Origin of the sequence: Streptomyces sp. NPDC021356 (assembly GCF_040641015.1) — a bacterium.
In the GTDB taxonomy this organism is placed as follows: Bacteria; Actinomycetota; Actinomycetes; order Streptomycetales; family Streptomycetaceae; genus Streptomyces.
The window spans coordinates 115,344-172,263 of sequence record NZ_JBFACU010000018.1; the positions used below are offsets into that span (position 1 = coordinate 115,344).

The 56,920-nt window shown below is 73.7% G+C and carries 50 protein-coding genes (2 of these 50 only partly in view); 18 read left to right on the plus strand and 32 right to left on the minus strand.

Annotated features, from left to right (window positions below; all coding sequences use genetic code 11):
• On the minus strand, nucleotides 1–554 hold the 5' portion of the coding sequence (gene rfbC / locus AB0G56_RS24525; protein WP_360972850.1) for a dTDP-4-dehydrorhamnose 3,5-epimerase. The gene continues 55 nt to the left of window position 1, outside the view; only the first 554 of its 609 coding nucleotides appear in the window; its start codon is at nucleotides 552–554; the stop codon falls past the left edge of the window.
• Between the two features lie 174 nt (nucleotides 555–728).
• Between rfbC and rfbD the strand changes: the two genes are divergently transcribed.
• A complete protein-coding gene (rfbD, locus tag AB0G56_RS24530) occupies nucleotides 729–1,700 on the plus strand; it encodes a dTDP-4-dehydrorhamnose reductase (protein WP_360972852.1) in 972 nt (323 codons plus the stop codon).
• Between the two features lie 5 nt (nucleotides 1,701–1,705).
• On the opposite strand, the gene AB0G56_RS24535 is transcribed toward rfbD, so the two are convergent.
• Nucleotides 1,706–3,226: an IucA/IucC family protein gene (locus AB0G56_RS24535; RefSeq protein ID WP_360972854.1), complete on the minus strand. Its 1,521-nt coding sequence runs from the start codon at nucleotides 3,224–3,226 to the stop codon at nucleotides 1,706–1,708.
• A gap of 99 nt (nucleotides 3,227–3,325) precedes the next feature.
• Here AB0G56_RS24535 and AB0G56_RS24540 point away from each other — a divergent pair, with 99 nt between their 5' ends.
• From AB0G56_RS24540 to AB0G56_RS24550, 3 genes are read left to right on the plus strand one after another with little or no spacing between them, the layout of a single operon-like run.
• Complete coding sequence (locus AB0G56_RS24540; protein ID WP_360972727.1) at nucleotides 3,326–4,870, plus strand: IucA/IucC family siderophore biosynthesis protein; 1,545 nt, start codon at nucleotides 3,326–3,328, stop codon at nucleotides 4,868–4,870.
• Between the two features lie 9 nt (nucleotides 4,871–4,879).
• Nucleotides 4,880–6,145, plus strand: a complete 1,266-nt coding sequence (locus AB0G56_RS24545) for a VWA domain-containing protein (protein ID WP_360972729.1) — start codon at nucleotides 4,880–4,882, stop codon at nucleotides 6,143–6,145.
• Nucleotides 6,145–6,975 (plus strand): hypothetical protein, encoded by an 831-nt coding sequence (locus tag AB0G56_RS24550; protein WP_360972731.1) that lies wholly within the window; start codon nucleotides 6,145–6,147, stop codon nucleotides 6,973–6,975. Before AB0G56_RS24545 ends, AB0G56_RS24550 begins: the two co-directional genes overlap by 1 nt.
• Before the next feature lie 84 nt (nucleotides 6,976–7,059).
• Here AB0G56_RS24550 and AB0G56_RS24555 read toward each other — a convergent pair whose 3' ends face one another.
• Nucleotides 7,060–7,731, minus strand: coding sequence for a winged helix-turn-helix transcriptional regulator (locus AB0G56_RS24555; RefSeq protein ID WP_360972733.1), 672 nt, complete (start codon nucleotides 7,729–7,731; stop codon nucleotides 7,060–7,062).
• An 81-nt stretch (nucleotides 7,732–7,812) separates the two neighbouring features.
• On the opposite strand from AB0G56_RS24555, the gene AB0G56_RS24560 reads away from it, so the two are divergent.
• The 4 genes from AB0G56_RS24560 (at nucleotide 7,813) to AB0G56_RS24575 (ending at nucleotide 11,209) form a co-directional block, all read left to right on the plus strand.
• A complete protein-coding gene (locus AB0G56_RS24560; protein ID WP_360972735.1) occupies nucleotides 7,813–9,021 on the plus strand; it encodes a pyridoxal phosphate-dependent aminotransferase in 1,209 nt (402 codons plus the stop codon).
• Between the two features lie 297 nt (nucleotides 9,022–9,318).
• Nucleotides 9,319–9,924, plus strand: coding sequence for a histidine phosphatase family protein (locus AB0G56_RS24565; protein WP_360972737.1), 606 nt, complete (start codon nucleotides 9,319–9,321; stop codon nucleotides 9,922–9,924).
• A gap of 136 nt (nucleotides 9,925–10,060) precedes the next feature.
• Nucleotides 10,061–10,699: a hypothetical protein gene (locus AB0G56_RS24570; RefSeq protein WP_360972739.1), complete on the plus strand. Its 639-nt coding sequence runs from the start codon at nucleotides 10,061–10,063 to the stop codon at nucleotides 10,697–10,699.
• An 87-nt stretch (nucleotides 10,700–10,786) separates the two neighbouring features.
• Complete coding sequence (locus AB0G56_RS24575; RefSeq protein ID WP_360972741.1) at nucleotides 10,787–11,209, plus strand: acyl-CoA thioesterase; 423 nt, start codon at nucleotides 10,787–10,789, stop codon at nucleotides 11,207–11,209.
• A gap of 70 nt (nucleotides 11,210–11,279) precedes the next feature.
• On the opposite strand, the gene AB0G56_RS24580 is transcribed toward AB0G56_RS24575, so the two are convergent.
• From AB0G56_RS24580 to AB0G56_RS24615, 8 genes are all read right to left on the minus strand, one after another.
• Complete coding sequence (locus AB0G56_RS24580; RefSeq protein ID WP_360972743.1) at nucleotides 11,280–12,692, minus strand: nucleobase:cation symporter-2 family protein; 1,413 nt, start codon at nucleotides 12,690–12,692, stop codon at nucleotides 11,280–11,282.
• A gap of 332 nt (nucleotides 12,693–13,024) precedes the next feature.
• A complete protein-coding gene (locus AB0G56_RS24585; RefSeq protein ID WP_360972745.1) occupies nucleotides 13,025–14,410 on the minus strand; it encodes an 8-oxoguanine deaminase in 1,386 nt (461 codons plus the stop codon).
• Between the two features lie 66 nt (nucleotides 14,411–14,476).
• Nucleotides 14,477–15,886 carry a nucleobase:cation symporter-2 family protein gene (locus AB0G56_RS24590; RefSeq protein WP_360972747.1) on the minus strand — a complete coding sequence of 470 codons (1,410 nt, stop codon included), beginning with the start codon at nucleotides 15,884–15,886 and terminating at the stop codon, nucleotides 14,477–14,479.
• 65 nt (nucleotides 15,887–15,951) lie between these two features.
• Nucleotides 15,952–16,887, minus strand: coding sequence for a factor-independent urate hydroxylase (gene pucL, locus AB0G56_RS24595; protein WP_360972749.1), 936 nt, complete (start codon nucleotides 16,885–16,887; stop codon nucleotides 15,952–15,954).
• Between the two features lie 8 nt (nucleotides 16,888–16,895).
• Nucleotides 16,896–17,297, minus strand: coding sequence for a hydroxyisourate hydrolase (gene uraH, locus AB0G56_RS24600; RefSeq protein WP_360972751.1), 402 nt, complete (start codon nucleotides 17,295–17,297; stop codon nucleotides 16,896–16,898).
• Nucleotides 17,298–17,329: 32 nt separating this feature from the next.
• Complete coding sequence (gene uraD / locus AB0G56_RS24605) at nucleotides 17,330–17,839, minus strand: 2-oxo-4-hydroxy-4-carboxy-5-ureidoimidazoline decarboxylase (protein WP_360972753.1); 510 nt, start codon at nucleotides 17,837–17,839, stop codon at nucleotides 17,330–17,332.
• A gap of 143 nt (nucleotides 17,840–17,982) precedes the next feature.
• Nucleotides 17,983–18,345: a helix-turn-helix domain-containing protein gene (locus AB0G56_RS24610; protein WP_360972755.1), complete on the minus strand. Its 363-nt coding sequence runs from the start codon at nucleotides 18,343–18,345 to the stop codon at nucleotides 17,983–17,985.
• Complete coding sequence (locus tag AB0G56_RS24615; protein WP_360972757.1) at nucleotides 18,342–18,593, minus strand: hypothetical protein; 252 nt, start codon at nucleotides 18,591–18,593, stop codon at nucleotides 18,342–18,344. The genes AB0G56_RS24610 and AB0G56_RS24615 overlap by 4 nt, the downstream gene beginning before the upstream one ends.
• Nucleotides 18,594–18,763: 170 nt before the next feature.
• Between AB0G56_RS24615 and AB0G56_RS24620 the strand changes: the two genes are divergently transcribed.
• The 4 genes from AB0G56_RS24620 to AB0G56_RS24635 all read left to right on the plus strand — a co-directional run bounded on the left by AB0G56_RS24620 (nucleotide 18,764) and on the right by AB0G56_RS24635 (nucleotide 22,931).
• The gene (locus AB0G56_RS24620) at nucleotides 18,764–19,603 is read left to right on the plus strand and encodes a TIM barrel protein (protein WP_360972759.1); all 840 of its coding nucleotides are present in this window, start codon (nucleotides 18,764–18,766) and stop codon (nucleotides 19,601–19,603) included.
• Nucleotides 19,604–19,644: 41 nt separating this feature from the next.
• Nucleotides 19,645–20,535, plus strand: coding sequence for a 2-hydroxy-3-oxopropionate reductase (locus AB0G56_RS24625; RefSeq protein WP_360972761.1), 891 nt, complete (start codon nucleotides 19,645–19,647; stop codon nucleotides 20,533–20,535).
• A 239-nt stretch (nucleotides 20,536–20,774) separates the two neighbouring features.
• A complete protein-coding gene (locus AB0G56_RS24630) occupies nucleotides 20,775–22,238 on the plus strand; it encodes a catalase (RefSeq protein ID WP_360972763.1) in 1,464 nt (487 codons plus the stop codon).
• 456 nt (nucleotides 22,239–22,694) lie between these two features.
• Complete coding sequence (locus AB0G56_RS24635; RefSeq protein WP_360972765.1) at nucleotides 22,695–22,931, plus strand: hypothetical protein; 237 nt, start codon at nucleotides 22,695–22,697, stop codon at nucleotides 22,929–22,931.
• 545 nt (nucleotides 22,932–23,476) lie between these two features.
• Here the strand turns inward: AB0G56_RS24635 and gcl are convergent.
• From gcl to AB0G56_RS24650, 3 genes are all read right to left on the minus strand, one after another.
• Nucleotides 23,477–25,261, minus strand: coding sequence for a glyoxylate carboligase (gcl, locus tag AB0G56_RS24640; RefSeq protein WP_360972767.1), 1,785 nt, complete (start codon nucleotides 25,259–25,261; stop codon nucleotides 23,477–23,479).
• A 464-nt stretch (nucleotides 25,262–25,725) separates the two neighbouring features.
• On the minus strand, nucleotides 25,726–27,396 hold the full coding sequence (locus AB0G56_RS24645) for an AMP-binding protein (protein WP_360972769.1): 1,671 nt from the start codon (nucleotides 27,394–27,396) through the stop codon (nucleotides 25,726–25,728).
• Entirely contained in the window at nucleotides 27,393–29,066 is a 1,674-nt protein-coding gene (locus AB0G56_RS24650) for an AMP-binding protein (RefSeq protein WP_360972771.1), read from the minus strand. The genes AB0G56_RS24645 and AB0G56_RS24650 overlap by 4 nt, the downstream gene beginning before the upstream one ends.
• Nucleotides 29,067–29,201: 135 nt before the next feature.
• Here AB0G56_RS24650 and AB0G56_RS24655 point away from each other — a divergent pair, with 135 nt between their 5' ends.
• The 3 genes from AB0G56_RS24655 to AB0G56_RS24665 all read left to right on the plus strand — a co-directional run bounded on the left by AB0G56_RS24655 (nucleotide 29,202) and on the right by AB0G56_RS24665 (nucleotide 34,308).
• Nucleotides 29,202–30,038, plus strand: a complete 837-nt coding sequence (locus AB0G56_RS24655; RefSeq protein ID WP_360972773.1) for a LuxR C-terminal-related transcriptional regulator — start codon at nucleotides 29,202–29,204, stop codon at nucleotides 30,036–30,038.
• Nucleotides 30,039–30,320: 282 nt separating this feature from the next.
• On the plus strand, nucleotides 30,321–33,161 hold the full coding sequence (locus AB0G56_RS24660; RefSeq protein ID WP_360972775.1) for an AAA family ATPase: 2,841 nt from the start codon (nucleotides 30,321–30,323) through the stop codon (nucleotides 33,159–33,161).
• A 328-nt stretch (nucleotides 33,162–33,489) separates the two neighbouring features.
• Nucleotides 33,490–34,308, plus strand: coding sequence for a serine protease (locus AB0G56_RS24665; RefSeq protein WP_360972777.1), 819 nt, complete (start codon nucleotides 33,490–33,492; stop codon nucleotides 34,306–34,308).
• Nucleotides 34,309–34,403: 95 nt separating this feature from the next.
• Here the strand turns inward: AB0G56_RS24665 and dmpI are convergent, their stop codons facing one another.
• The 5 genes from dmpI to AB0G56_RS24690 all read right to left on the minus strand — a co-directional run bounded on the left by dmpI (nucleotide 34,404) and on the right by AB0G56_RS24690 (nucleotide 41,521).
• Nucleotides 34,404–34,586: a 4-oxalocrotonate tautomerase DmpI gene (dmpI, locus tag AB0G56_RS24670; protein ID WP_360972779.1), complete on the minus strand. Its 183-nt coding sequence runs from the start codon at nucleotides 34,584–34,586 to the stop codon at nucleotides 34,404–34,406.
• A gap of 115 nt (nucleotides 34,587–34,701) precedes the next feature.
• Nucleotides 34,702–35,568, minus strand: coding sequence for a LysR substrate-binding domain-containing protein (locus AB0G56_RS24675; RefSeq protein ID WP_360972781.1), 867 nt, complete (start codon nucleotides 35,566–35,568; stop codon nucleotides 34,702–34,704).
• 209 nt (nucleotides 35,569–35,777) lie between these two features.
• Nucleotides 35,778–36,533 (minus strand): barstar family protein, encoded by a 756-nt coding sequence (locus tag AB0G56_RS24680; RefSeq protein ID WP_360972783.1) that lies wholly within the window; start codon nucleotides 36,531–36,533, stop codon nucleotides 35,778–35,780.
• Between the two features lie 145 nt (nucleotides 36,534–36,678).
• Nucleotides 36,679–40,578, minus strand: coding sequence for a polymorphic toxin-type HINT domain-containing protein (locus AB0G56_RS24685; RefSeq protein WP_360972785.1), 3,900 nt, complete (start codon nucleotides 40,576–40,578; stop codon nucleotides 36,679–36,681).
• A gap of 454 nt (nucleotides 40,579–41,032) precedes the next feature.
• On the minus strand, nucleotides 41,033–41,521 hold the full coding sequence (locus AB0G56_RS24690) for a TIGR03668 family PPOX class F420-dependent oxidoreductase (RefSeq protein WP_360972787.1): 489 nt from the start codon (nucleotides 41,519–41,521) through the stop codon (nucleotides 41,033–41,035).
• Between the two features lie 126 nt (nucleotides 41,522–41,647).
• Between AB0G56_RS24690 and AB0G56_RS24695 the strand changes: the two genes are divergently transcribed.
• From AB0G56_RS24695 to AB0G56_RS24705, 3 genes are all read left to right on the plus strand, one after another.
• Complete coding sequence (locus AB0G56_RS24695; RefSeq protein WP_360972789.1) at nucleotides 41,648–42,391, plus strand: MgtC/SapB family protein; 744 nt, start codon at nucleotides 41,648–41,650, stop codon at nucleotides 42,389–42,391.
• Nucleotides 42,392–42,513: 122 nt separating this feature from the next.
• Entirely contained in the window at nucleotides 42,514–43,437 is a 924-nt protein-coding gene (locus tag AB0G56_RS24700; RefSeq protein ID WP_360972791.1) for a polysaccharide pyruvyl transferase family protein, read from the plus strand.
• Between the two features lie 65 nt (nucleotides 43,438–43,502).
• A complete protein-coding gene (locus AB0G56_RS24705) occupies nucleotides 43,503–43,814 on the plus strand; it encodes a DUF3040 domain-containing protein (RefSeq protein WP_360972793.1) in 312 nt (103 codons plus the stop codon).
• 159 nt (nucleotides 43,815–43,973) lie between these two features.
• On the opposite strand, the gene AB0G56_RS24710 is transcribed toward AB0G56_RS24705, so the two are convergent.
• The 13 genes from AB0G56_RS24710 to AB0G56_RS24770 all read right to left on the minus strand — a co-directional run.
• Nucleotides 43,974–44,825 (minus strand): helix-turn-helix domain-containing protein, encoded by an 852-nt coding sequence (locus AB0G56_RS24710; protein ID WP_360972795.1) that lies wholly within the window; start codon nucleotides 44,823–44,825, stop codon nucleotides 43,974–43,976.
• Nucleotides 44,826–44,905: 80 nt separating this feature from the next.
• Complete coding sequence (locus tag AB0G56_RS24715) at nucleotides 44,906–45,802, minus strand: glycosyltransferase (protein ID WP_360972797.1); 897 nt, start codon at nucleotides 45,800–45,802, stop codon at nucleotides 44,906–44,908.
• Nucleotides 45,799–46,725, minus strand: coding sequence for a glycosyltransferase (locus AB0G56_RS24720; protein WP_360972799.1), 927 nt, complete (start codon nucleotides 46,723–46,725; stop codon nucleotides 45,799–45,801). Before AB0G56_RS24720 ends, AB0G56_RS24715 begins: the two co-directional genes overlap by 4 nt.
• An 18-nt stretch (nucleotides 46,726–46,743) precedes the next feature.
• Complete coding sequence (locus AB0G56_RS24725) at nucleotides 46,744–47,724, minus strand: glycosyltransferase family 9 protein (protein WP_360972801.1); 981 nt, start codon at nucleotides 47,722–47,724, stop codon at nucleotides 46,744–46,746.
• Nucleotides 47,721–49,124, minus strand: coding sequence for a D-glycero-beta-D-manno-heptose 1-phosphate adenylyltransferase (gene rfaE2, locus AB0G56_RS24730; protein ID WP_360972803.1), 1,404 nt, complete (start codon nucleotides 49,122–49,124; stop codon nucleotides 47,721–47,723). The genes AB0G56_RS24725 and rfaE2 overlap by 4 nt, the downstream gene beginning before the upstream one ends.
• 1 nt (nucleotide 49,125) lies before the next feature.
• Nucleotides 49,126–49,740: an SIS domain-containing protein gene (locus AB0G56_RS24735; protein ID WP_360972805.1), complete on the minus strand. Its 615-nt coding sequence runs from the start codon at nucleotides 49,738–49,740 to the stop codon at nucleotides 49,126–49,128.
• 48 nt (nucleotides 49,741–49,788) lie between these two features.
• A complete protein-coding gene (locus AB0G56_RS24740) occupies nucleotides 49,789–51,012 on the minus strand; it encodes a glycosyltransferase (RefSeq protein WP_360972807.1) in 1,224 nt (407 codons plus the stop codon).
• Complete coding sequence (locus AB0G56_RS24745; protein WP_360972809.1) at nucleotides 51,009–51,962, minus strand: glycosyltransferase; 954 nt, start codon at nucleotides 51,960–51,962, stop codon at nucleotides 51,009–51,011. The genes AB0G56_RS24740 and AB0G56_RS24745 overlap by 4 nt, the downstream gene beginning before the upstream one ends.
• Entirely contained in the window at nucleotides 51,959–52,945 is a 987-nt protein-coding gene (locus AB0G56_RS24750; protein WP_360972856.1) for a glycosyltransferase family 9 protein, read from the minus strand. Before AB0G56_RS24750 ends, AB0G56_RS24745 begins: the two co-directional genes overlap by 4 nt.
• Nucleotides 52,942–53,553 (minus strand): HAD family hydrolase, encoded by a 612-nt coding sequence (locus AB0G56_RS24755; RefSeq protein WP_360972811.1) that lies wholly within the window; start codon nucleotides 53,551–53,553, stop codon nucleotides 52,942–52,944. Before AB0G56_RS24755 ends, AB0G56_RS24750 begins: the two co-directional genes overlap by 4 nt.
• Nucleotides 53,550–54,563, minus strand: coding sequence for a glycosyltransferase (locus AB0G56_RS24760; protein WP_360972813.1), 1,014 nt, complete (start codon nucleotides 54,561–54,563; stop codon nucleotides 53,550–53,552). The genes AB0G56_RS24755 and AB0G56_RS24760 overlap by 4 nt, the downstream gene beginning before the upstream one ends.
• Complete coding sequence (locus AB0G56_RS24765; protein WP_360972815.1) at nucleotides 54,560–56,197, minus strand: carbamoyltransferase C-terminal domain-containing protein; 1,638 nt, start codon at nucleotides 56,195–56,197, stop codon at nucleotides 54,560–54,562. The genes AB0G56_RS24760 and AB0G56_RS24765 overlap by 4 nt, the downstream gene beginning before the upstream one ends.
• A 260-nt stretch (nucleotides 56,198–56,457) precedes the next feature.
• On the minus strand, nucleotides 56,458–56,920 hold the 3' end of the coding sequence (locus AB0G56_RS24770; protein ID WP_360972817.1) for an NAD-dependent epimerase/dehydratase family protein. It continues 500 nt past the right edge of the window; only the last 463 of its 963 coding nucleotides appear in the window; its start codon lies beyond the right edge, outside the window — the gene reads right to left on this strand; it ends in the stop codon at nucleotides 56,458–56,460.

Here is a 56,920-nt window from a genome sequence, read left to right on the forward strand (position 1 = left end):
GCGTAGTCGGACAGCAATCCTGACTCACGTGCCTCGGCGAGCGAGGGTGCGGCCTCGTCCCGGGGGGAGAGCGTGGGCGCGTCCACCGGCCAGTCGACGGCCAGTTCGGAATCGAGCGCATGGACGCACTGTTCAACCGCAGGGTCGTAGGTCTCCGAGGTCAGGTAGCACACCGTCGCGTTGTCTGTGAGGGCACAGAAGCCGTGTCCCAGTCCTTCGGAGAGGTAGACGGCCTTGCGTCCGACGTCGTCCAATCGAACCCCGTCCCAACGACCGTACGTAGGGGACCCCACGCGCAGGTCGACTGTCACGTCGAACACTGCCCCACGGACACAGGTCACGTATTTCGCCTGGCCTGGGGGAACGTGGGCGACGTGGATGCCCCGCACCACGCCCTGACCCGACACCGACATGTTCGCCTGTGCCAGACGCAGGGGGCGGCCGACCTCTTCGGCGAGTCGATCGGATCGGTACCACTCCAGGAAAAGACCGCGCGCATCGGTGTGCTGTCGAGGGGCTATCTCCCAGGCACCCATGATCTTCAGCGGACGCAACTGCACAGCCTTGTTCCGTCCTTCTCGTCAACCGGTTCGGGAAGGCACCGCCCATGGCCACGGTCGAGTACGGTCACCTTCGCTCCACCCTTCGCGAACATGTTCCATCGATCGTACTGTCGCGCGATTCCGGCGCCTGCCCATAGCCGGCTGGTATAGAAGAGCCAGGTGGACATCAAGCACGCACCGGTGGCCCTCGTGTACGGACAGGACGTGCCGGACGGAGCGCTCCGATGGCTGGTCACGGGCGCGACGGGGAAGCTGGGGCGGGATGTGGTCTCGGTGCTCGGGCAGGACCCGACCGCGGAGGTGACCGCCTTGTCCAAGAGCGACCTTGACATCACCGACTCCACCGCCGTGACAGATGCCGTCACCGGGCACCACGTCGTGGTCAACGCCGCGGCATGGACCGACGTCGACGGCGCGGAGACCGCCGAGGCGATCGCCACCACAGTGAACGGCGCCGGCGTGCGTCATCTGGCCGAGGCCTGCGCATGGACGGGCGCACGTCTGTTACATATATCGACCGATTACGTCTTCTCCGGTGCATCGGCCGTCCCCTACGGCGAAGACTCTCCCACCTCGCCCGTGAACGCCTACGGTCGCAGCAAACTGGCCGGCGAGCGAGCTGTCGCCCGACTCCTGCCGGTGACCGGCTACACAGTCCGTACGGCATGGCTCTACGGGAGACACGGCCGTGACTTCGTCACCAACGTTCTGGAACTGGCCGGTCGGCGGGAGACGCTGGACGTCGTGGACGACCAGTACGGCCAGCCGACCTGGTCCCACGCGTTGGCGGCGCACCTCGTCCAGTTGGGACGCACGGCGCTCGCCGGACAAGCTCCCGCCGGGATCTATCACGGCACCGCCTCGGGCCGGACCACCTGGTTCGGCCTGGCTCGTGCCGCCTTCGAACTCGCCGGGCTCGACCCGGAACGGATCCGCCCGACCGCCTCCGCCGCCTTCGTCCGCGCCGCCGAGCGCCCCGCCTTCGGTGTGCTCAGCCATGACCGATGGCAAGCCGCAGGCCTCGCACCGCTACCGCATTGGCGGATCTCGCTCGCGGAGGCCTTCCGACTGCGTACCTTCACCGCGGCCTCCGTCGGCACCCCCGGCCTGCTGCCTGATCCACCGGACCGCCCCTGAGGCCTTCACACCAGAGGGTTGGGCAGCGGCCGGTAGCGGGCATCCGCTCCGTCCACCCCCGTCCAGCGCAGCAGCAGGTTGGTCTTGCCCGGGAGAATGGGTGCAGTGAGGAGCTGCTCGATCTCGGGAAGGGCATGGCGGGCGAATGCCCGTCGAGCCACGGGCCAGGGGTCGAACCCTGGATGGCGCTCGACGAGGGCCGCGGCGATCTCGGTCAGGTGGTTGACGACCAGGCAGTACACCAGCCGCTCCCAGCCGGCCGCCCGGTCCACGTCCCCCAGCAGCTTCACGCCTTCCGCGTCCCTGAAGAGCGCCTGCACGGGCAGGCCGGTGGCGTCCACGGCGATCAGGGAGTTCTGCAGGTGCGCCTCCAGGACCACGCCGTGCCCGGCGAAGGCGGTGAGGGCGGGGGGCACGACCTGCTCCAGGTACGCCGCCCACCACACCGCCGGATCCAGCGGGCCGTCCAGCGGGTTGCCGGCGAACCCCTCGGCCAGGGCGGCGGCGAGCAGTGGCGTCGCGCCGGGCAGCAGGTGCCGTTCCAGCCCGTCCCGGACGACCACCGCCAGTTCCTCGAAGGCGAAGGCGGCCGTGCGGTAGCCGCGGTCGCTCAGCCAGGCCGCCGGCCCGCCGGCCACCGCGAAGGCGGTCATGACCGCGGCGTCGGTGCGGCGCAGCCTCAGCAGGTCGTGCCGCCACAGCCGCCGTACGTCGTTGGTGATGCGCACGTCGAGACTGAATTTGAGGAAGAGGTCGGCGTCCGGGGCGTGGACGGTGCGGATCGCGGCGGTGGGCCGGACCTCGAAGGCCGTCGTGCCCAGCCGGAGCAGCCGGCCGTCGGCGAACGCCCCGGCGAGGGCGCCGCCCGCCAGGTCCAGTTGCCAGGGGTGGGCGGGCAGCAGCCGGTAGCCGGGCGGGGCCTGGCCGAGGGTGTCCAGCGCCGAGGTGTCGCCCTCCTCCACGACCTGGTCCGCGCGCACCGCGAGCAGCACCAGGGGGAAACGGGCGTGCGCCTCGGGCGCGTAGGGCAGCCAGGAGGCGACCGGGCCGCCCCCGCGCGCCTTGGGCGCCGGGTGGTGGGGGTGACCGGTGACGAGGGACTGCTCGGAGCGCGTGTACGGGTCCTCGGGCGGCGCGGCACGGTCCCGGGCTGCGAGCAGCGCCGCCACCGCCTCCCTGCTGTCGATCATCTCGGCGGGCAGTTCGTCGTTGGTCAGGCCGGTGTGGCGGCGCAGCTCCTCGGCGACGAGTTTGACCAGTTCGGTGTGGCCGACGCGCTGCCAGCGGTCCGCGGCGAACACCTCGGGATCGGCGGGCCGCCGCCCGCCGCGCACGCGCAGCAACCGCCCGCATCCCGGCAGCCGGTACACCCGCCGCCCCTCGAGGTCGGGACAGGGCTGGGCCACCTCGCGCAGGAGGCAGTTCAGCAGGGGCGCGGCGGCGTAGGCGTCGGCGCGCGCGGCGACGTCATCGGTGAGGGGCGCCGCGACGTCGTCCGTGGGGGGCGTCAGCTCCATGCGTTCCATTCGTTCCATACGTCCACACGGTGCGAAGGTGATCAGTATGTCTGCCCGGCGCGCTACCGTGACGCCCGCGCGCCTGATCCGTACCCGAGGAGCCCGACCGTGCACCGTTTCCCGCCCGCCGAGGCCGAGATCGGCGAGGAACTGGCCGCGGTGCGGCCCGGCCTGGTCCCACGGTACGCGCGCGAACTGAGCGGCGCGCGGGCGTCCGTGCTGACCCGGCTGTGGCGCGCGCTGGCCCACGAGCCGCTGCCGTGGATCACCGGGCGGGAACGGGTGCGGGACGGGCTGGTGCTCCGGCTGTCCGACGGCCGCGTGCTGCACGGGCCGGCGGCGGACCCGTACGTGACGTCCGCGTACGTCACCGCCGTGCGCCTCGGTTCCACGGCCTACGACGATCCGGCGCGGCTGACGACCGCGCTCGCGGTGCCGCACGGTGACGCGTTCGCCGCGGAACTGGCGCACAGCGTCGCCTCGCTGGCCCTGTCACGGGCAGGTCAGCCGCCCTGTACCGTCCCTGTCCCCGCCGACCGCCCCGAGCAGTGGCCGGTCGCGGACTGGGAGTGGGAGCAGCGGGTGGTCGACGGTCATCCCTTCCACCCCAACTGCCGTGCCCGGCCCGGCTTCTCGGTGGCCGAACAGCTCGCGTACGGGCCCGAGCACCGGCCCGTGGTGGAGCTGGGGCTGGTACCCGTCCCGGAGCGGGAGTGCCTGGTGAGCGGTGCGTGGCCCGAGGAGTTGCGGGACGGCGGGCGGCTGCTGATCCCCATGCACCCGTGGCAGGCGGAGCACGTCCTCGGACGGCCCGGCGGGGGCGCCGGGCTCACCGCGCACCCGCTGATGTCGCTGCGCACCCTGGCCCTGCCGGACGGGCGGCACGTCAAGACGGCTCTCTCGGCGCGTCTGACGTCCTCGGTGCGGGACATCTCGGTCGCCTCGGTCGCGGCCTCGGCGGCCTTGTCGGCCTTCGCCGAAGAGCTGGCGGGGCGTACCGGCGGTCTGCTGCACCTCACCCGCACCCTGGGGGCGGCCACCGCGCACTCCCCCGATCTGGCGGCCCTGTGGCGCGAGTCGCCGAAGACGTGCACGGGCCCCGGCGAGCACGTGCTCCCGGTGGCGGCACTGCCCGTGACCGGTCTGCCCGCATCGCCGTCCTGGCTGGCCGGATTCACGCGGCTCGCGCTCAGTGCGGGCCTGCGTCTGCTGGAGCTGGGCGTGGCCCTGGAGGCGCACGGCCAGAACCTGCTGGTCGTCCTGTCCGACGCCGGCGCCCCGCTGCGTCTGGTCTACCGCGACGTCGCCGACATCAGGGTGAGCCCGGCGCGGCTGGCCCGGCACGGCATCACCGTCCCCGGCCTCCCGGCCCGCAACCTCACCGACGACCCGACGGCGCTGCGCCGCAAGTTGTTCGGTTCGCTGGTCGCGGGTGCCCTGGCCGGGACGGCGGGCTCGGGGCCCGCGCTGAGCGCAGCGGTGGACACGGCCGTGCGGGACCTGCCGCGCACCCCCGACGTGCGGGCCCTGACCGAGGAGCCGCTGCCCGCCAAGGCGCTGACGCTGATGCGGCTGTCGCCCGGCACGCCCGGCGACCAGTGGACGGAGCTGCCCAACCCGCTCGTTTTGGTCCCACCCCCTTCCGATCAATAAGATCCGCCGATGATCACAAGACAACGGCTGGCGGCAGGAGTCTGTGCTCTGCTCGCCGCCCTGACGGCCGGGATCGCCTTTCCCGCCGGCGCGGTCGCCGATGAGCCGGACGGGCAGGCCGCGCCGAAGGTCGAACTCGTCCTGGACGTCAGCGGTTCCATGCGCACACGGGACATAGACGGCGGGTCGCGGATGGCCGCGGCCAAGCAGGCGTTCAACGAGGTGCTCGACGCCACCCCCGAAGAGGTCCAGCTCGGCATCCGCACCCTCGGTGCCGACTACCGTGGCAACGACCGCAAGACGGGCTGCAAGGACACCGCGCAGCTCTACCCGGTCGGCCCGCTGAACCGCACCGAGGCCAAGACGGCGGTGGCCACGCTCGCGCCGACCGGCTGGACCCCGATCGGTCCCGCGCTGCAGAAGGCGGCGAGCGACCTCAAGGGCGGTGACGGCACCCGCCGCATCGTCCTGATCAGTGACGGCGAGGACACCTGCCAGCCGCTGGACCCCTGCGAGGTGGCGCGCGAGATCGCGGCCCAGGGCATCGGCCTGACCATCGACACGCTGGGCCTGGTGCCGGACGCCAAGACCCGGGACCAGCTCAGCTGCATCGCGGACGCGACCGGCGGCACCTACACCTCCGTCCGGCACAAGGAGGAACTCTCCGACCGCGTAGGCCAGTTGGTCGACCGGGCCGCCGATCCGGTGGTGACGCCGGTCGCCGCCGAGGGTGCGGCCGACTGCGCCAAGGCGCCGGTGCTGAAGTCCGGCCTGTACACGGACCGCGAGGAGTTCGGGCAGCAGCGCTGGTACCGGGTGGACGTGAACCCGGGGCAGGAGCTGCGCGCGGCGGTCAGCGTCGCCGACGACCGCGCCGTGCACCCGGACTACGGGGTGCTGCTGCGGGCGGTGACCGTGCACGGCCGGGAGATCGTGCGCGGCGAGGCGGCCGGCACCGGCCGCACGGACGTCGCCTCGACCGGCCTTCGCTACCCGAAGGCGAAGAGCGACGACGACAACGCCCCGGCGGAGACGGTGTGCCTTCAGGTCACCAACTCCTTCGCGGCGGCGGACGGGGTCAAGACCACACCGGGTCTGCCGCTGGAGCTGACCGTCGACGTCGTGGACGCCCCGAGCAAGGCGAGTGACGTGGCGGCGTTCGGGCTGGGCCGCGGCTGGTGGCTGCTCGGCGTCCTGGTGCTGGTCGGCTTCCTCGCCGGACTTGTCTGGGGCTGGCTGTCGCGCTGGCGGGTGGCGATCTGGAGGACGAACTGATGCGTCTCACACGTGTGTTCAGCGGCGCGCTGCTGGCGCTGGGACTGGCGGCGGCCCCCGCGGTGGCCGACTCCTCCCCCTCCGCGAGCCCGTCCGGTGACAGCAAGGCCCCGTCCCAGGCGGGCACATCGTTCCGTACGGCCACGGAGATCGAGCAGGGGCAGCAGGCCACGGCGAGCGGTTCCACGGGCGACTACCTGTACTGGTCGTTCCCCGCGGACGCCGGGCAGCGGCCCACCGTCCACGCGACGGTCAAGCTGCCGGACAAGCACACCACGCAGACCTGGCAGATCGACGTCTACGACGGCCTGCGGCGCCGCCAGTCGTGCCAGTACGGCGCCCAGACGCGTACCGCCGAGGCCGGTACGCCCTCCGTGGAGCTGGCCTGCGTCCTGCGCACGGTCCGCGCCTGGTCGGAGCCGTGGGCCAACGACCCGCTGCCCGGCACGTACTACATCCGGCTCACGGTGGTCGGCATGCAGTCCTCCGACCTCGGTCTGCCGGTGAGCGCCGAGGTGAAGGCGGACTCCAAGCACATCGGCGGCGCGGCGGCCGTGGACGGCTCGCTGGCGAAGCCGCTGGTGCCGGGCATCGCGGTCAAGTCGCAGCAGGACGGCGGCGGTTCGGGCGACAGCGGTGGCGGTTCGGCGACCAGGAAGCCGGCCGTGCTGTCGAGCATCGAGCCCGACGACGGCTGGTCCTCGGGCTGGTGGTCCGACCGGTGGGTGTGGACCGGGATCGGTGCGGTGCTGGCCGCGCTCGCGGGCATCGGCGGGTACGCGCTGACCCGCGGGTCCGGGCGGCCCTCGCGGGTGCCGCCGGGCGCCTGACGCCTCATCGGCCGGTAGCACGGTAAAAGCCCGTCGGCGCCAGTAGTCCCACAGAAGCCCGTCCCCCAGGGGGCGGGCTTCTCGTCACGCTTCCCGCAGCGCTTTGGCCAGGGCGCCGTCGCCGGTGACCGTCACCCGGCCGTCGCGCACCGCGTCCGCGAGGCCCAGTTCACCGCGTGCGAGGGCCGTGCAGGTCGGGGAGTCGAGGGCGAGCCGGGCGTCGGGGTCGCGGGGAGCGGGCCCGTCGCCGTACGGGCCCGGCCGCGCGCCCGTGCTCGCGCCCCCGCCGTCGCCCGCCCGGCCGCCCTCCGCCCCGCCGACGTACAGGTGGAAGACGCCTTCCTCCAGCAGCACCTCGACGAGCCCCTCGCCCTCCAGCGCGCGCAGCAGGGGCAGCGCGAACCAGTGCGCGCGCACGGCGTCGGTGGGCCGCGGCTCGCCCAGCTCGGCCTGCCCCCACTCCCCCAGCGCCTGCAGCACCGGCAGCAAGTCACGTCCTCGCGGAGTCAGTTCGTAGACGTAGGCGGCCCCGGGAGGGGGCAGCCGGCGCCGGCTCGCCAGCCCGTCCCGCTCCATGTCCTTCAGCCGCGAGGCGAGGACGTCGGTGCTCACCCCCGGCAGATCGGCGTGCAGATCCGTGTAGCGGCGGGGACCGGCCAGCAGTTCCCGCACGATCAGCAGGGTCCACCGGTCGCCCACGGCGTCTAGCGCACGGGCGGCGGAGCAGTACTGGTCGTAGCTTCGGCGAGGTGACATGCGACGCAGTCTAGACATGTTGTTGGACTTTCCAAGCTCACACTTGGTAAAACCAAGCATCACCACGAACCGGAGGGGCGCATGGAGTTCCGGCAGTCGAGCAAGCTCAACGAGGTCTGTTACGAGATCCGCGGCCCGGTGATCGAGCACGCCAACGCGCTGGAGGAGGCGGGCCACAGCGTGCTGCGCCTGAACACGGGCAACCCGGCGCTCTTCGGCTTCGAGGCGCCGGAGGAGATCGTCCAGGACATGATCCGGATGCTCCCGCGGGCGCACGGCTACACGGACTCGCGCGGCGTCCTCTCCGCCCGCCGTGCGGTCGCCCAGCGCTACCAGGAGCGGGGCCTGGAGGCCGGCGTCGACGACGTCTTCCTCGGCAACGGCGTCTCGGAGCTGATCTCCATGGCCGTCCAGGCCCTGCTGGAGGACGGCGACGAGGTCCTGATCCCCGCGCCGGACTACCCGCTGTGGACGGCCGTGACCACGCTGGCGGGCGGCAAGGCGGTCCACTACCTGTGCGACGAGCAGGCCGACTGGTACCCGGACCTGGACGACATGGCGTCGAAGATCACCGACCGCACCAAGGCGGTCGTGATCATCAACCCGAACAACCCCACGGGCGCCGTCTACCCGAAGGAGGTCCTGGAGGGCATCCTCGACCTCGCCCGCAGGCACGGCCTGATGGTGTTCGCCGACGAGATCTACGACCAGATCCTCTACGACGACGCCGTGCACCACTCGACGGCCGCTCTCGCGCCTGACCTGGTGGTCCTGACGTTCTGCGGCCTGTCGAAGACGTACCGCGTGGCGGGCTTCCGCTCCGGCTGGCTGGTCGTGACCGGCCCCAGGCAGCACGCGAAGGACTACCTGGAGGGCCTGACCATGCTGGCCTCCATGCGCCTGTGCCCCAACGCCCCGGCGCAGTACGCCATCCAGGCCGCGCTCGGCGGCCGCCAGTCCATCCGCGAACTGACCGTGCCCGGCGGCAGGTTGCACGACCAGCGCGACGTGGCCTGGAAGAAGCTCAACGAGATCCCCGGCGTCTCCTGCGTCAAACCCAAGGGCGCGCTGTACGCCTTCGCGCGCCTCGACCCGGCCGTCCACAAGATCGACGACGACGAGAAGTTCGTCCTGGACCTCCTCCTGCGCGAAAAGATCCAGATCGTCCAGGGCACCGGCTTCAACTGGCCCTCCCCGGACCACTTCCGCATCCTGACGCTGCCTCACGCGGACGTACTGGAGACGGCGATCGGGCGGATCGGGCGGTTTCTGGGCGGGTATCGGCAGTAGGCCCCGAAATCCGGTCAGCACCGGTGAACCGCGTGATGCTGCAGCTACAGCACCGACGACGGCCCCTCCTGCGTCGAGGTCGCCCACACGCCCCGGACCCTCCACGTACGCGACTCCAAGACGAAGCAGGGCCCCGGCTCGCCTTCCCCGCACCGCAGTGGTCCGCGTTCGTCTCGTACGCCGCGCATCGCTGACGTACCAGGTGCTGCCGAGCGGCCGTCTGGCCCAATCCGTTCTGCGGGCCGTCGGCCGGGTGTGGGACGGTTCTGGCACAGGCGGCTGGAAGGGACGGCGGGCGTGGGTGATCTCTTTCTCGTCCGGCACGGGGAGACCGCGTGGTCGCGGTCCGGGCGGCACACCGGGTGGACGGACGTGCCGCTGACCGAGCACGGGCGTCAGGAGGCGCGGCGGCTGGTGCCGCTGATCCGGTCGCACCGGATCGGCGCCGCGTTCGTCAGCCCGCTCCAGCGGGCCCGGGAGACGGCCGAGCTGGTCGGCGTCACCGACGCCACGGTCGACGCGGACCTGCGGGAGTGGGACTACGGCGGCTACGAGGGGATCACGACCCCCGAGATCCAGCGCTCCCGGCCGGGCTGGTTCCTGTTCACCGACGGGGTCGTGCCGGGGGCGCCCGAGCATCCCGGGGAGAGCGTGGAGCAGGTCGGGGAGCGCGCCGACCGGATGCTGGCCAAGGTGGACGCCGCCTTCGCCAACACCGAGGGGGTCGTGCTGCTGGTGGCCCACGGGCACTTCCTGCGGGTGCTCACCGCTCGGCGCCTCGGTCTGCCCCCGTCGTCGGGCGCCCTGTTCCAGCTGGCCACGGGCACGGTGTGCCGGCTGGGCACGGAGCACGACCGGCCGGTCATCGCGGGGTGGAACATCCGGCCGACCGCGCCGTCCTGATCACGGCCAGGCCCGTCCCGTTGGCGGCCGACGGCGTTGTCAGACCCGGGTCGTAGTCTTCGAGTGGGCCTGGAGCGGTGTCTCCACGGTCCGCTCGATCAGGCTGATTCGCAACAATTCGGGGAGGTTGGACGCCGTGGCACGACCGCCGACGGCCGCTCAGCGCCGCGTCATCGACGCCGCCGATCCCGTGACCGGCCGGGTGCGGGGCACGCAGGCCCAGCTCGCGGCGCTGGTGAAGCGGGGGCTGGCCTTCCGGCACCCGCGCCCGCCGCACGACCACTTCCTGACCCCGGCCGGGCACCGTATACGCGAGGCGGAGCCCGAGCCCGCGGGCTCCGCCGAGGAGGTGGTGACGGCCCCCTCCCCTGCCGGTGTGTTCGCCGCCCGGGTCGGGGGCGAGGAGGAGGCGTACGACTCGTCCGCGCGGGCGCGCGAGGTGCACAGCGCGTGGCAGGGGCTCCTTGAGCTGCGCCGGATGACCGACGCGGACGGCAGGGCCGAGCGGCCGTGCGGCTGGGAGCGCGCGCACCTGGTGCGGGCCGCCGCGCTCGCCCTGGAGGCGGCCGGGCACCGTCCGGCGGGGCCCGCGGCCGACGACGGGTACCGGGTGCGGGCGACCCCGCAGCCGGAGGCGGTCGCCGTGTACGCGCCGGACGCGGAGTTGCTGCGGGCCTGCGCGGTGACGCTGGAGCGGGCGGGCTGGCAGGCCGGGGAGTGCACCGAGCCGCGGACCCGCCGCCGGTATCTGCTGGCGTCCCCGCGCCGGGTGTGAGGGGCGTGACCGGCGTGACCGGCCTGACCGGCGTGCCAGGATCGGTCGTCGGAACATGACAGGCGTGAGGCGCGAGAAGGGGATGCAGTGAGCGAGCCGTTTTCCGTCCCGGTGACCGTCCGGGGGTACGAGACCGATGTGCAGGGCCATCTCAACCAGGCGGTGTACCTCAACTACGCGGAGCACGCCCGCTGGTCGCTGCTGCGGGCGGCGGGGATCAGCCAGGCGGACCTCATCGCCACGGGGGTCGGACCGGTGACGCTGGAGACGACCATCAGCTACCGGCGGGAACTGCTCGCCGGTGAGGAGGTCGAGGTGACCTGCGCCTTCGAGTGGGGCGAGGGAAAGACCTTCCGGATACGGCAGGCCGTGCGGAAGGCCGATGGCACGGTGGCGGCCGAGATCACCGCGGTCGGCGGGCTGCTGGACCTGAAGGCGCGCAGACTGGTGGCCGATCCCCAGGGCCGGTTCAAGGAACTTGCTTCCGACCCCGCGCTGTTCGGGCTCTGAGCCGTCCGCGGCGAACGCCTGGAGGGGCAGGCACGGGGGTGCCGTGTCCTGCCCCTCCTAGGCGGCGCCGTCAGTGCGCGGCGGCCGGCTGGGCCGCGTCCGCGAGGTCCGTGCCCGCCTCCATCGGGTGCGTGACGTCCTCCGCGTCGCGTCCCTTGCCGATGTGGTTGAAGAGCAGGTTCAGCAGGACGGCCACGACGCAGCCGGTGGAGATGCCCGAGTCGAGGACGATGCGGGCCGTCTGCGGGAAGGCGTGGTAGAACTCCGGCGCCGTGATCGGGATGATGCCGGCGGCGAGCGACACGGCGACGATCAGGACGTTGTTGTCCTTGTCGAGACCGGCCCGCACCAGGGTCTGGATGCCGCTCGCGGCGACCGAGCCGAACAGCACCACGCCCGCGCCGCCGAGCACCGGGCGCGGCACGACGGCGATGAGGGAGGCGGCGGTCGGGCACAGGCCCATCAGGACCAGGAAGCCGCCGCCGACGGCGACCACGTAGCGGCTGCGGATGCGGGTCATGGCGACCAGGCCGATGTTCTGCGCGAAGGCGCTGCACATGAAGCCGTTGAACAGAGGGCTGAGGGCGGAGCCGAGGGTGTCGGCGCGCAGGCCCGCGGCGATGGTCTTCTCGTCGGCCGGGCGTTCGACGATCTCACCCAGGGCGAGCATGTCGGCGGTGGACTCGGTCATGCAGACCACCATCACCACGCACATCGACAGGATCGCGGCGAGCTGGAACTGCGGGCCGCCGAAGTGGAACGGGGTGGGGAAGCCGACGATCTGGGCGTCGGCGACCGGGCTGAAGTCCGTCGCGCCGAACGGTATGGCTATGACCGTGCCCGCTATCAGGCCGATCAGGACGGCGATCTGTTTGACGAAGCCGCGGGTGAAGCGGCGCAGCAGCAGGACGATGAGGAGGGTGATGCCGGCCAGGGCCAGGTTGGTCGTCGAACCGTAGTCGTGGGCGGCCGGATTCGGGCCCTGGGCCCAGCCGAAGGCGACGGGCAGCAGGGAGACGCCGATGAGGGTGATCACGCTGCCGGTGACGACCGGCGGGAAGAAGCGGATGCCCTTGCAGAACAGGGGTGCGAACAGGAAGCCGAGGAGTCCGGCGACGATGACCGCGCCGAAGATGATCGGCAGCGCGTCGGACTTGTCCTTGGTGGAGGCGACGATCGCGGTCATCGGGGCGACACCGCCGAAGGTGACGCCGTTGACGAAGGGCAGCCGGGCGCCGATCTTCCAGATGCCGAGGGTCTGCAGGAAGGTGGCGAGGCCCGCGGTGAACAGGCAGGCGCCGGTGAGGAAGGTGAGGTCGGTGGCGGAGAGGCCGATGGCCCCGCCGACGATCAGGGGTGGGGCGACGACACCGGCGTACATGGCGGCCACGTGCTGCAGGCCGGTGGTCGCCATCTTCAGGGCGGGGAGTTTCTCGTCGACTGGGTGGACGAGTGTCTCGTCCTCGACGGTCTGTGCGGTCACGGCGGCTCCTCCGGTCGGTTTTCACGTCGGCTCTGACGTGGGTGTCAAGGAGGTGGTGCGTGGTGCTGTGGTCGTGCGGGACCGTGGGCGGGCCGCTGGGGGCCCTGGGGAGGGCCTGGCCGTCGAGCCCTGGGGCGGCCCCTCGTCGGGGCCCTGGGGAGGCGAACGGTGACCGTTCCGGGGCGTGCGCGTCCACGCACGCCCCGGAGCCGGCCGCCGCGGACCCCGCTCGGGTCCACGGCTACCGGCCGGGAGCCGTCCCTCCCGGCCGGAGTTCTTCCCTGTCCAGCGCCCTGTGCGGTGATGGGGTCGGCGCTGGGCAGGTGATCGGGTCAGCGCTGGGCGGCGATCCGGGCCAGGCGCTGTGCCTCCGCACGGGTGGCGTGGGCGATGGCGTCCTCGTCGGCGTGCAGCAGGCGGCCGTCCTCGACGATCTGCCGGCCGTTCACGAAGGACGCCGTGACCGGTGCCGCGGCGCCGAACACCAGCGCGGTCACCGGGTCGGCGATGGAGGCGTGGGCCAGCGTGTCCAGCTTCCACAGCACGAGGTCGGCGAGCTTGCCCGCCTCCAGCGAGCCGGTCTGCTCGGCCCGGCCCAGCACCTGGGCGCCGCCGTAGGTGCCCAGGCGCAGCGCCTGGCGTGCGTTGAGCGCCGCCTCGCGGTGTGCGCCGAGGCGGTTGATCAGGAGGGCGTTGCGCAGTTCGGTGTGGAGTTCGCCGGACTCGTTGGAGGCGGTGCCGTCGACGCCGAGGCCGACCGGGACGCCGGCCCTGAGCATGTCGGGGACCCGGGCGATGCCCGCCGCGAGGCGGGCGTTGGAGGACGGGCAGTGCGCGACGCCGGTCTTCGTGCGGCCGAAGGCGGCGATGTCGGAGTCGGTCATGTGGACGCAGTGCGCCATCCACACGTCCTCGCCCAGCCAGCCCGTCGACTCGAAGTAGTCGGTGGGGCCCATGCCGAACAGCTCGTGGCAGAACTTCTCCTCCTCCACGGTCTCCGAGCCGTGGGTGTGCAGGCGCACGCCGAGCCGGCGGGCCAGTTCGGCGCCCTGGCGCATCAGTTCGGTGGAGACGGAGAAGGGCGAGCAGGGGGCCACGGCCACCTGGGTCATCGCGTCGAAGGAGGCGTCGTGGTGCTTCTTGACGGTCTCCTCGGTGGCGGCGAGGGCGCCCTCCAGGGTCTCGACGGCGAAGTCGGGCGGCAGGCCGCCGTCCTTCTCGCTGCGGTCCATCGAGCCGCGGGCCAGCGTGAAGCGGACGCCCATCTCGGAGGCGGCCCGGATGATCGCGCCGGACAGGTCGCCGGAGCCCTGCGGGTAGACGTAGTGGTGGTCCATGGCGGTGGTGACGCCGCCGCGGGCCATCATGGCGAGCGACCCCTGGGCCGCGGCGTACGCCATCTCCTCGTCGATGCGCGCCCAGGTGGGGTAGAGCGCGACGAGCCAGTTGAACAGGTTGTGGTCGGTGGCCAGGCCCCGGGTGATCCACTGGTAGAAGTGGTGGTGGGTGTTGACCAGACCGGGCGTGACCAGGTGGCCGCGCGCGTCGATACGGCGTACGACGTTCTCCAGGCCCGTGGGGGCCTGGCCGGCGCCGACCGACTCGATCCTGTTGCCGGCGATGACCAGGTGTCCCGACGCGTACTCGGTGTCGTCCGCGTCGACGGTCGCGATCGCACAGTTCTCGATGACGATGCGCTGGGCTGCCGATGGTGCCATGGCGCTTCCTTGTCTTTCAGTGGCGGCCCGTGGACGGGGAGCCCACGGGAAGGGCACGGCAGGACCCTAGGAGGATTTGAGTGCCGGAGCCGTGCGGCTCCGGGTGCCGAGATGGTGGAAGAACAGGTTGAGCAGGACCGCGACGATCGCTCCGGCGCTGATCCCGGAGCCGAGGACGGTCTGCGCCCAGGCGGGGAATTCGGCGTAGAAGGTGGGCGCGGCGAGCGGGATGATGCCGGCGCCGAGCGCGACGGCCACCAGGATGATGTTGGAGCTGTCGTCGAGTCCGGCCTCGGAGAGCGTACGGATGCCGCTGACCGCGATCGAGCCGAACAGGACGATGCCCGCGCCACCGAGGACCGGCATGGGGACCAGGGAGACGACCGCGCCGAGCACCGGGAAGGCACCGAGGACGAGCAGGGCGCCACCGGCGACGGCGACGACGTAGCGGCTGCGGACCCGGGTCAGCGAGACGACGCCGACGTTCTGCGCGAAGGCGGAGGTGGGGAAGCCGCCGAAGACGGGGCCGACCAGGGTGGCGATGCCGTCGGTGCGCAGGCCGCGGGTGATGGTGCGGGCGTCGGCGCGGCGGTCGCAGATCTCGCCGAGGGCGAGCATGCCGGCGCTGGACTCGGTCATCAGGACCAGCATCACGATGCACAGCGACAGGATGGCCGCCGGCTGGAAGACGGGGGCGCCGAAGGCGAACGGGGTGGGCAGGGCGGCGAGAGGGGCCGACTTGATGCCGCTGAAGTCGGCCATGCCGAACGGGACGGCGGCCAGGGTGCCGACCAGCAGCCCGAAGAGCAGGGCGACCTGCTTGACGAAGCCTTTGCCGAAGCGCTGGATCAGCAGGATGACGACGAGGGTGAACGCGGCGAGCGCGAGGTTCTTCATGGCGCCGAAGTCGGCGGCACTCTTGTCGCCGCCCTGGGCCCAGCCGACCGGCACGGGCATCAGCGTGACGCCGATGAGCGTGATCACCACGCCGGTGACCAGCGGCGGGAAGAACCGGAGCAGCCGGCCGAAGAACGGTCCGACGGCCAGGCAGAACACGCCCGCGACCATCACCGCACCGTAGATGGCGGGGAGTTGGTGGCCCTTGGAGTTGGTCTCGGCGATCGCGAGGATGGGCGCGATGCCGGCCGAGGAGGCGGCGTTCACGAACGGCAGGCGGTTGCCGACGACACCCTTGACGCCGACGGTCTGCAGGATGGTCGCCACGCCGGCGATGAGCAGCGAGGCGGCGATCAGCCGGGTGCGGGCCGCGATGTCGAGTCCGCAGGCCTGGCCGATGATGAGCGGAGGAGTGACAACGCCTGCGTACATCGCGGCGATGTGCTGGAGAGCGGCGGGGACGAGCCGCGAGGGGTGGAGCTTCTCGTCCACCGGGTGCACGGACGTGACGGCGTCCTCGGTGTGCACCGGCGGGGTGGAACAGGAGCCTTTCGCCGGCTCCGTTGCAGGCTGTGCCATGGTGTTCCCTCCGGTGTGGCGCGCCACCGGCCCCGGTGGCCGGGGCCGGTGGCGCGCGTCCCGCGTCAGAGGTTGGTCATGTCGACCGGAATGAGCTGCTCGGCGCCGTCGCGCAGGATGGTGGCCTCGATCAGGCCGTAGGGGCGGTCGGCGGCGTAGTAGACGGCGCCGTCCTTGGCGTCGTTGTCGATCCCGAAGGGCGACAGGTCCGAGCGGAAGTGGTGCTTGTTGGGCATCGAGAAGCGGATCTCGTCGACCTCGTCGCGGGAGTTCAGCACCCGCACGCCCATCTCGAAGAGGGTCTGCTGGAGCGAGTACGAGTAGGTCTCGGCGAACGCCTGCAGCGCGTGCTTGCGCACTCCGCTGTACGAGCGGTCCCAGTCGGGGGCGTGCGAGTCGATGCCGTCCCAGTTGTGCCGCCACCAGGTGGAGACGGTGGTGGCGAGGATGCGGTCGTAGTCCTCCTGGAGGGTGGTGTACTTGTCCTTCAGGAAGCCGAAGAACTCGGAGTTGGTCGAGTTCAGGACGGTCAGGTCCTTGAAGCCGGAGAGCACCTGGATGCCGTGGCCGTCGTAGGTGATCTGCGCGACGCGGGTCTCCTGGCCCTTGCGGACGAAGGAGTGGGCGATCTCGTCGGAGCCGACGAAGCGGGCGCCGCCCTTGGAGGTCTCGATCCGCTCCCAGCCGTACTCCTCGACGCGGATGCGGGCCTGGTGGATCGGCTCGTTGTCGTCCACGAAGTGACGGGCGAGCTTGGCGCCGAAGTCCTCGGCGCTCTGGATCCCGTGCTCCTTGGCGAAGGCGAACACCGTGTTCTTGGTGGTGTCGGTCGGCAGGACGTTGGCGTTGGAACCGCTGCGGTGGACCTCCTCCATGTCGCCGGAGAGGGCGACGGAGACGTTCAGGTCCTTGATGTGGTGCGTGTCGCCGTCACGCGTGATCTTGACGACGCGGTTCTCGGCCTTGCCGTACTGGTTCTGTCCCAGGACGAAACGGGTCATGGTGTCGGTCAGCTCCCTCGGTAAACGGAGTAGCCGAACGGGTTGAGCAGCAGCGGAACGTGGTAGTGCTCACCGGGCACCACCGCGAAGGCGATGGTGACCTCGGGGAAGAACACCGGCCGGCCGTTCTCGCTGTCCCGGAGCGCGGGGGCGTCCTGCTGGGCCGCGGCTTGTTTCTTGGCGAAGTACGTCTCGGTCTCGAACACGAGCCGTACGTGTGTGGTCCCCTCCGGCAGTGCCGGGAGGTCCTTGCACCGCCCGTCGGCGTCGGTCGCGGAGCCGCCGAGTGTCTGCCAGTCCGCTTCCGCGCCCGAACGGGCGAAGAGCTGGACGGCGACGCCCTCGGCGGGGCGGCCGGCACTGGTGTCCAGGATGTGCGTGGACACTGAGGCGGTGGTCTCGGTGCTCATGGTTTCCTCTTCGGGCGTCTTCGAGCGGGTGCTCAGGCGTCTTCGAGCAGGCGCGCGAGCCGGATCCGGTTGATCTTCCCCAGCTCGGTGCGGACGATCTCCCGCTCCTGCTCCGGCGCGTTGCCGATCCGCTCCTTGACCGCGTCCCGCATCTGCTCGGCGGTCCTGCCGGTGGCGCAGATGAGGAACACATGGCCGAACTTCTCCTGGTAGGCCAGGTTCAGTTCGAGCATCTCCGCCTTGAGGTCCTCGCAGGCGCCGGCCATGCCGCTCTGTTCGCGGGCGGAGGTCGGGTCACCGGGCTTGGGGCGGCCGATCGGGGGGTGGCCGGCCATGGCCTGTGCGAGGTCCGCCGCCGTCAGCTCGGCCATGGCGGCGTCACTGGCGGCGTAGAGGTCCTCGGCACCGGCACAGGGACGAGCGGCGAGCAGTCGCTCGGCCCATGCCGTGGAGGCGCACGCCTCCAGGAGCTCGGAGCGGGCCGCGGCATCCGGGAGGGTGTTGAAGCGGGCGAGGCCCGACGGCGTGGAAGTCGTAGTCACGGGAGCCTCCGTGGCCGCGAACGGCCTGTGTGCTGAACGGGCTGCGGATAGCTAACGCCCTCCGAAACATCACGTCAACACTTTGTTGAAAATTCTGAGGAAACCCTGGAACACCCGCCCGCCCCGCTCCCGTTCCGGGCTGTTCAGCCTTCCTTCTCCCGGTTGAGGTAGTTGTAGACGGTGAAGCGGCTGACGCCCAGCGCGCTCGCCACGGTCTCCACCCCGTGCCGCACGGCGAAGGCGCCGCGCGCCTCCAGGACCCGTACGACCTCCTGTTTGGCCCTGCGGTCCAGGTCCGCGAGCGGCATGCCCCTGCGGCGCTCCATGGCGGCCAGGATGTGGTCGAGGGAGTCGGCGAGCTGGGGCAGGCGCACACCGACGGCGTCCACCCCGTCCCAGGCGAGCACGACGTCGTCGGGTCCGGCCTCGTCGGGCGGGAGCAGCTCGCCGCCGATCGCGTCGACCAGCGGCTTCACGGCCGCGATGAAGGGCTCCTGACCGCTCACCTATCACCCTCCCCGATCACGTTGACCTGGAGCGAGATCCGGGTGGCGCCGGCTTTCAGGCTCCTGCGCAGCAGGGCGTCCACGGCGCCGAGGACGGCGTCGGCGCCGCCCTCGGCGGTGTTGCCGAAGGGGCCGACGTCCACGGCGTCCAGTTCGGCGGCCTCGACGACCTCGCGGGCCACCACCGCGTGCGCGGGCGCCTCGTCCAGGTCGAAGGGTTCGGTCGTGAACTCCACTCTCAATCGCACGCGCTCAACCTAACGCGCAAGGCCGGTTTTCGGGCGGCCTCCGGCGGCCCGGAGTCCGCCGGCCGCCCGCCCCCTCTTGACAAGCTCCGACACCCGACGGCAATCTTCCAGTAAGCAGAAACGAACTTCCGTAATACGGAATTGCAAGAACGGAAGGGAGCGCGACCCCGATGGGATTCGCAGACCAGCGCTTCAACGTCAACCTGTCGATCCTCTTCACGGAACTCCCGCTCCTGGAGCGCCCCGCGGCCGCCGCCGCGGCCGGCTTCACCGCGGTCGAGCTGTGGTGGCCCTGGGTCGACGCCCCCACCCCCGAGCAGTCCGAGCCCGACGCCCTCAAGAAGGCGATCGAGGACGCGGGCGTCCAGCTCACCGGGCTGAACTTCTACGCCGGGCAGCTCCCGGGCCCCGACCGCGGCGCGCTGTCGGTCCCGGGCACGGAGTCGGAGAAGTTCCGTGCCAACATCGACGTGGCCATCGCCTTCGGCCAGTCGCTCGGCTGCACCACGTTCAACGCGCTCTACGGCAACCGCGTCGAGGGCGTGGACCCCGCCGAGCAGGACGCGCTCGCCCTGGAGAACCTGGTCCTGGCGGCCCGTGCCGTCGGCGCCGTCGGCGGCACGATCCTGATCGAGGCGCTGAACCGGCCCGAGTCGCCGCTGTGCCCGCTGGTGAGCGCGCCCGCCGCGATCGAGGTCGTGGACAAGGTGAACGCGGCCACCGGCCTCGGCAACGCCAAGTTCCTGATGGACCTGTACCACCTGTCGATGAACGGCGAGGACCTGCCGTCGGTGATCGAGCAGTACGCGTCGAAGACCGGCCACGTGCAGATCGCCGACAACCCCGGCCGCGGCGCCCCCGGCACCGGCTCCCTCCCCCTGGAGGAGCTGCTCGACCAGCTGAAGAAGGCCGGTTACGACGGCTGGGTCGGCCTGGAGTACAAGCCGGGCGACCGGCCGAGCGCCGAGGCCTTCGACTGGCTGCCGGCCGAGGCCCGCGCGGCCCGCTGACCTTCCGACACAGCACAGTTCTTCAGAGAGGCACCCCTGTCATGAGCACTCTTCCCAAGGTTTCGTGGATCGGCCTCGGCATCATGGGCTCCCCCATGTCCGAGAACCTGATCAAGGCGGGCTACCAGGTCACCGGCTTCACGCTGGAGCAGGAGAAGCTGGAGCGCCTCGCCGCCGCCGGCGGCACCGCGGCCGGCTCGATCGCCGAGGCCGTCCAGGACGCCGACGTGATCATCACGATGGTGCCCGCCTCCCCGCAGGTCGAGGCGATCGCCTACGGCCCGGACGGCATCCTGGAGAACGCCAGGTCCGGCGCGCTGCTGATCGACATGTCCTCGATCACCCCGCAGACCTCGATCGACCTGGCAGAGGCCGCCAAGGACAAGGGCATCCGCGTCCTGGACGCCCCCGTCTCCGGCGGTGAGGCCGGCGCCGTCGAGGCCGTACTGTCGATCATGGTCGGCGGCGAGCAGGCCGACTTCGACCAGGCCAAGCCGATCTTCGACGCCCTCGGCAAGACCATCGTGCTGTGCGGTCCGCACGGCTCGGGCCAGACCGTGAAGGCGGCCAACCAGCTGATCGTCGCCGTGAACATCCAGGCGTGCGCCGAGGCCGTGGTCTTCCTGGAGAAGTCCGGCGTGAACCTCGCCGCCGCCCTGGACGTCCTCAACGGCGGCCTGGCCGGCTCCACCGTGCTGACCCGCAAGAAGGACAACTTCCTGAACCGGGACTTCAAGCCGGGCTTCCGCATCGACCTGCACCACAAGGACATGGGCATCGTCACCGACGCCGCCCGCAACGTCGGCGCGGCCCTGCCCGTCGGCGCCGTGGTCGCCCAGCTGGTCGCCTCGCTGCGCGCCCAGGGCGACGGCGGCCTGGACCACTCGGCCCTGCTGCGGGCCGTGGAGCGCCTCTCCGGCGCCCAGGTCTGACCCGGTGCTGTGACCGGGGAAGATCCGCCGGCCACAGCACCAGCCTGCCGGTCCCACAGCTCCGGGGGACGCCGCCGCCGACACCTGTCCTGTCGCGCCCAGGCGGCGGCGTCCACCCGGTCCGCACCCGGCAGCAGTCCCGATCAGGAATTCAACAAACTGTTGACGTCCCGTTCGCCCAAACCTAGGCTCCACGAAGCGGAAACAAGTTTCCGCTGCCCCCGCATGGAAGGTCCACGATGTCGCAGCGCGTGCTCACGACAGAGTCCGGCGCCCCGGTCGCCGACAACCAGAACTCCGCCTCCGCCGGCGTCGGCGGTCCGCTCCTCCTCCAGGACCAGCACCTCCTGGAGAAGCTGGCGCGCTTCAACCGCGAGCGCATCCCGGAGCGCGTGGTGCACGCCCGCGGTTCCGGCGCCTACGGCCACTTCGAGGTGACCGACGACGTCACCGGCTTCACCCACGCCGACTTCCTGAACACGGTCGGCAAGCGCACCGAGGTGTTCGTGCGCTTCTCCACCGTGGCCGGCAACCTGGGCGCCGCGGACGCGGTGCGCGACCCGCGCGGCTTCGCGGTGAAGTTCTACACCGAGGAGGGCAACTACGACCTCGTCGGCAACAACACCCCGGTGTTCTTCATCAAGGACCCGATCAAGTTCCCCGACTTCATCCACACCCAGAAGCGCGACCCGTTCACCGGCAAGACCGAGCAGGACAACGTCTGGGACTTCTGGGCCAACTCCCCCGAGGCCACGCACCAGGTGACCTGGGTGATGGGCGACCGCGGCATCCCGGCCTCGTACCGCCACATGGACGGCTTCGGCTCCCACACCTACCAGTGGACGAACGCCAAGGGCGAGGGCTTCTTCGTCAAGTACCACTTCAAGACGGACCAGGGCATCCGCTGCCTGACCAACGAGCAGGCCGCCGAACTGGCGGGCAGCGACGCGGACTCGCACCAGACCGACCTGCTCCAGGCGATCGAGCGCGGGGTGCACCCCTCCTGGACGCTGTACGTGCAGATCATGCCGGCGGCCGAGGCGGACAACTACCGCTTCAACCCGTTCGACGTGACCAAGGTGTGGCCGCACAAGGACTACCCGCTCAAGCGCGTGGGCCGCATGGCGCTGGACCGCAACCCGGACAACGTGTTCGCCGAGGTCGAGCAGGCCGCGTTCTCCCCGAACAACTTCGTGCCGGGCATCGGTCCGTCGCCGGACAAGATGCTCCAGGGCCGCATGTTCGCCTACGCGGACGCCCACCGCTACCGCCTGGGCGTCAACCACACCCAGCTCGCGGTGAACGCCCCGAAGGCGGTGCCGGGCGGCGCGAACAACTACGGCCGCGACGGCTTCATGGCGTCCAACGCCCAGGGCCGTGACGCCAAGAACTACGAGCCGAACTCCTACGACGGCCCGGTCGAGACCGGCCGCCCGCTGTCGGCCCCGCTGGCGGTCTCCGGGCACACCGGCACCCACGAGGCCCCGCTGCACACCAAGGACGACGACTTCTTCCAGGCGGGCGAGCTGTACCGCGTCATGTCGGAGGCGGAGCGGGAGCGGCTGGTCGCCACCATCGCCGGCGGCCTCTCGCAGGTCTCCCGCAACGACGTCGTCGAGAAGAACATCGCGCACTTCCACGCCGCCGACCCCGAGTACGGCAAGCGTGTGGAGGCGGCGGTCCGCGCCCTGCGCGAGGACTGACCACGAGCCGCGTCCGGAGTCCTGACGGGGAGGTCGGGACCCGGACGCGCAACGCCCCGCGCGGGCGTCGGGCGACCCGGATGAGGGGTGGTCGCCGGACGGCCCGCGCGGTCAGGGCGAGGACCGCGGCGGCTGCGAGCCAGTGCGGTGGTGAAGGTCCCGGGACCGCCTTCTCGACCAGAGGGAAGGCCTCCCGGACCGTCGCACCCGCCGCGGTCCCAGCCCCCTGCCCCGCCCCGGCGGGGCCCCAGACCCCGTCCGGCGGCGCGAATGTCCTGTCGCGCCCAGTCTCGCGTCGTCGGACGGTCTCCACAACCGAACACCTCACCGGCCGGACGGCGCCGGATGCGGACGGTCCCGCATCCGGCGCCGTCCGGTCTCGCGCGTTCCCGCCCTGTCCGGCCTCCCCCGCGTTCCCGGGGTGCGGGCCGGCTCCGCCGGCAGGAGTCTGGGGGCATGGACCACGGTACCCAGCATCCGCACATCGTCGTGCACTCCCCCGCGCTGGACGGTTCCCGGCGGGTCACCGAGGACGACGTGACCCTCGGACTCGCCTCGCACCTGGACGACGTCGTCGAGATCCTCCGGCTGGCCGACCTGGACCGCATCGAGGTCGAGGAGAGCGACCTCATCGAGTGGCAGGGCGGCGGACCGGACGAGTGGCCCGGCATGTCGGAGCACGGAGAGACCTGAGGACGCCGGCCGCGCCCGCCGCAGCCGCCCGGCACCCACCCCGCAGCGGCCCCACACCCGCCCCCCGCGCCCCCCTGCCGCGTACCGCACAGGGCGTAGGGCGGCTACGCCATGCTCAAATCAAGCTCTGAACCGGGCCGGGACAGGCTTCGGCCCCTGGCCGGACCGGGCAGTCATCCGGCAGCGGGGGCCCGCCGGCACGGGGGCGGCGGGCCCCCGGTCCCACCGCCGGCGCCCGATGACCGGCCGTCAGTCCGGCCGTCAGTCCGGCCGTCAGTCCGGCCGTCAGTCCGGCCGTCGGTTCTGCGGACACCCGAGACGACGACACCGCCACCACCACCGACCTCACCGACGACGGCTCGTGCGTCGACGTCACCCTCCCGGACGGCGTCGACGTCCCCGGCGTCGCGCACGTCCTGGTCGAGCCCTGCTGCAGTACGCCCGGAAGCAGTCGACGGCCCGTCCCCCCGAAGCCGGGGGGACGGGCCGTCCGTCGTGCGTCAGCCCCTCGGCGGCCGTGTCTTCGGCCGTGAGGGTGCCGTGTCTCAGGCCTTCAGGGTCCTGATGGCCGTGGGCGCGTGCTGCGGCTCGGTGGCCAGCTCCTCGAACTCCACGACGTTGCCGATGTCGTTGGTGCCCGACATGGAGATGTTGGTGACGCGCTCCAGGATCGCCTCGACGACGACCGGGACCTGGAACTCGGCGGCCAGCTTCTTGGCCTCCTCGAAGGCGGCGCCCAGCTCGTTCGGGTCGGTCACCCGGATCGCCTTGCAGCCCAGGCCCTCGGCGACCTTCACGTGGTCGACGCCGTAGACGCCGAGTTCGGGCGAGTTGATGTTCTCGAACTCCAGCTTGACCTGGAAGTCCATGTCGAACCCGCGCTGCGCCTGGCGGATCAGGCCCAGGTAGGAGTTGTTCACCAGGACGTGCACGTAGGGGATCTTGTGCTGGGCGCCGACGGCCAGTTCCTCCAGCATGAACTGGAAGTCGTAGTCACCGGACAGGGCGACGACCGGGGACTCCGGGTCGGCCTTGGCGACGCCGAGGGCGGCCGGGACGGTCCAGCCGAGCGGGCCGGCCTGGCCGCAGTTGATCCAGTGCCGCGGCCGGTAGACGTGCAGCATCTGCGCGCCGGCGATCTGGGAGAGGCCGATGGTGGAGACGTAGCGCGTCTCCGGGCCGAAGGCCTTGTTCATCTCCTCGTACACGCGCTGCGGCTTGATCGGGATGTCGTCGAAGTGCGTACGGCGCTGGAGCGTGGCCTTCTTCTCCTGCGCGGCGGCGGACCAGGCGGAGCGGTCGGGCAGCCTGCCCGCCGCCTTCAGCTCCTTGGCCACCTCGACGAACAGTTCCAGCGCGGCCTTGGCGTCGGAGGCGATGCCGTAGTCGGGGGCGAAGATCTTGCCGATCTGGGTGGGCTCGACGTCGACGTGGACGAACTTGCGGCCGGCCGTGTAGACGTCCAGCTTGCCGGTGTGGCGGTTGGCCCAGCGGTTGCCGATGCCGAGGACGAAGTCGGACTCCAGGAAGGTCGCGTTGCCGTAGCGGTGCGAGGTCTGCAGGCCGACCATGCCGGCGTTCAGCTCGTGGTCGTCGGGCAGGATGCCCCAGCCCATCAGGGTCGGCACGACAGGGGTGCCGGTCAGCTCGGCGAACTCGACCAGCAGGTCGGCGGCGTCGGCGTTGATGACGCCGCCGCCGGCCACGATCAGCGGCCGCTCGGAGGCGTTGAGCAGCGTGATCGCCTTCTCGACCTGGGCGCGGGTGGCGGCCGGCTTGTAGACCGGCAGCGGCTCGTAGGTCTCCGGGTCGAACTCGATCTCCGTCATCTGGACGTCGATCGGCAGGTCGATCAGGACCGGGCCGGGGCGGCCGGAGCGCATCAGGTGGAAGGCCTGCTGGAAGACGCCGGGGACCTGCGCGGCCTCCAGGACGGTGACCGCCATCTTGGTCACCGGCTTGGCGATGGAGGCGATGTCGACGGCCTGGAAGTCCTCCTTGTGGATCACGGCGGTCGGGGCCTGGCCCGTGATGCACAGGATCGGGATGGAGTCGCCGATGGCCGAGTACAGGCCGGTGATCATGTCGGTGCCGGCCGGCCCCGAGGTGCCGATGCAGACGCCGATGTTGCCCGGGTGCGTGCGCGTGTAGCCCTCGGCCATGTGCGAGGCGCCCTCGACGTGGCGGGCGAGGGTGTGGCTGATGCCTCCGGAGGCCTTGAGCGCCGCGTAGAAGGGGTTGATCGCCGCGCCCGGCACACCGAACGCGTCGGTGACGCCCTCGCGCTTGAGGATCTCAACTGCCGCGCGGGCAGCGGTCATACGAGCCATCGAGTACTCCTGCTTCGGCTGTCTTCTGCTGTCTCGGCTGCCGGATTCGCACTCCGTCGCGCCCCGCGGTGAGCTTCTTCCGTACTTCCGTATAGCGGAAAGTAGTTTCTACGATCTGGAAGCAATGTAAGGCGGTGCTCGGAGGCCGTCAAGGGAGTCGGGCGGGGAAGGCCGCCGGAGGGCATGCGTGAGCGCCCGCCGGACGCATGCCCGGCGGGTCGAACAGAGGGAGTCGATGGAGGTGAGCCGACGGGGGCTAGGTTGCCGACAGGGGCGAGACCGCCGTCGGAGGCGAGACCGCCGACAGGGGCGAGACCGCCGTCGGGCGTGGGACCGCGTCGTGCGGCCGGCCGTGGCGGCTACGCCCGGACGGGGCCGGACGGGGCCGTCCGGGCTGCCCCGGTACGGCGGCGGCCGGGACGGGCGGTCCGTCCCGGCCGGCGGGAGCGGCGCCCCGCGTCCACTCATCCGTGACGCGGGTTCTCCGGAGGCGCTGCCGCGGTGCGGGCGCCGGTCACGGCGACGGCACCGCCGTGGCTTCGGCGCAGTTCGACCTTGCGCACCTTGCCGGACACGGTCATCGGGAAGGAGTCCAGGACGGACAGCCGGCTGGGCACCTTGTAGTGGGCCAGCCGGCCCTCACAGAAGGCGCGGATCTCCTCCAGCGTGGGCGGGTCGGCCGCGTCGAGCGGGATCACGCAGGCCAGCACTTCCTCGCCGTACCGCGCGTGCGGCACCCCGACGACCTGGACGTCGCGGATCTTCGGGTGGCCGTAGAGGAACTCCTCGATCTCGCGCGGGTAGATGTTCTCGCCGCCCCGGATGATCATGTCCTTGATGCGGCCGACGATCTCCACGTAGCCGTCCTCGCGCAGCACGGCGAGGTCGCCGGTGTGCATCCAGCGGCCCGCGTCGACGGCCTCGGCGGTGCGCTCGGGTTCCTCCCAGTAGCCGAGCATCACGCTGTAGCCGCGGGTGCACAGCTCGCCCGCCGTGCCGCGCGGCAGGGTGACCCCGGTGGCCGGGTCGACGACCTTGACCTCCAGGTGCGGCAGGACCCGGCCGACGGTGGCCGTGCGGTGTTCGAGGTCGTCGTCCACGCGCGTCTGCAGGGACACCGGGGAGGTCTCGGTCATGCCGTAGCAGATGGAGACCTCGGCCATGTGCATCTCGGCGACCACCCGTTTCATCACCTCCACCGGGCAGGGGGAGCCCGCCATGATGCCGGTGCGCAGGGTGGAGAGGTCGTATGCGGCGAAGCCGGGGAGGCCCAGTTCGGCGATGAACATGGTCGGGACGCCGTACAGCGAGGTACAGCGCTCCCGTCGGACGGCCTCCAGGGTGGCCTCCGGGTCGAAGGAGGGGCCCGGGATCACGACGCACGCGCCGTGCGAGGTGGCCGCGAGGTTGCCCATCACCATGCCGAAGCAGTGGTAGAAGGGCACGGGCACGCAGATGCGGTCCCGCTCGGTGTAGGCGACCGACTCCCCTACGAAGTAACCGTTGTTGAGGATGTTGTGGTGGGAGAGGGTGGCACCCTTCGGGAAGCCGGTGGTGCCCGAGGTGTACTGGATGTTGATGGGGTCGTCGCAGGACAGTCCGGCGGCGCGCAGCCGCAGTTCGTCCGCGTGGCCGGGCGCCCCGCGCGCGATCAGCGCGTCCCAGGTCGGGTCGCCGATGTAGACGGTCTCGGCCAGGGCCGGGCAGGCACCCCGCACTTGCTCGACCATCGCCCGGTAGTCGCTGCTCTTGTGCCGCGGGGTGGCGAAGAGCAGGCGGACGCCCGCCTGCTTCAGGACGTACTCGACCTCGTGGGTGCGGTAGGCCGGGTTGATGTTGACCATGATCGCGCCGACGCGGGCGGTGGCGTACTGGACCAGCATCCACTCGGCGCAGTTGACGGCCCAGATGCCCACCCGGTCGCCCTTGGCGACGCCGGTCGCGAGCAGCGCGTACGCCAGCCGGTCGACGTCGGCTGCGAACTCGGCGTAGGTCCAGCGCCGTCCGGAAGGGACGTCGACGAGCACCTCGCGGTCGGGCCAGGCGGCGACGGCGCGGTCCAGGTTCGCGCCGATGGTGTCGCCGAGCAGGGCGGTGTCGCCGGTCCCGTGGGTGTACGACAGGGCGGAGGTCACCGGAAGTCCTCCTCGCGGTACTCGTGGTCGGAGCCCTGGGCGGTGGCCTCGCGCAGTTCGATGCGGCGGATCTTGCCGGAGACCGTCTTGGGCAGGTCGCCGAACTCCAGGCGGCGCAGCCGCTTGTAGGGGGCGAGGATGCGGCGCGAGTGCTCGAAGAGCACCTCGGCGGTGCCGGGTCCCGGCTCCCAGCCCTCGGCGAGCACCACGTACGCCTTGGGCACGGCCAGGCGCAGCTCGTCCGGGGCGGGCACGACGGCCGCCTCGGCCACCGCCTCGTGCTCCAGCAGGGCGCTCTCCAGCTCGAACGGGCTGATCTTGTAGTCGGAGGCCTTGAAGACGTCGTCGGAGCGGCCGATGTACGTCAGGTAGCCGTCCGCGTCCCGGGAGGCGACGTCGCCGGTGCGGTAGTAGCCGCCGGCCATGGCCTCGGCGGTGCGGTCGGCGTCGCCGTGGTAACCGGCCATCAGGCCGACGGGGCGCGCGGAGAGGTCGAGCGCGACCTCGCCCTCGTCGGCGCCCGGCGCTCCGGAGACCGGGTCGAGCAGTTCGACGCGGAAGCCGGGGCTGGGCCGCCCCATGGAGCCCGTCTTCAGCACCTGGCCGGGGCTGTTGGAGACCTGCACGGCCGTCTCGGTCTGCCCGAACCCGTCGCGGACGGCGACGCCCCAGGACCGCCGGACCTGCTCGATGACCTCGGGGTTGAGCGGCTCGCCCGCGGCGACGACCTCGCGGGGCGGGGTGCCCAGCAGGCTCAGGTCGGCCTGGATGAGCATGCGCCACACGGTCGGCGGGGCGCAGAACGTGGTGACGCCGGCCCGGTCCATCTCGGACATCAGCCGGACGGCGTCGAAGCGCGTGTAGTTGTGGATGAAGACGGTCGCCTCGGCGTTCCACGGGGCGAACAGGTTGGACCAGGCGTGCTTGGCCCAGCCCGGCGAGGAGATGTTCAGGTGCACGTCGCCGGGTTTCAGGCCGATCCAGTACATGGTCGCCAGGTGCCCGATCGGGTACGAGGTGTGGGTGTGCTCGACCAGCTTGGGACGGGCGGTGGTACCCGAGGTGAAGTAGAGCATCAGCGGGTCGTCGGCCAGGGTGGGGCCGTCGGGGAGGAATTCCGCCGGGGCTGCGTAGACGTCCTCGTAGGGTTCCCAGCCCTCCTCGGGCACCCCGCCGACCGAGATGCGGGTGTAGGCGCCGGGCACATCGGCGAACTTGGCGGTGTCCTCGGCGCGCACGATCACGTGCTTGACCCGGCCGCGCTCCACGCGGTCGCGCAGGTCGGCGGGGCCGAGCAGCGGGGTGGCGGGGATGACGACCGCCCGCAGCTTCATCGCGGCGAGCGCCGTCTCCCACAGCTCGGCCTGGTTGCCGAGCATGACGAGGACGCGGTCCTCGGCCGCGACGCCGCGCGCCCGCAGCCAGTTCGCGGCGCGGTCGGAGCGTTCGGACAGCTCGGCGAAGGAGAGGCGGACCTCGCTGCCGTCCTCCTCGACGATGTGCAGGGCGGTGCGGTCGTTGCCGTCGGCGATGACGTCGAACCAGTCCAGTGCCCAGTTGAAGTGCTCGGGGCGGGGCCACTGGAAGCCGGCGTAGGCCGTGGTGTAGTCCTCACGGTGTTCCAGCAGGAAGTCCCGTGCTCCGCGGAAGGTCTCCGTCGCCGTCGTCATCTGTCCTCCATGTGCGGTCCAGCATCCGGACCATTGCCGTGCGGCTCGGCTCCATCGTGTAATCCGTGATGCAGGTCTCACCACCCCCGAACGGGGGTGTGGTGGGCGCGGGAGGCGCGACGAAGGGGTGAGCGGGTGACGGCGGACGCGGCCGGGGCGGCGGAGATCCGGGGTGCGCTGGTGCGGCTGCGGCGTGCGACGGGACTTCCGGTCGCCTTCGGCGGGCTGGTCGAGCCCGGCCGGCCGCGGGTGCGGATCAGTGAGCTGACCGGTACGGCGACGCTCGCGCTCAGCGCGCTGGCGGTGACGTCCGGCTACGGGCTCGGCGGCCGGGCGGTGGCGCGGGCCCACCCGTGCGCGGTCACCGACTACTCGCTGTCCCGGCAGATCAGCCACGAGTACGACGCGGCGGTGGCCGCGGAGGGACTGCGCTCGGTCCTCGCGGTGCCGGTGGTGGTACGGCGCCGGGTGCGGGGCGTGCTGTACGGCGCCCTGCGCACGGCCCAGCCGCTCGGCGACCGCACGCTGAGCGCGGCGGTCGGCGCGGCCCGGGACGTGGAGCAGGCGCTGCTGGTGCGGGAGGAGGCCCGCGAGCTGCTGGCCGCCGCCGCGTCAGAGGAGCCGGAGGGCGCGCGGTCCGGCCCGGCCTGGGAACAGGTGCGCGAGGCGCACGCGGCGCTGCGCGCCCTGGCCCCCCGGATCACCGACCCGGCCCTGCGCGCGGAGCTGCTCCAGGCCTGCGGCCTGCTGACCGTCGCGGCCGTCCCGGAGCCCGGCGTGCGCCTGGCCCCCCGCGAGGTGGACGTGCTCGCCTGCGTGGCGGCGGGGGCCACGAACGCGACCGCCGCCGCCCGGCTGGGCCTCGGGCCCGAGACGGTCAAGGGCTACCTCCGCTCGGCCATGCGCAAACTGGGCGCCCACACCCGCGGCGAGGCGGTCGCGGCGGCCCGCAGGGCGGGGGTGCTGCCGTAGCCGGCCGGGAGCGCCGGCGCACGGGGCCGCCGCTCGGCGGAGGGCTTGTGCGGGTGCGGCCCGGACGCCGTCGTCAAGGCGGGTCGCCCGGTGGTGGGAGTACCGTCGGCCGGGTGCTCGGGGTACCGTCGGAGGGCTGTGCGTGCGGGGCGTCTATTCGATCGGCGCGGCTTTGAATTCCGGCATGCACGGCTGCTGTTATTTCCCTCACGACGCCGGCACACCGGAATTCAGGGGCACGTTGCCTAGAATTTGGCCCGGACACGACACACGAGGGGAGCGGTGACCGTGCTACGGGACTTCAAGGGCCCTGCGGGCTGCCGCTCCGAGCTGGTCATCGGCCGGGAGGAGCCGTCCGCGGCGGCGCGTGAGCAGCTCGGCCGAGGTGGCAGTGTGCTGCTGCACGGGCCGGCCGGAATAGGAAAGTCGACCGTGCTGCGGGCATTGGCGGCGGAATACGCTCCGGCGGCCCGCACCGTGTTGCGCTGTTCCGCCACCGAGTCCGAATCGCATCTGCCGTTCCTGGCCCTCGCCGACCTCTTCGGTCTGGTCCTTCAGGAGGTGGCCGGCGAACTGCCCGCCGCCCAGCGCACCGCCCTGGAATCGGCGCTCACCGGACGCGGCGAGTCCACCCTCCAGCGCGACGGCCTCGCCCTGCGCCTGGCCGTCCTCTCCACGCTGCGCGCGCTCGCCGCCCGCGGGCCGGTCCTGATCGTCGCCGACGACCTCCAGTGGCTGGACCCGGCCAGCGCGGAACTGCTCGGCTTCGCCGCCCGCCGGCTGGGTGGCACCCCCGTGCGGATGCTGTGCGCCGTGCGCACCGAGGACGAGGACTACGGCCGTCATCTGCGCTCCCCCGCTCTCGGCTTCACTCGAGCGGGGGGACCCCCATGCCCGCCCGACACCCTCTCGGTGCGCCTCGGGCCGCTGACCCGCGCCCAGGTCTCGGCGCTGCTCGACCACCGCGGCTACACCGGTCTGCCGCGCTCCACGGTCCGCGAGATCCACCGCACCAGCGGCGGCAACCCGCTGTTCGCGCTGGAGCTCGGCCGGGCGCTGGCCGAGAGCCCCGCCCGGCCCCGGCCGGGCGAGCCGCTGCCCGTGCCGACGTCGCTGCGCGCCCTGGTGCTCAGCCGCCTGGAGATGCTGTCCGAGGAGGCCCGCCGCACCCTCCTGGTGGCCAGCGCCGGTGCCCGTCCCACCCCCGCGCTGCTGCACGCGGCCGGCCGGGAGAACGCCGAGGCCGAGTGCGCCCAGGCGGCGGGCCTCGGGCTGCTGGCGACCGAACCGGAGGGCCCCGCCGTACGGTTCGCGCACCCGCTCATCTCAGCCGCGCTGTACGCCGAGGCGCCCGCCCGGGAGCGGCGCGCCGTCCACGCGGCCCTGTCCACCGCCGCCTCCGACCCCATCGAACGCGCCCGGCACCTGGCCCTGGCCACCACCGGCACCGACCCGGAGGTGGCCGCCCGGCTCGCCGGGGCCGCCGCCCTGGCCCGGGACCGGGGAGCGCCGTCGGTGGCCGCCTCGCTCGGGCTGCTCGCCGCCCGGCACACCCCGGCGGACGGCGAACCGGGCCCCGACGAGCGGCGGTTGCTGGCCGCCGAGGACGCCATCACGGCCGGCGAGGTGGACCTCGCCCGGGACATCGCCCGCGACGTGCTGACCCGGGCTGCCCTGCCCGCCCAGCGGGTGCGGGCGTGGATGGTGGTGATCGAGGCCGCCGGGCAGGCCCTCGGGGACGTGGACGCGGTCTTCCCGCAGGCGCTGGCCGACGCGGGCGACGACCCCGGCCTGCTCGCCCAGGTCCACTACCAGCTGGCCTGGCGCGGACTGGTCGTCGAGGGCGACTTCGGCGAGGCCCGCCAGGAGGCCGCGCACGCCGCCGAACTGGCCGCGCGCGGCCGGGACCGGCGTACCGAGCTGATGGCGCTGGCGTTCCGGGCCTCCACCGAGACCCTGATGGGCCACCCCGACGCGCCGACGACGATCAAGCGCGCGATGAAGGAGCCCCAGGACCCCTACGTCGCCTGCCACCACAACGGCGTCGGCGCGGCCCGTTACCGCTGGCTGCTGATGAGCGACCAGCTCGTCGAGGCACGCGCGACCATCACCGCGCTGCTGCGCGAGGTGCGGCGGCGCGGCATGGTCGAGAGCGAGGTGCACTACCTGCGGCTGCTCGCCGAGACCGAACTGCGCGCCGGGCACTGCGGGCGGGCCCTGGACCTGGCCCGCGAGAGCCTGCGGCTGGCCCGGGACACCGGCATCGGCGAGGGCGCCTCGGCCATGCTGGCCTGCTTCGCGGAGGCCTCCGGCGGGGACACCGAACGGGCGCTGGCGCTGGCCCGCGAGGCGGTCCGGCTCGCCGAGGAGGACGGCGACCAGATGTACCTCTCGCGGGCCCTGGCCGCCCTCGGGTACGCGCAGTTCGTCTCCGGGGACGCGCAGGCCACCGTGGGGACGCTGCGCCGGGTGCGGGAGCTGGAGCTGGGCCTCGGCATCACGGACCCGGCGCGCGGCCGCTGGCACGGCGACCTGGCGGAGGCGCTGGTGCTCGTCGGCGAGCCGGGTGAGGCGCAGCAGGTCATCGACACGGCCCGCGAGCACGCGCTGCGGCTGGGCCGCGAGAGTGTGCTGGCCGTCCTGGACCGGTCCGAGGCGCTGGTGCGGGCGGCCCACGACGACACGGAGGCCGCCGTCGCCCGGCTGACGTCCGCGCAGGACCGGCTGGCGAAGCTCGGCAACGGCCTGGAGGAGGCGCGGGCCGCCTTCGCGCTGGCCCGGCTGCGCACCCGGCGCCCCGGCCCGACGTCGTACGACGAGGCGGCCCGGCTCTTCAGGCGGTGCAGGGCGCTGCCGTGGCTGCGCCGCGTGGACGCCGCCGCCGTCGCCCGTCCGGCCCAGCCGGAGCCGGAGGTGGTCCCGGCGGCGCTGGACGGGCTGGCGGCGATGGAGCGTCAGGTCGCCGCGCTCGTCATGGAGGGCGCCACCAACCGGGAGATCGCCGGGCGGCTGTTCGTCAGCGTCAAGACGGTGGAGGCGACGCTGACCCGGGTCTACCGCAAGCTGGGGATCCGCTCGCGCGTCGACATCGTCCGATTGGCGGCCGGCCGGCGCGCGAAGTGAGCGCGGCCCGGGTTGACTGACCGGGTGGATCTCAGTGCGGGTGGCTGCCGTGGCCAGTGCGTCGCGTACCGACCGGGGACGACCGCCCCGGTCGCCACCGCCCGGCCCCGCCACGGCGTTTCCCCGGCCGCGGCACCGGAGGGCACCGAGGGTTTTCCCTGTGCGAGTGCGCTAGGGGGTTCCCTCATTGGGGGCGGGCGGGGTGGGTCCTAGCGTGAGGGACGTGCCGCTCGCCCGGGCACGTGGGAGTCCGAGCACCGGGTCCCGTACCGCCCCGCTCAGCTTCCTGCCCGCGCGATCCCCCACCGGCCAGCCCACGAGGAGACGCATGTTCGGCCTCACCCGCGCCAGATTCGGCAGACGCGGACGGACCGCCGCCGCACTGTCGGCCGGCGCCGCGACCGCGCTGCTCACCGCGCCCTGCGCGGCAGCCGCCGCCGAACCCGGCGCCGGCGTACCGGAGTCCGTGGTCGGCGGTACCCCGACCACGACGAACGCGTACCCCTTCGTCGTCCAGCTCACGGACGCCGACGGCAAGCAGTTCTGCGGCGGTACGCTCGTGGCGGCCGGCAAGGTGGTCACCGCGGCGCACTGCGTGTCCGGGGAGAGCGCGGACGGCGTGCGGGCGGTCGGGGGCCGCACCTACCTCGACGGCACCGACGGCACGGTCAGCAAGGTCAGCGGCATCTGGATCGCCCCGGACTACTCGGACGCCGCGAGCGGCGACGACGTGGCCGTCCTGACGCTGGCGACCGCCATGCCGTACGCCCCGGCGAAGTACGTCTCCCACGCCGACACCGGTGTGTACAAGGCCGGGACCGCCGCCCGCGTCCTCGGCTGGGGCACCACCGCCGAGAGCGGCAGCCCGTCCGACCAGTTGCGGACCGCGACCGTGCCGGTGGTGTCCGACACCGGCTGCGCGAGCGCCTACGGCTCCGACTTCGTCGCGAGCGACATGATCTGCGCCGGATACCCGTCCGGCGGCACAGACACCTGCCAGGGCGACAGCGGCGGTCCCCTGCTAGTCGGGGGCGTCCTGGCAGGGATCACTTCCTGGGGGGACGGCTGCGCGCAAGCGGGCCGTCCGGGTGTGTACACGAGGCTGACCACCTTCTCCGACCTGGTCACGGCACAGGTCGGCTCCTGAGGTCCGCCGGGGAACCCCCGGGCACGTGCCAGGGGGCGTTGCGAGCCACCACGAGCGGCCCGCAACGCCCCCTCTCCATCCGGCGCGCCGCAGCGCTACTTGTCGGCGGTGAGGCGGCCGGCCGCGCCCCAGCTGTCGGCGGGCACCTCGTGGATCCACACCTGCACGGTCTCGGCCGGGATGTGGTACGCGTCGACGAAGGCGTCGGTGACGCGCTTGACCAGGTCGCGCTTCAGTTCGGTGTCGCGCGGACCCTGCTGGACGGTGACGATCGGCATGGCTGACTCCCTTGTTCCCGGCGGCGTTTCGCGGTCCTCACCGCGCGCCGCTGTGCTGGATCCAGTCCACCGCCTCGGGCTCCGGTGACCAAGGGCCGGCCCGCGACCGCGGCGATCAGTTCCCGTGATCGCCGCAGGCCGCCAGCAGGGCGTCGAGGTACGGGGCGGAGCCGGCGGCCCGGACGGCCAGCCCGGTGGGCAGCGCCAGGCCCGGGGAGCGGAAGGGCACGAAGGCCACCCGGGGGCTGTGCAGCACGCGCGCGTGGGAGGCGTACACGACGGTCCACAGCGGCCGGGTGCCGATGGTGGCGAGAATGTCCTGGAGCGATCCGCCCGCGGGGCCCGTCGGCGGCTCGAACCCGGCGGCGTGGCAGGCTCCGACGACCAGGTCGACGAGGGCCGGGTTGTTGCGGCGCTCGGTGAGGGACAGCGGCAGGCCGGCCAGCTCGGCGAGGTCGATGGCGTCCCGCGCGGCCAGCGGGTGGGCGGCGGGGAGCGCGGCCACCAGGGGGTCCGGCCACAGGGGCAGCACCCGCAGGCCGGGCACGGGATCGGCGGCGCGCACGAAGGCCGCGTCCAGAGAGCCCCGCGCGACCCCGGCGAGCCGGTCGGCGACGGGCAGCGAGACCAGTTCGACGGGGACGCCGGGCGCGTGTTCGGCGAACGCGGCGAGCACCCGGTCCAGATGGGCGCCGAGTCCCGTGCTGGTGCCGACGCGCAGGCCCGCGGGCGGGGCGACGGCCGCCCGGGCCCGGTCCGCCGCCGCGAGCACCGCGCGCGCCTCGGGCAGCAGCCGCTCCCCCGCCGCCGTCAGCCGCACCCGGCGCGGTGACCGGTCGAACAGCGCGCCGCCCAGGTCCCGTTCCAGCCGCTGGATCTGCTGGCTGACCGCCGACTGCACGATGTGCAGCCGCTCCGCGGCCCGGCCGAAGTGCAACTCCTCGGCGACGGTGACGAAGTAGGCGAGCTGGCGCAGTTCCATGGAGCAGACTCTAGGGTGCGTGACCGCGTCGGGCCCGCGGGGCCGGACGACTCCGTCCGCGGTACCGGGGTGCCGACAGCCTCCGGCGCGGGTGACGGCTCTGAGCCGGACGTCGTACGGCGTTTCGGGGTGCGGCGCGCCCGGCGTCCGCTGCGCCTCCTCGGTCACCTCCCGCCGCCGGGCCCGGCTGTCCGCGTCGGGCGCCGCGGTCAGTCGGCCCTCACGTCCACGGCCGACTCGGCGAACACCGAGACCACCGCGTCCGTGTACGCGCTCCCCAGTGCCTCGCGCGAGACGGCGGCGTCGTGCCACAGCACGCCGAGGGGGCGGTCGCTGTCCCTGCGCATGGACCGCAGGCAGTCGTGCAGCGCGTCCAGGTTGGACCCGAAGTAGCCGCCCGGCCCGTTCACCGCTTCCCCGAGGGCGCAGTAGAAGGAGTCCCTGGTGGTGACGGTGGAGCCGTCGATCACGGCTGTTTCGGCGGTTCCGTACCGGGTCGCGCGCCGGCCGGCGGTGAACCACGCGGTCTGCACCACGTGCAGCCAGCTCTCGTGCGCCACGGACGGGTAGCGGGTCCACTCGCCGGGCTCGGCCGGACCGCCGTCGGCCCACCTCGGCCAGATCCGCCCCGCCTCGGGGTACTCACAGGTGTGGCCGTGGAAGGTCCAGTCGGCGTCGGGCCGCTCGCCCGCGCCTGCGGACGGATCGGGCGCCGCGGCCGACGCCCGGCCGATGTGGTACGCGCCGACCGTGCCGCCGTCACGGCCGACCACTTCCAGTCGCGCGTTCTCGGTCCTGCGCCGCGCCGGGTCGCACCGGTGCGTCCGCAGGAAGGTGACCGCCGGCGGCGGCTCCTCCTCGGGGTCCACGAAGAATCCCCGGATGTCCTCCGCGGCGACGAGCACGTGCCGCGACTCGGCGTCGACGAGCCGGTACAGGACGCCTTGCGGCGGGGTGGAGCTCATGTGCGTGAAACCGATCCGTCCAGGAGAGCCGACCTGTCGCGGGCCGTACGGCGCCCCCCGCGTGCCGAAGCCGGGCGGACGGGGGCCGATACGACCGATCCCGAGCCTACCCGGCTTCGACCAGCGGGCTTTCAGCCCCCGTCGCTCACTTCTTGGTCCACCCCCAGTCGGGGAAGTGCGGGGCGGTGAACCGCTGGATCTTCTTGTAGTGGGTCGAGGTCCACCCGATGATCTCGGTTCCGTTGGGGAGCGTCTTCACCAGGATGCGCTCGTTGTCCCCCGCACCCGGGACCCGGTACTCCTTGGCACCCGCCCACTTCGGCCACTCATGCCCGAGGTAGGTGTCGTGCGAGACCAGTTCGCCCCGCTTGTAGGCGTCGTAGGCGTCCGCGATCTCGTTGCTCATGCCCTTGGGCAGTTTGTCCGACAGACGGCCGTTGGGGCACCGGTTGTTGTGGACGAGGACCGGCGTGCTGCCCGCCAGCACGTAGTAGGTGTGCAGGCCGGCGACCGTCAGGTTGTGGACGCGCTGGTCCTCCTCGACGTGCGTCCGCGCCGCGGTGACCGGGGCGGACGCACCGGCCGGCGTGGTCAGCGGCATGCCCGGCCGCAGATCGCCCGCGTCGCGCCAGGTCCGGTCGGCGCCGCCCACCCAGAACGGGTGTCCGGCGGTGGCGGTCAGCGAACCGGTCCGGCCCGTGCCCGGTGCCGCGACGCCGATGTCGACCAGCTTCTTGCTGCCCTGGCCGACGATGAGGGCCTGGACGGGTTCGTCCAGGGTGCGCCCGGTCAGCGGGTCGGTGGCCACCACGCGGTCGCCTACGCGGACGTCCTCGATGGGCTTGGTCCGGCGGCCGGCCATCAGGACGCGGGTGCCCGGCACGAAGCTGTTCTTCGCGCACGGGACCTTCTTGAGCAGCTTGAGCTTCAGGGCGCTCAGGGCGAGGTCCTTGAGGCACGAGGAGTCGAACTTGTCGAAGCACTTCTCGATCTCGTCCAGGCCCACGTACCAGGAGATCAGACGGTCCAGATAGGTGCTGGTGATGCAGCTCATGCCACCGGCACCGTCGCCGGCGCAGACCAGCTGCGTGTCGCCCGGCTTGATGTCGCCGTTGAACGCGTGCTCCCGACGGAACTCGAACATCCGCTTTTCGAGGGTCTTCCTCATCTCCGCGTCCGAGAGCGGCTTGCTCGGGTCCTTGGACTCCTCCTGGACCTGCGCCTTCAGCTCCGCCACGAGCTTGTCCGCGGCGATCTTCATCGCCTCCGACGAGGCCTTGGCCGCCGCGGCGGCGTCCTTGCCCGCGGCTTCCGCCGAGACCCCGGCCTGATAGGCGGAGATGCTCGCCTGGTAGGCGTAGCCACCGGCGACGGTCGCGGAGTGCTCCGCCTGCTGGGCGGAGTGGGCGGCCGACTGGGCGTCCTTCTGGGCCGAGGCCGCCGCGTTCCTGGCGGTCTTCGCGGACTCGGCGGCGCGGGAGGCGGAGGCCGCCGCGTCGTCGGCCGACTTGTCGGCCTGCTTCGCGTAGCCGTCGGCCTGCTCGGCGGACTTCTTCGCCTTGTCGGCCCACTCCACCGCCTTGGTGGCGTCCTTGCGGGCGAGAGCGGCCACGCGCTGCGCCTCGGCGGCGTCCGCGTGGGCGAGCGCGGCCGACTTGTAGGCGGCACTCAGCAGCGTGTTGATCTCCGCGATGTGGGACGCGGCGTTGGCGTCGCGCTGCTTCGCCCGGTACAGGCCCACCTGGAGGAAGGACCGCAGCCCGGCCGGCGGCCCGGACAGCGCCGCCTGCGCGGCGGCCTGGACCTCCGGCCCACCGGTCGCCAGCGCCTCGGAGACGGCGACCCGGTCGTCGTCCTCACGCGCCTTGTACTGGCCGGTCTCCAGGAACTCCTGGAGATCGGCGGCGGTGCCGTCCAGCGCCTTGCTGCCGGCGGCCTTCACCCCCGGCCCGCCCTGGGCCATGACCTGCCCGACGGCGATCCGGTCGTCATCCTCCTTGCCCGGGTAGGCGCGGGTGCGCAGCCACTCCCGCACCTGGTCGACCGGCTTGTCCAGCACGTCCAGCGCGGCCTGCCGCTGCGCCGGCTTGTCGCTGGTCTCGGCGATGTGCGCCACGCTCGCCCGGTCGTCCTGCTCCAGGGCGATGTCCAGCCCGGTGCGCACGAACTCGGCCACGTCCGCGTCCGTGCCCACCAGCGCGGTCTCGGCCGCGTCCTCGACCCAGCTGCCGCCGTTGCCCAGCAGGTTGACCGCGGCCTGCCGGCCCTTGACGGCCGTGACCTGCGGGTCGGTGGAGGCGGCGGCGTCCTGCACGAGCTGCCGGGTCTCGGCGTCCAGTTTCTGGACCCGGCCCGCCTCCCACTCGGCCTGGGCGACCTGCGCCTCGTGCTCCTGGTTCGCCTCCTGGGCGGCGAGGACGTCCTCGTCCTGCTGCTCGGCCAGCCGCTCGGCGTCCGCCTTGCGGGCCAGGTCGGCCACGGTCGCCGCCTGGTCGGCCGCGGTCTGCGCGTCGTCGGCGGCCTTGCTGGCCTCGTTCGCCGCCTGCGTCGAGGCGTTGGCGGCGTCCACCGCCTTGCCCGCCTCGTCGGCGGCCTTGTCCGCGGCGATCGCGGCGGCCTCGGCGTGCGCGGCGGCGGCGTTGGCCGCGTCGCGCGACTGACGTGCCGCCGTCGCCGCCTGGTTGGCGTTGGCCTGCGCGGCGCCCGCCGCCCGGGTGGCCTGGTCGGCCAGCCGCTTGGCCCGCGCCGCCGCCTGCTGCGCCTCGGTGCTCTTGGAACCGGCCTCACCGGCCCACCGGCCCGCGTCGGCGGCAGCGGCGGCGGCAGCGGCCGCGTTCGCACCGGCCGACGCGGCGGCACCGGCCGCCTTCGCCGCGTTGTCGGCGGCGATGCCCGCCTGGTCGGCGGCGTCCGCCGCCTTCTTCGCACCCGAAGCGGCCTTGCGCGCGTTCTCCGCCGCCTCGCGGGCCTGCTTCGCCCGGTTGGCGTCACCGGCCGCCGCCGCGGCGGCCGAGCGCGCCGAGGACGCCGCACTGCCCGCACGGGAGGCCGCGTACGCCGCCTGCGCCGCGGCGCTGGCGGCCTCCCGGGCCGTCCGGTTCGCCGCCGCGGCCGCCGACACCGCCGTACGGGCCGCCTGCGCCGCCCGGTCCGCCGCGGCCGCCGCACGCGAAGCGGCTGCCGCCGCCTTCCCGGCGGACGACTTGGCCTCCAGCGCCTCCTGCGCGGCCACCTGCGCCGCGGCCTTGGCCGCCTGCGTGGCCGCCGCCGCCTTGGCCGCCTCCTCCTTGGCCTTGTCGGTCAGCTCCTTGGCCTGCTTCTGCGCGTGGTCGGCCAGGTCGGCCAGCTGGGAGACGGTCAGCGTCTCCTGGTCCCGGGCGGAGGCGACCTGCCATCCGTCGTCCAGGAACGCCTGTACGTCCTCCGCCGTCCCGTCCAGCGCCTGCTGCGCGACCTGCTTGACGTTCGGACCGCCCGCCGACATCAGCCGCAGGACCTGGATGCGGTTGTCGTCCTCACGAGGACGGAACTGGCCCTTGTCGATGAACGCCTGCCAGTCGTCGGCCGAACCGTCCAGCGCCGTGGCCGCCGCGGCCTTCACCCCCGGACCGCCGTACGCCATGATCTGCGCGACCTGCACCCGCAGGTCCTCGTCGTAGGGCGCCTGGAAGCCCGAGTTCAAGAACTCCGTCAGCTGGTCCGCACCGCCGCTCAGCGCGGTGTCGGCCGCCGCCCGTACTCCGGGACCGCCGATGGCCATCACCTGGGCGACCTGGACCCGCAGGTCCTCTTCCCAGATGACCGGCAGGTCCTTCGTCATGAAGGTCTGGACATCCTCGTCCGACCCCGTCAGGGCGGCCTCGGCCGCCTTGCGCACGCCGGGGCCACCGTAGCGCCACGCCTCGAAGACGTCCGCCCTGTTGTAGTCCGGCACGTCGTCGGCCGCCGCCGCCGGGTGTATGTGCACACCCAGCAGCAGTGCCAGGGCCATCAGCGTGGCCGCCAGACCACGCCGGACCCGCACGACCCCGAATCGGGTTGCCAATGCCTCTTCTCCTTATCGATACCTGGGGGCCGAACGGTCCGAAGGGCAGGGCCGCCCGCGGACGGCCGGTCGCAGACGTGACCGGCCGCCGGCCGTCGCCGCCGGCCGTCCGGTCGTGCCCGCGGGGCGCGCACACGGTGCCGGGGAGAGGGTGGGCAGGGCAGCGGTCCGGCGAACGCACGGCCCGATGGGCCGTACGCCGTCAGTGGGCGGCGAAGCCTTCTAGAGGGGGTCGGTCACCCCTGCGGACCGTCGGTCGTCCTCGTGCGAACGGACGGAGCGCCCGGCGCCGTCAGGGACGGCGGCCGTCATGCGGTACGCCCGGGCCTGCCGCGCCGTTCCATGTCCGTACTCCCCCCATGGATGGAACTCCGCCCGTCCGTTTCGACGGCGTGTGACAAGTGCACGCCATTACCGGGACTTTAGCATCGGCACATCCGACTCACAGCGAACGTCACCTGGCCGGACAACCCCCGTCGGTCGCCGACGAGTTCGCCGTCCAGCCCGTCCAGCGCCTCACGCGCACCGTGACCACCGCCCCGTCCGGAGGGTGGTCGGCGTACTGCGGGTACCTGCTTTGCAGCAGCGCCAGGGCCTCCTGCCGCTCCCGCCGCGACCCGGGGGCCGACGGCTCGTCCGGTGCGCCGGGCGGCAGGATCCGGGCGACGCCGTCCGCACGGACCCACCACAGCCGTGCCCAGTCCTCGTCGTAGGCGTCGGCGAGGAGGGAGACGAAGGGGTGGGCGGCGATGTTGCGCAGCCGCTTCAGGCGGGTGGTGGTCTTCGGCTTGTGGTCGACGGCCGTCACGACGGTGTGCCCGTCCGGGACGGCGAACACCACGGGCACCAGGTGCGGGCGGCCCGCCGGGTCCACGGTGGCCAGCCGGGCCACGCGCGCGGCGGCGAAGCGGCGCCGGGCCTCCGGCGGTTCCATCCGCGGCACGTGGGTGCCTCCTTCCCCGGTGCGTGAGCGCGTCCGCGGGCCGGGTACCCCCTTGGCACCGTGCCGGACCCACAATGGGCGGCGGGGTGACGGCAGGACCTGGGGGACGACGACGAAGGGAGACGCATGCCGGGGCTCGCGGTTCCGCTGTGGGACGTGGCCAATGGACAGGGGCTGCGCCAGCTCGCCGAGCTGGGCCTTGCGCTGCTGCTGTCGAGTCTGATCGGCTGGGAGCGGGAGGCGCACCAGAAGAGCGCCGGTCTGCGCACCCACACCCTGGTCGGCGTCGCCAGCGCGCTGATGATGGAGGTGTCGCAGCACGGGTTCACCAACGTGCTGGGCCTGGACCACGTGTCCTTCGACCCGTCCCGGGTGGCCGCCCAGATCGTCTCCGGCATCGGCTTCATCGGCGGCGGCCTGATCTTCGTACGGCGGGACGCGGTGCGCGGGCTGACCACCGCCGCCACCGTCTGGCTGACCTGTGCCGTCGGCATGGCCTGCGGGGGCGGCCTGCCGATCCTGGCGCTGGCCACGACGGTGCTGCACTTCCTCGTCGTACGCGGCTATCCCCGGCTCTCGCGCCGGCTCATCCGGGGCGCGGTGCCCGGCATGGTCGAGGTGCGGCTGACGTATCTGACGGGCACGGCCCTGCTGCCGCGGCTGCTGGAGGCGTGCACCCGGCGGGGCTTTCGCATCCTGGAGGTGAAGGCCGACCGATTGCCGGGCCGCACCGACGCCGCGGCCCGCGTCCTGCTGCGCCTGGAGGGCACCGCCGACGCCGGGCGGCTGGCGTCGGAGCTGTTCCACGACGAGGGGGTCGTCGACGTCGAGCTGAACCTCGGTACGGACGACGAGGAGCAGGACGTGTAGGACGGCGTGGCGGCCAGGCGCCGCGGGCGGCGCGCTCACCCGGTCGGGCCGGCGCCGTGCATGGCGCCGGACCGGGCGGGCACCCGGGGTGCACTGTGCACCAGGAACACCACGGATCACGCGTGCTGCTCACCGGCTGGTTCAGTTTCCCGGACGGGGAGGCGACCGCCGGGGACGTCCTGGCGTTGCACCGGGTGGAGGACGTGCTGCGCCGGGCGGGCCTCGCCTACGACGTCGCCTGGAGCCCGGGTTTCCGGCCGGACGCGCTGCACCTGGAGGACGTCACGGCCCGGCGGTACGGGTACCTGGTGTTCGTGTGCGGTCCGCTGCACGGGCCGCAGGTGGAGGAGTTGCACCGGCGGTTCGCGCACTGCGGGCGGATCGCGGTGGGCACCTCGGTACTCGACCCGGACAGTCCGGCCGTCACCGGCTTCCACCGCGTGCTCGCCCGGGACGCGCCGGCCGCCGGGCCCGCCCTGGACCTGGCGGCCGGCGCCCCGGCCCTGCCCGCCCGGCCGGTGGTCGGCGTGGTCCTCACGCACGGGCAGCACGAGTACGGCGCGGCGCGGCGGCACGGCGCGGTCGCCGAGGCGGTGACGTCGTGGCTGGCCGGTAAGGACTGCGCACGCCTGGAGCTGGAGACCCGCCTGGACCGGCACGACTGGCGGCTGTGCGCCACCCCCGCCCAGCTGGAGTCCGTCCTGCTGCGCCTCGACCTCGTCGTCACCGACCGGCTGCACGGGCTGGTGCTCGCGCTGCGCGCCGGCACGCCCGCGCTGGCCGTGGACCCGGTCGACGGGGGCGCGAAGGTGAGCGCCCAGGCCCGTGCCTGCGGCTGGCCCGCGCTGGTGCCGGCCGAACGCCTGGAGGGGGCCGGGGCAGGCGAGCTGGACCGGTGGTGGGGCTGGTGCCTGACGTCGGGCCGGGTGGCCGCGCGGCAGTTGCGGGACGAGTGGGCGGCGGGGCCCGGGCAGGACGGGGCGCGGGAGCTGCCGGCGGTGCTGGGGGTGCCGCACGCGGGCCGGCCCGGGGCGCGGCACGGTTAACCCGCGGGGCGCCCGGGCACCCGGAACGGGACGCGGCAGGCAGCTCGGTCCCCGTAGGAGCAATAGTGTCGACAAACAGACTTCCCGATCACGAACAGCGGATCCTGGACGAGATAGAACGCGCCCTGAACCGTGACCGCCGGCTGGCCCGGCGGCTGAGTGCCACGCGGCGCCGCCGGCGCCCCGACCCCACCCGGGTGGCGGCCTACGCGCCGCGGACCTGGACCGTCGTCATGCTGCTGGCGGTCGCCGTGGCCCTGCTGGCGGCCGGCGCCGCCACCGCCGAGCCGGGGGTGATCTGGGCGTTCGCCGCGGTGTGGCCCATGGCGCTGTTCGCCGCGCTGCGGCTGTGGTGCGGGCGGTCGCGCTCCGCCTGAGCCGCGGCGGCGAGACCCGTCCGGCGGCCGGCGCTTCGGCCACGGAGCCGGGAGATTCGTCACGGAGCCGGGAGATCCGGTCACGGAGTTGCGTCAGGGGGTGGCGCCCGGAATTTGCGTCGGAGGAGTTTCGCGCCAGGGGTTTTCGTCAGGGGTTCGTCAGGGGGTTTTCGCGGGGGCGGCGGAGGTGAGCAGGCGCAGCGCGTCGTGGGACGGGCTGCCGGGTTCGGCGGTGAGGACCATGAGACGCTGTCCCGAGCCGTCCGGGCTGTTCCAGGTGTCGCAGTCGAGGGTGAGGTCACCGGCCACGCGGTGCCGGTAGTGCTTGGTGCCGTAGGCCGCGGTGGTGACGCGGTGTTCGGCCCACCAGGTGCGGAAGTCGGCGTCGCGGGCGCAGAGTTCGCCGACGAGCCGGTCGAGTTCGGGGTCGTCCGGCCGGGCGGCGGCGCCCATGCGCAGGGCGGCGACCGCGTCGCGGGCGTCGTGCGGCCACTCGCGGTGCAGGTCCCGGACGGCCGGGTCGGTGAACAGCAGGTACACGTAGTTGCGCCGCTGCGGCGGTATCCGCGAGAAGTCGGTGAACAGGGCCGCCGCCGCCGCGTTCCAGGCCAGGACGTCCAGCCGGTCGCCGAGGACGAGGGCGGGGGTCGCGGCGAGCTGGGCGAGCAGGCGCCGCATGGCGGGCCGCACGCGCTGCGCCGGCCGCGGTCCGCGCGGCCGGGCGTCGGCCTTGCCCGCGAGCCGGTACAGGTACGTCTGCTGGTCGTCGTCCAGGCGCAGCGCGCGGGCCAGGGTGGCGAGGACGGACGGGGAGGCGGGGACGCGGCCCTGTTCGAGGCGCGTGTAGTAGTCGACGCTGATCGCGGCGATCCGGGCGACCTCCTCGCGGCGCAGCCCCGCGACCTTGCGGCGCCCGTCCGTCCCGGGCAGCCCGAACTCGTCCGGTGCCAGTTCGGCCCGGCGGGCCTTCAGGAAGGCCCCGAGGGCGCGGGGGTCAAACGCCGTGGTCATGGCTCCCATTGTCGCGCACGCGCAGTGCGGAGGGGCAGCGCGCGGGAGGCGAAGGCGCGGCCCCGCCGCTGTCGTGCACGTCAGCCCGTGTAGCGGCGGGCCTTCGAGCGGCGCTGGCTGTCCTCCAGGAGCCGGAGCCGCCGCTCCACCTCGGGCGGGAGCACGCGGCGCTCGCGCAGGATCCACGGCAGGGCGCCGGCCGCCTCGGCGAAGGCCTCCAGGGACGCGGCGTCGCGGGGGACGGTGCGCGCCAGGTGCAGGGTGCGGCGCAGGGCGGGCCGCAGGGGCCGGCGCAGCCAGGTGAACCACAGGGTGTTGCGGATGCCGTCCCGGCGGCGGCGGGTGGGGTCACGTACCGCCGACGGCTGGTGATGGATCGTCAGTTCCTCGGCGTACGTCAGCCACCAGCCGTCCGCCGCCAGGTCGGCGGCGAGCAGTTCCTCCTCGCCGCCCAGCCACAGCCGGGGGTGGAAGCCGCCCGCGCGGCGGAACGCGTCGGTGCGCAGCACGGTCGCCGCGGCCAGGAAGGAGCCCAGCGCCGGGCCGGGCAGCCACCGGGGCGCGGGCAGGGGCGAGTTGCGCAGTTCCTCGACGATCGGGTCCTCCGTCCCGTCCGGTTCGACGACGATGCGTGCGGTGACGGACCCGAGTGCGGCGTGCCGGTCGAGCAGGTCGGCGGCGCCGGTGAGCGCGCCCGGCGCCCACCAGGAGTCGTCGTCGCAGAAGGCCACGTAGGGGGTGCGGACGCGGCGCACGGCCAGGTTGCGGCCGACGGCGCCGAGGTTGCGGCCGGGGCGCAGCAGCCGTACCCGCGGGTGGTGGCGGGCGACGGCGGCGGCGGTGCCGTCGGTGGAGCCGTTGTCGGTGACGATCACTTCGGGCCGCTCGGGGAGTTCGGCGAGCCGGTCGAGGGTGCGCAGGAGTTCGGGGCGGCGGTTGTGGGTGATGACGACGACGGTGGTGCGGGGGTCGGTCACGGGGTGCCTCCCTGGTCCGGGCGGGACGGCCGGTGGCCCGGCTCCGCGTCCAGCATCCGGGCGGCGCGTTCGACGTGGGGCGGCAGCGGGCGGCGGGCGCGCAGGGCGCCGGGCAGGCGGGCGAGGGCCTCGCCCAGGGCGCGCCGGGCGTGCGGGTCGTGGCGGGCGTCGGCGGCCAGGTCACGGGTGCGGGCGAGGGCGTGCGGCAGCGGGCGGCGCAGCCAGGCGGTGAGGAGTTCGTTGCGGCGTACGACGGCGGGGCGGTCGGTGCGGGGGGCCGGGGCCGGGTGGTGGTGCGCGACCACCTCGGGGCAGTGGGTGACGCCCCAGCCGCGGGCGGCGAGGTCGTAGGCGAGCAGGGTCTCCTCGGCGCCGAAGAAGAGCAGCGGGTGGAAACCGCCGGCGTCGAGGTAGGCGGTGCGGCGGGCGACGCCGGCGCAGGCGAGGAAGCCGAGGACCTGGGTGCCGGGCAGGTCGGTGGCGGGGCCGAGGGGCGAGTCGGCGAGCACCTTGTCGAGCGGGTCGGGTTCCTCCTCGGGGCCGACGAGGGTGCGGGCGGCGAGCAGCCCGAGCCGGGGGTGGCCGTCGAGGAGGCGGGCGGCCTCGGTGAGCGCGCCCGGCGCCCACCAGGAGTCGTCGTCGCTGAAGGCCACGTAGGGGGTGCGCAGGGCGCGGACGCCGTGGGTGCGGGCCGGGGCGCCCCGGTTGGACGGCAGGGCCAGGACGCGTACCTGGGGGAACTCGCGGGCGAGCAGGGCGCGGGTGCCGTCGGTGGAGGCGTTGTCGGCGACGACGATCTCGGGGCGTTCGGGCAGGGCGAGCAGGTGCCGCAGGGTCACGGCGAGGCTCGCGGAGCGGTTGCGGGTGGCGATGACCACGCCGACGGGGCCGTGCGTGGGTGCGTGTGCGTGTGCGTGTGCCATGGTGCCGGCCGTCCTTCGTCAGTGCGACGGCTCGGGGAGCGCGTCGAGGGCGTCCAGGGCCTCTTCGGTGCTGATCCTCAGCAGCGCGGGGTCGGGGCGGTGGCCGTGCGGGTCGCCCTCCGGGCCGTGCCACAGGGCGGTATGGCGGGGGTCGCCCCGGGGCGGACCCCAGCGGCTGGGCGGAATGGGGCCGCACAGGGTCACCGACGGGGTGGCGTGGGCCACGGCGAGGTGGGCGATGCCGGTGTCGCCGCTGAGGACGGCACGGGCGCCGGCGACCAGCGCGGAGAACCGGCCGAGGGGCAGACCGCCGCCGAACACGTCCGTGTCGGGCAGCCGGGCCCGCTCGGCGAGCGTGGCGACGAGGTCGCCCTCGTCCGGGCCGCCGGTGACGACGACCCGGTGTCCGCGGGCGCGCACCGCCTCGGCGACGCGGGCGAACCGGTCGAGCGGCCACTGGCGCGCGGGTGATCCGGCGCCGGGGTGCACGACGAGCGCGCCGGGGGCCGGGGACGGCCCGGCGGGGCGGGGCAGCCGCAGGTCGGCGGAGTCGGCCGCCACGCCGTACCAGCGCAGCAGCCGGCACCAGCGGTCCCGCTCGTGCTCGTCGGCGTACCAGGGCGGCCCCTCGATGCCGGGGGTGCGCGGGTGCGCGAACGCGAACAGCCGCCCAGGGCCGAGCGCGGCGAGCAGCCGGTGGCTGGGCGGCCCGTTGCCGTGCAGGTCGACGGCGACGTCCGGCGGCGGCCCGGTCCAGTCGAGCGCGGGCGGTACGGCCCGCCCGGGCGCGCGGGCGGGCAGCAGCCGGTCGACCGCGCCCGTCGCCTCGGCGAGGGCCCGCAGTTCCTCCGGCGCGGCGAGCACGGTCTCGTGCTGCGGAAACGCCCGCCGCAGGGCGCGCAACGCCGGCACCCCGGCCAGCAGATCACCGAGCCCGAGGGCGCGCAGGACGAGGAGGCGGGGCGTGTCCCCTCCCCCGGTTCCGCGGGAGCCGCTCACCGTGCTCCCTCCGCCGCCCTCGCCATCAGGGCGGTCGAGGAGCGGCCGTCGAGGTAGGGCAGGAGGACGGCCTGGCCGCCCCACTCCTGGAGGAGGGCCGCCTCGGGCAGGTCGGCCCCGGCGTAGTCGCCGCCCTTGACCCAGACGTCGGGGCGGAGTTCGGCGAGGAGGCGTTCGGGGGTGTTCTCGTCGAACACGGCCACGGCGTCGACGCAGGCCAGGGCGCGCAGGACGCGCAGGCGGTCGGCGAGCGGGTTGACCGGCCGGCCGTCGCCCTTGCGGCGCCGTACGGACGCGTCGGAGTTGACGCAGACGACGAGGCAGTCGCCGATCCGCCGGGCGGCCTGGAGCAGGCCGACGTGTCCCGCGTGCAGCAGGTCGAAGCAGCCGCCCGCGGCGACGACGGTGCCGCCGGTCGCGCGGACCCGGGCGACCAGGTCGCCGGGGTCGTCGCCCGGCGGCACGGCGCGCTCGTCGGGGGTGCCGAGCAGGCCGCCCGCCCCGCCGGCGCCGACGAAGGCGGTCGCCGCGGTGACGGCGCCCTCCACGGCCTCACCCACGAGCGCTCCGTCCGCGAGGAGTCCGGCCGCCGTGGCGGCGAAGCGGTCCCCGGCGCCGCACGGGTCGCCGTGGTGGGCGGCCGTGACCGGCACCAGCAGCGGGTGTTCGCCGTACGACAGGAGGGCGCCGCGGGCGCCGAGGGTGACCGCGACGGCGGCGACCCGCCAGTGCCGTACGAGAGCGGACGCCTCGTACGCGACGGCGCGCAGTTCGCCGGCGCCGGGACCGGCTCCGGCGCCGGTGTCGTCCGCGTCCTCGGCCGCCGCGCGCAGCGCCCCCGCGAAGGTGCGGGCCTCCGAGCGGGCCGGGGTGACCAGGCGCGTGCCCGGTACCGGCGGGCCGCCTCGGGGGTGCGGGTCCCAGACGACGGGGGGCCGCCTGAGCAGTTCGGGCCGCAGGGCGTCCGCGGTGCCCCGGCCGTAGTCGGAGACGAGGACGGCGGACGCGCCGGCGAGCACCGCGCGGGCCTCCTCGGTGGCGTCCCCGGCGCGGCCCGAGCCGTGGTCGAGGCGGACCACCGGCCGGCCCTGGGCCAGGACACGGGTCTTCTCCGGCACCTCGCCGCTCATCGGGAGCGGGACGAGGGTCAGCCAGGGTTCCAGCAGGCGGCGCAGCTCGCGGCCCGCCGGACCGTCGTCCAGGCCGGTGACGAGGGTGACGTCGCGGCCGTCGCGGGCGGCGAGGTACGCCGTGAGGGCGGCGCCGCCGGGCCGTACCCGCTCCGCGCAGTCGGCGACGACCGGTACGGGCGCGTCGGGCGCGAGCCGGTCCGCGTGTCCGGTGAGGTCGCGGTCCAGCAGGGCGTCGCCGACCACGACCAGGGGTGCCTTGCCCGTCATGTCACCTCCCGCCCCCTTCGAGGGCGTCCCGTTCGACGGTGTCCCGTTCGATGGCCGCGTCGAACGCGGCACAGATCATGTGCACGGCGACCAGGTGGAGTTCCTGCACGGTGGCCGTGGAGGCCCCGGCCGCGCAGAGCGCCTCGTCGCCGCCCGCGCTCAGCGGGTTGGGCGCCGGGCCGGTCAGCGCCCACACGCGCAGGCCCGCGGCGCGCCCCGCGTCGGCCGCCGACAACAGGTTGGCGCTGGCTCCGCTGGTGGACAGCAGCATGAGGACGTCGCCGGGCCGGCCGTGGGCCCGCACCTGGCGGGCGAACACCTCGTCGACGCCGTAGTCGTTGGCGATGGCGGTGGTGCTGGAGGTGTCGGCGTGCAGGGCGATCGCCGAGTACGGCGGGCGGTCGTCGCGGTAGCGGCCGACGAGTTCGGCGGTCAGGTGCTGGGCCTGGGCGGCGCTGCCGCCGTTGCCCGCGGCGAGCAGCCGTCCGCCGCCGCCGAGGACGTCGGCGAGCCGTTCGCCCCAGCGCTGGGTGATGTGCGCGGAGCCGCGGAACTGTCCGAGGGCGGCGAGGAGTTCGTCGCAGTGTCCGAGGACGGCCGGTGTTCCGACACTCATGGCGTCACCTCCGGGAACGTGGGGTCGGTGCGGGGGCGGCCGGGTCCATCACGCGACCTCCGTCTTGACCTCGTGCTCGGCGGTGACCCGCCGGTAGACCTGTTCGGCGCCGTCTGCCACGCGCCGCCACGTGAAGCGGTGCAGCACGCGTTCGCGGCCCGCCGTTCCGTAGCGGCGGCGGGTGCGGTCGCTGCCGAGCAGGTCGCGTACGGCGGCGGCGACCGCGACCGGGTCGCCCTGGGGGACGAGCCGGCCGGTGCGCCGGTCGGCGACCGAGTCGCGGTGGCCGCCCACGTCGGTGGCGACGACGGGCACGGCGCAGGCCATCGCCTCCAGCGGCACGATCCCGAACGGCTCGTACGCCGGTGTGCACAGCACCAGGTCGGCGCTGCGCATCAGCGCGGGCATGCGGGCCGGGTCGACGGCGCCGAGCAGCCGCACCCGGTCGCCGACGCCTTCCTCGGCAGCCACGCCGAGGAGCCTGCGGGCCTCGGGGTCGGTGTGCAGCAGGGCGGGTGGCGGGCCGCCCGCGACGAGGAGTTCGGTGCCGGGGATCCGGGCGAGCGCGCGGATCGCCTGGTCGTATCCCTTGCGGCGGACGAGCCGGCCGCAGGAGAGCAGCCGGTGCCGGTGCGCGCGGGCTGGGGCGGGCGCGGTGGCGGGGTCCGCGGCGGGGTGGAAGTGGGCGGAGTCGACGCCGCAGGGGACGACGGAGACCTGGCGCGGGGAGATGCCCATGGCGGCGAGTTCGTGTACCTCGTCGGAGCAGGTGGCCAGGACCCGGTCGCAGGTGCGGCCGATCTGCCGTTCGATGCCGATGCGTTCGGCCGGGCTGGTGTCCTCGCGGCCCTGGTGCCGGCGCTTGACGGTGCCCAGCGCGTGGAAGGTCTGGACGACGGGGACGCCGTGCGGGCCCGCGCCGAGCAGGGAGGCCATGCCGGACATCCAGAAGTGGGCGTGCACGACGTCGGGCCGCTCACGGCGCCAGACGTGGGCCAGGTGGGCGCCGAAGGACGGCATGTGCGCGAACAGGGCGTCCTTGGGGAGGACTTCGGGCGGCCCGGCCGGTACGTGCTCGACGACGGCGCCGCCGGGCAGCGGCACCCGGTCGGGCAGGCCGGGGTCGTCGCGCCGGGTGTGGACGGTGACGTCGTGTCCGCGGCGCGCCAACTCCTCGCTGAGGCGAGCGACGTACACGTTCTGGCCACCGGCGTCGACCCCGCCGAGCGCGGCGAGCGGGCTCGCGTGCTCGGACACCATGGCGATCCTCATCGGGTGACCTCCTTCAGCAGCCGCTCCCAGTCGTCCAGGAAGCGGGTCAGTCCGTAGCGGGCGAGCGCGGCGGTGCGCGCCGCCTCGCCGGCCGCGCGGGCGTGCTGCGGGTCGGCGACGAAGTCCCGTACGGCGTCGGTCAGGACGTCGATCCGGTTGGAGACCACTCCGGCGCCGGGCGGCACCGCCTCGGTGACCTCGGTGGTGGCGAGGGCGACCACGGGCATGCCGAGGTGCATCGCCTCCAGCAGGGACAGGCCGAGGGAGGTCCAGCGGACGGGGTGGAGGTAGAGGCGGCGCCGGGCCATCTGCGTGTGCAGGTCGCGCTGGACGAGTTCGTGGGTGCGGCACCGGTCGGGTGGCAGGCCGAGGTGGGCGGCGAGGCCGTCGGTCCGCATGCCGTAGACGTCCAGGGGGGCGGCGTGCGCGAAGGCGGGGAGCAGGTCGGTGCCGGTGGTACGGCCGCGTCGGACGGGCTCGTTGACGACGACGGCCGCGTGCGGCACCTCGCCGGTCCACAGCGGGCCGGGGTCGACGATGCCGTGTTCGAGGACCGCGGTCTCCGCGTGGCCCGCGTCCCACATCAGCCGGTTGAAGTGGGTGACGTGGACGAGCGGGATGCCGGGGGGCAGGTCGGCGACGGGGTGCCGGGTGTCGGGCACGTCGCCGTCGGGGGCGTTGTGCTCCAGGTACACCATCGGCGGGGTGCGGCCGAGCAGGCGCCTCACGAGGCCGTACTCGTGCGGGCGCTGGAGGACCACGAGGTCGATGCCGGCGTCCCGCAGCCGCTCGGGGGGCAGTTCGACGACGGAGTCCGGCCAGTCGAAGGTGCGGGCGCGGCCGAGGCCGTCGGGGCCGCGGTCGGGGGTGACGGGGACGACGTAGGTGTGCGGGCCCTGGACGAACGCGGTGGTCCAGGAGCCGTGCACGTGCCAGATGAGGATCCTCACGTCTTCATCACCTTCTCCACGGCGGCGAGCACGTCGGTGGCGGTCACCGATTCCAGGCAGGGGTGGCCCGGCACCGGGCAGGTGCGGGCGCGGCTGCCGGCGCAGGGGGCGTTCTGGTCGCCGAGCAGCACGTACGGGACGCCGTAGGGGCGCCAGCGTCCGGCGGGCACGACGGGGGCGAACAGGGAAACGACGGGGGTGCCGACGGCGGCGGCGAGGTGGGCGGGGCCGGTGTTGCCGGTGACGACCGCGCGGGCCCGGGCCAGGACGCCGGACAGTTCGGGGACCGCGGTCCGGCCCCCGAGGTCGAGGCCGTGCCGGCCGGCCACGTGCGCGGTCAGGTCCTTCTCTCCCCCGCCTCCGGTGACGACCACGCGGTGCCCGGCGGCGGTGAGTTCCCGTACGGCCTCACCGCAGCGCTCGGGGCTCCAGGCGCGGGCGGGCACGCTCGCCCCCGGGTGCAGGACGACGTAGGGCCGCGGGCCGGTGAGGTGGGCGGTCGGGGGCGGTGGCAGCACGCGCAGCCGTCCGTCGTCGGTGCGCGGGAACCCGGCGGCCCCGGCGAGGTCGAGGGCGGCCTCGGCCTCGTGGGCGTGCGGGAGGCGGCGGTGGCGTACGTCGAGCAGGGAGCCCGGGTAGTCCACGCTGTCGGCGGCGATGTGCCGTACGCCGGCCAGCCGCAGCAGCAGTGCGGTGGGCAGCGGGGACTGGTGGAAGGAGGTGAGGACGAGCGCGGTGTCGGCGTCGATGGCGTCGAGGAGCTTGTCGATCTCGGCCCGGTCGACGGGCGGCGGCTCGAACCCGGCCCAGGGCGCGTCCCACACGAGGATGTCGTCGAGTCCGGGCAGCAGGCGTGCGGCGGGTTCGCCGCGCGGCCCGCACAGCAGGGTGACCCGCTCGGCCCGCGCGGCGACGGCTCGCACGGCGGGCCCGGCGAGCAGCACGTCGCCGAAGCTGTCGAGCCGGGTGACGAGCGCCTTCATCGCTGCCACCGCCCCGGCTCCGGGCGGGCACCGGCGTCCTCGCCCGCCGGGGCGCGGCAGGGGCTGTCCTGCCCGCGGGCCGGTGGGAGCGGGCCGCCGAGCAGGCAGCGGACGGCGGTCAGCAGGTCGGGGGCCACGTGGTCGGCGGCGGCCGTCTCCTCGGGGCGGGTGACGGGGGTGGGGACGAGGATGCCGCGGGCGCCGGCGCGGCGGGCGGCCTCCATGTCGCTGCCGATGTCGCCGACGACCACGATGTCGGCGGGGGCGGCGCACAGCCGTCCGGCCGCCCAAAGGATCAGGCCCGGTTCCGGCTTGCGGCAGCGGCAGCCGTCGTCGGGGCCGTGCGGGCAGACGGCCCACGCGTCGAAGGGGCCGAGGAGCGTGTCGACGCGCTCGTTGACGCGGCGGAGGTCGGCAGCGGTGATCAGGCCGCGGGCCACGCCGGACTGGTTGGTGACGACTCCGGTCGCCACGGAGTGCTCCCGCAGCAGCCGCACCGCCTCGCGGGCGCCCGGGAGCGGGCGGACCCGGTCGGGGTCGCCGTTGTAGGGGACGTCCTCGACGAGGGTGCCGTCGCGGTCGAACAGGACGGCGCGGACCGCGTTCACGGGGCCACCTCCTGCCAGGCGGGGGCGGAGCGGTGGCGCCAGCGTCCGCCGATCCAGTGCCAGGTGGCGGCGGGCGGGATGAGGACGCTGGTGACGGCCATGGTGGTCACCTCGTCCCGGGTGCGCGGTCCGGGCGCGATCCGGGTGCGGGCGAACTCGGCGGTGCCGGCCGCCCAGCCGAACGCGGCCAGCGCGGCGAGCCGGGGGCGCCCGGCCGTGGCGAGCGCGCAGGCGGCGGCGCCCGCGGCGGTGACGGCGAGGTGGGTGCGGATGCGCCCGCGCGGGGCGACCGCCCTGTGCCACCAGTCGGGCCCGTGCAGGCGCAGCATCAGCGCGTCGTCGGCGTTGCCGCGCTGGGCGCGCAGCGACACCCAGCGGTCGGCGGGGCGCACGGGGTGGCGGGTGGTGCGGCGGCCCTGGCGGATGCGCCAGCCGGCGTCGAGGACGCGCAGCGCGAGGTCGGCGTCCTCGCGGAAGGCGCGCCGGAAGCGTTCGTCGAAGCCGGCGACCTGCTTGAGCGCCTCGGTGCGGTACGCCATGTCGGCGGTGATCCAGCGGGCCCGTGCGAGGCCCGCGGTGTTGCGCTCCCAGTCGGTGGGGCGCCGCTCGCCGGGCAGGGGCACGGCGATGACGCCCTGGACGGCCGCGGTGTCACGGCTCGCCTCGGCGAGGTCCTCGGTGAGCTGGTCGCACCAGTGCGGGCCGACCTGGACGTCGTCGTCGAGGAAGGCGACCCAGGGGGCGGTGACGGCGCGCAGTCCGGTGTTGCGGGCGGCGGCCGGGCCGCGGCCGCCGCTGGTGAGCACGGCGGTGCGGGCCCGAAGGTCGCCCAGGACGGTCAACGCGTGCTCCAGGGCGCCGGGTTCGGGGTCGGGCCGGTCGTCGACGAGGACGATCTCCTCCGGTCGCGGCCCGTGGGCCGCGGCGAGCGCGGCCAGGCAGTCGGCCAGGGTGTCCCGGGCGAGCGTGGGGACGACCACGGCGTAGGAGACGCGGGCGGCGGTGTTCATGCGTACGCCCTTGTCCTGCGCACCGCGTACGGGCCGATGGCCAGCAGGTCGACGGGGGCCGAGCCGAAGCACTCCAGCGCGTCGCGCGGGTCGTCGACCATGGGCCGGCCGGCGGTGTTGAGACTGGTGTTGACGACGACGGGCAGTCCGGTACGGCGTTCGAAGCCGCGCAGCATCCGGGCGACCAGCGGCTCGTGCCGCTCGTCGACGGTCTGGATGCGGGCGGTGCCGTCGACGTGCACCACGGCGGGGATGCGGCCCCGCCAGTCGCGGTGGACGTCGTGCACGAAGAGCATGTACGGGCTGGGGAGCGGCCCTTGGAAGAGTTCGTGGGCGCGCTCGGCGAGGACCATCGGCGCGACCGGCCGGAACTCCTCGCGGCCCTTGACCCGGTTGAGCCGTTCCAGGTTCTCGGCGCGGCCGGGGTGGGCGAGCAGGGAGCGGTGGCCGAGGGCGCGGGGGCCGTACTCGCTGCGGCCCTGGAACCAGGCGACGACGCCGTCGCGGGCCAGTTCCTCCGCGACCGCCTCGGCGATGTCCTCGGGCCGCTCGTACGGTACGCCTGCCTCTTCCAGCCAGGCCCGCAGCTCCTCGTCGCTCCAGCCGCGGCCGAGGTCGGCGCCGGGCATCGGCGCGGGGGCGCCGCCCTCGCTCGCGGCCAGGTAGAGGGCGCCGCCGAGCGCGGTGCCGGCGTCACCGGCGGCGGGCTGCACCCATACGTGCCGGTACGGGCCGCGCGCGGCGATCTTGGAGTTGGCGACGCAGTTGAGGGCGACGCCGCCGGCCAGGGCGAGGGCGTCGCCGCCCGCCTCGCGGTGCAGCCAGTGCACGAGTTCGAGCAGGACCTCCTCCAGGGCGGCCTGGCCGCTGGCCGCGAGGTCGGCGTGGTCCTGGGTCCAGGGCTCGTCCTTCGCGCGCGGCGGTGCGAGCGTGCTCCAGTCGACGCCGTGGGCGCGGAAGCCGCCGTCGCCGGTGGCGTGGACGTACTGCCGCAACTGGGGCAGGAAGCGGGGTTTGCCGTAGGAGGCGAGGGCCATGACCTTGTACTCGTCGCTGCTGCGCAGGAAGCCGAGGTGGGCGGTGAGTTCCTCGTAGAGGAGGCCGAGGGAGTCGGGCAGGGACTGCGCGGCGAGCGTGTCGAGCTTGCCGTCGTGGAAGCGGCCCGCCAGGTGGGAGGCGGCCTCGCCACGGCCGTCCAGGACGAGGACGGCGCTGTCGGGGTGCGGGGAGGCGGGTCCGGCGGAGGCGGCGTGCGCGATGTGGTGCGGCACGAACACGACCTTGGCGGGGTCCAGGCCGGGCAGTGCCTCGGCGAGGAACTCGGGGGCGCGTCGCGCGTACTCCAGGCGCAGCGGGTCCCACGGGTCGGACAGGCCCAGGTCGGCGGCGGGCCGGGCGAGGGCCGGGTCGAAGGAGTAGGTGACGGCGTCCAGCTCGTCGGGGCGCAGCCCGGCGTGTTCGAGGCACCAGCGCGCGGAGAGTTCCGGCAGTTCCCACGCGGAGAACGGCACCGGGCGCTTGCCGTGCTTGCGGCGGCTGAAGCGCTCCTCCTCGCCGGCCGCGACCGTGCGGCCGTCGACCACGAGGGCGGCGGCGGGGTCGTGGAACAGGGCGTTGATTCCAAGGATGCGCATGAGGTGGGCTCCGTCCCGTTGCGGCGGGGACCTGCGTGCGGGGGCGAGTCTGGACCTATCGGACATTCCGGGCTTCTGGGTGCCGCGCCTCAGCTGTCTCAAACACCTGAAGACAACTGGCACCGGTGAGAGGGGTTGTGGTCGCCGAGACGTCAACGAATGGTCACGCTGCGTGAACACTCCTGGCCACGACCCCGCAGCCGGGTTCAGGACCCGGCTCTCGGAGGCTTCGGGAGGCGCTCCAGCGAGCCCGACCGCCCTCAGGCCGCCACAGCCGTCGTGAACCAGCCGATCGTGCGTTCCAGCCCCTCGCTCCAGGGGACGCGCGGCTGCCAGCCCAGGCGTTCGAGGGCCAGGCGGGTGTCGGGGCGGCGGCGGCCGGGGTCGTCGACGGGGCGGTCCACGAAGTCGATGCGGGAGGCGGAGCCGGTCAGCTCCACGATCCGGCGGGCCAGCTCCAGCATGGTGATCTCGTCGCCGCCGCCGACGTTCACCGGCCCCGGCTCGGCGGAGGCGGCCAGGGCGAGGATGCCGTCGACGGTGTCGTCGACGTAGCACAGCGACCGGGTCTGGCTGCCGTCGCCCGCGACCGTGAGCGGGGCGCCGTCCAGGGCCTGCGCGATGAACGTGGGGACCGCGCGGCCGTCGCCGGTGCGCATCCGGGGGCCGTAGGTGTTGAAGATGCGCACGATGGCGGCGTCGGTGGCGTGCACGGCGCGGTGC

Bases quoted from the DNA above. Each gene is read 5' to 3' on its own strand.
- AB0G56_RS24535 (WP_360972854.1), bottom strand. From the start codon at position 3,226: ATGGAACGCATGGAGCTGACGCCCCCCACGGACGACGTCGCGGCGCCC.
- AB0G56_RS24545 (WP_360972729.1), top strand. From the start codon at position 4,880: ATGATCACAAGACAACGGCTGGCGGCAGGAGTCTGTGCTCTGCTCGCC.
- AB0G56_RS24550 (WP_360972731.1), top strand. From the start codon at position 6,145: ATGCGTCTCACACGTGTGTTCAGCGGCGCGCTGCTGGCGCTGGGACTG.
- AB0G56_RS24555 (WP_360972733.1), bottom strand. From the start codon at position 7,731: ATGTCACCTCGCCGAAGCTACGACCAGTACTGCTCCGCCGCCCGTGCG.
- AB0G56_RS24560 (WP_360972735.1), top strand. From the start codon at position 7,813: ATGGAGTTCCGGCAGTCGAGCAAGCTCAACGAGGTCTGTTACGAGATC.
- AB0G56_RS24585 (WP_360972745.1), bottom strand. From the start codon at position 14,410: ATGGCACCATCGGCAGCCCAGCGCATCGTCATCGAGAACTGTGCGATC.
- AB0G56_RS24590 (WP_360972747.1), bottom strand. From the start codon at position 15,886: ATGGCACAGCCTGCAACGGAGCCGGCGAAAGGCTCCTGTTCCACCCCG.
- pucL (WP_360972749.1), bottom strand. From the start codon at position 16,887: ATGACCCGTTTCGTCCTGGGACAGAACCAGTACGGCAAGGCCGAGAAC.
- uraH (WP_360972751.1), bottom strand. From the start codon at position 17,297: ATGAGCACCGAGACCACCGCCTCAGTGTCCACGCACATCCTGGACACC.
- AB0G56_RS24620 (WP_360972759.1), top strand. From the start codon at position 18,764: ATGGGATTCGCAGACCAGCGCTTCAACGTCAACCTGTCGATCCTCTTC.
- AB0G56_RS24625 (WP_360972761.1), top strand. From the start codon at position 19,645: ATGAGCACTCTTCCCAAGGTTTCGTGGATCGGCCTCGGCATCATGGGC.
- AB0G56_RS24630 (WP_360972763.1), top strand. From the start codon at position 20,775: ATGTCGCAGCGCGTGCTCACGACAGAGTCCGGCGCCCCGGTCGCCGAC.
- AB0G56_RS24635 (WP_360972765.1), top strand. From the start codon at position 22,695: ATGGACCACGGTACCCAGCATCCGCACATCGTCGTGCACTCCCCCGCG.
- gcl (WP_360972767.1), bottom strand. From the start codon at position 25,261: ATGGCTCGTATGACCGCTGCCCGCGCGGCAGTTGAGATCCTCAAGCGC.
- AB0G56_RS24650 (WP_360972771.1), bottom strand. From the start codon at position 29,066: ATGACGACGGCGACGGAGACCTTCCGCGGAGCACGGGACTTCCTGCTG.
- AB0G56_RS24665 (WP_360972777.1), top strand. From the start codon at position 33,490: ATGTTCGGCCTCACCCGCGCCAGATTCGGCAGACGCGGACGGACCGCC.
- dmpI (WP_360972779.1), bottom strand. From the start codon at position 34,586: ATGCCGATCGTCACCGTCCAGCAGGGTCCGCGCGACACCGAACTGAAG.
- AB0G56_RS24675 (WP_360972781.1), bottom strand. From the start codon at position 35,568: ATGGAACTGCGCCAGCTCGCCTACTTCGTCACCGTCGCCGAGGAGTTG.
- AB0G56_RS24680 (WP_360972783.1), bottom strand. From the start codon at position 36,533: ATGAGCTCCACCCCGCCGCAAGGCGTCCTGTACCGGCTCGTCGACGCC.
- AB0G56_RS24695 (WP_360972789.1), top strand. From the start codon at position 41,648: ATGCCGGGGCTCGCGGTTCCGCTGTGGGACGTGGCCAATGGACAGGGG.
- AB0G56_RS24710 (WP_360972795.1), bottom strand. From the start codon at position 44,825: ATGACCACGGCGTTTGACCCCCGCGCCCTCGGGGCCTTCCTGAAGGCC.
- AB0G56_RS24720 (WP_360972799.1), bottom strand. From the start codon at position 46,725: ATGGCACACGCACACGCACACGCACCCACGCACGGCCCCGTCGGCGTG.
- rfaE2 (WP_360972803.1), bottom strand. From the start codon at position 49,124: ATGACGGGCAAGGCACCCCTGGTCGTGGTCGGCGACGCCCTGCTGGAC.
- AB0G56_RS24735 (WP_360972805.1), bottom strand. From the start codon at position 49,740: ATGAGTGTCGGAACACCGGCCGTCCTCGGACACTGCGACGAACTCCTC.
- AB0G56_RS24740 (WP_360972807.1), bottom strand. From the start codon at position 51,012: ATGAGGATCGCCATGGTGTCCGAGCACGCGAGCCCGCTCGCCGCGCTC.
- AB0G56_RS24750 (WP_360972856.1), bottom strand. From the start codon at position 52,945: ATGAAGGCGCTCGTCACCCGGCTCGACAGCTTCGGCGACGTGCTGCTC.
- AB0G56_RS24760 (WP_360972813.1), bottom strand. From the start codon at position 54,563: ATGAACACCGCCGCCCGCGTCTCCTACGCCGTGGTCGTCCCCACGCTC.
- AB0G56_RS24765 (WP_360972815.1), bottom strand. From the start codon at position 56,197: ATGCGCATCCTTGGAATCAACGCCCTGTTCCACGACCCCGCCGCCGCC.